This is a genomic window from Nostoc sp. (genome assembly GCF_036917275.1).
In the GTDB taxonomy this organism is placed as follows: domain Bacteria; phylum Cyanobacteriota; class Cyanobacteriia; order Cyanobacteriales; family Nostocaceae; genus Nostoc.
Genome location: NZ_JBALDF010000020.1, coordinates 1 through 57,671 on the forward strand (window position 1 = coordinate 1; position 57,671 = coordinate 57,671).

Genomic DNA, 57,671 nt, shown 5'->3' on the forward strand with positions numbered 1-57,671 from the left:
GATCACCTCTGGAATCTGGGTTATTTGGTTAATAATGAGGTGAAGTTGCGTCAGATTGGTTAAATTAGCGATCACCTCTGGAATCTGGGTTATTTGGTTAATAATGAGGTGAAGTTGCGTCAGATTGGTTAAATTAGCGATCACCTCTGGAATCTGGGTTATTTCGTTGCAACTGAGGTGAAGCTCCCTCAGATTGGTTAAATTAGCGATCGCCTCTGGAATCTGGGTTATTTGGTTGCCACTGAGGTGAAGTTGCGTCAGATTGGTTAATTTAGCGATCGCATCAGGTATTTCAGTTAGCTCTACTCGAATTAAGATAAGTTCCTCTAAATGTAGTATTTGCATTACCACATCGTGAATGCTCTTTAAAGGATTGCCACTAATATCCAACCTACGCAAATTAGGCAAATCCAATAGTTCGAGTGGAAGCGTTTTTAAATTGTTGCCCGAAACTTTTTCGAGATGGCGGTTTCCTACGTTTTCATAACCTTCAACCTTCTTTCCCAAAATCAAAGACTCAAGCTGCTGCAACTTACCAATTTCTACAGGTAACTCAGTCAACTCCTGCCCCGACAAGTCTAACTCTCGCCAACCCTCAGCCACGGCGCGATCTATCAGTATCAACAACTCATCCTGCGTCATAATTCCAAGGAGAATGTTATTATACCTACGATCAATTTTTGGCATTGCTTACAAAACGAGCGATCGCATCCCTGACAGTATACCAGGGGGCAATCACGCTACCTAACAAATTTGAATATTTCTACTCATCACTCAAAGTTTCAATTAATAAATCTACTTGCTGCTGTCGCTGCTGCAAAAAACTTTCGCATTGACGCAAATACTCTACAGCCTTAGCAAATTGGTCAAAAACCTCTTCCAATTCCAACTCACCCGCCTCAATGCCAGCGATAATTCCCTCTATTTCGATAACCTTCGCCTCATAATTCCAACCTTCCATAGAGTCAGAACCAGAAGCACTCTTACGTTTAACCATTCAACTCTCGGCGTCCTTGGCGTCTTGGCGGTTCGTTAATTCCATAACCTTCACTTTAACCCCACCCTGCCCCAACTGAATCAACAAATCATCTCCCACAGCCAACTCCGACACAGAACGCGCGATCGCCCCATCTTCTCTTCTCACCACCGCATAACCACGCTGCAACACCGCTTTCGGGTCAAGACTAACCAACTTTTGCCGCAACAAGTCTAGATGCTGCCTTGCTTGCTGCGATCGCCCCGTCGTAATTTGCACCAAATGCTGACGCTTCCAAGCTAGCTTTTCCACCTCTTGTTGCACTTGTCGATCTAACCGCAAACCTCGTAAACGGTTTCGCAATACTTGCAATTTATTCTCAGCATTTTCTCTAAAGTCATGCACCGCCTCATGTAAAGCCACAATTCGCTGCCGATGCTCAGTATACAACTCTGAAAGTGCCGGCACAACTCTTTCCGCCGCCGCAGTTGGTGTATGCACACAGACATCTGCAACTAAATCTGCTAAAGATTCATCGCGTTGATGACCGATACCAGTAATTACCGGAATAGAACAACAAGCAAGCGATCGCACCACACGTTCATCATTAAAGCAAGCCAACTCCTCAACCGCGCCACCACCCCGCGATAAAATTAGCACTTCGGCGCGTCCATCTCTTTCCACCCGCTCAATTGCTTTGACGATAGATTCCGGCGCTTGCTCACCCTGTACTGTCGCCGGAGAAAATAAAACCTGTAAACCTGGATACCTTTGCTTGAGAGTTTTTTGAATATCACCCCAAGCAGCCGCCGTTGGTGAAGTGACGACAGCGATCGTTTGGGGGTGAGTTGGAAGCGATCGCTTTCTTTGAGCATCGAACAACCCTTCAGCCAGCAAGCGATTTTTGAGTTGTTGATAGCGCAACGCCTGTAAACCAACACCAGCAGGTAGAGTCTGCCAAACTGATAACTGATACTCTCCCCGTTGCGGATAAAGGCGAATACTGCCCAAAATAATTATCTGCTCACCGGGAACTGGTATCTGGGCGAGTTTTGCCAATTGGCTATTCCATACTACACACTTAATTCCGGCGGTGCGATCGGTATCTTGCAGCGTGAAAAATAAACCACTGCGATGATGGTTAGCGCTGGAAACTTCGCCAGTTACCCAAACTTGCCGTAATTGTTCATCTTGCTCTAACAGCAAGCGGATATAGTCAGTTAATCCAGATACTGAAAGCGCTGTATCGAGAATTAGAGAGTCAGGAAGGTCGAGAGTCATCAAAGATGCCTGAAAGCATTTGTGCTGGAGAGATTCTAGCATTTTTCATGAAAACCAAAGGTTAACCCAGTAAACGCTTCAATCTTTTGTAGACATCATCATCATTGCGCTTACCGACTAAAATCACTTCTATTAAATCGCGATCGGGAAAATACCTGTAAACAATTCGATATTCACCACTATCAACTCGATATAAACCCTGATAACCAGATAGCTGCTCACTATCAGCGAGTAAAGGTTCAACATTCAAAGCCAAAACCTTTTTTGCAATCTGTGCTGCTATTTTAGGCTGTAAACCGTTCAGAAAATCAAGAACAGTTGCTAAACCATCAAGCTTCGCCATTAGCTAAATGCTCTAATGCAGATGTAAAAGCCTTTGTACCAATCATTTTGGACTCACTTAGAGCAACTTCAGCAGCTTGACCGAAAACCATATCCTCTAATTCTTCCAGCCGATTAATTAATTTTTGGTAGCTCTCGGCTGAAATAATCACATGGCTAGGCCGTGATTGCTTGGTTAGTAGGACTGGCTCAGTAGCAGCCTTATCAAAAACCTCACCGTGTTTGTTACGAGCATCTGTGAGAGTATAGGTCTGCATAGTAGTTTTGACTATTTTAGACATTTTGACTATATTTTAGCAGATAAGTCTTCTCTCTTTACTCCTCACAAACAGAATGTAGGCGCTGCATTGTTAAAAAGCGTATGCACAGTGTTGTTACTGTTTTAATTGTTTTTCTATAAAACAGGAGATTTTGCAAAGTCATAGCTCTACAATGAATGGCACTAAGAAAAGCCGAAAGGCTTGTGTAACCTCGTTCCCAGTCTGAAGACTGGGAACGAGTTTCAAGAGGCTCTGCCTCTGGTCAAGAAAGAGGAGGCGGAGCCTCCCAAAATAGTTTCCCAGCCTGGAGGCTCTTAACGAGACAAAACAAGACTTTGGACTTATCTTAGTGCCATTCGCTCTACAATGACGATGCTTCTGGCTGAGATTATTTTTGATGCTGGGTTGCAATAGCCAGTTTTAACCCTAAGTCCCGAAATAGTAACAGTTTTCCAAAATTGTCAAGTACCACTACCCTAATCTGGTAGCGATCGAGTTACGATCTTGTCACACCCTTTTTTTGATTTGAGAAGTCCTATTCCAGAATTTTCTGGTTAAAATAGTATATCTGTTCTACTCAGACTCCCAGAGCAACACTCCTTAAAACCATATATTTAGAGGCATTAGAGGCAGGAATGGCTATCAACACCGATACTTCTGGCAAGCAAAAAGCGCTGACTATGGTGCTCAACCAGATTGAGCGCAGCTTTGGTAAAGGAGCAATCATGCGGCTGGGCGATGCCACCCGGATGCGGGTGGAGACGATTTCCAGTGGAGCGCTTACCCTAGATTTAGCATTGGGTGGTGGTTTACCCAAGGGGCGGGTAATTGAAATTTATGGTCCCGAAAGTTCCGGTAAGACTACAGTAGCGCTACACGCGCTCGCCGAAGTGCAAAGAAATGGCGGTATTGCTGCCTTTGTTGATGCTGAACACGCCTTAGACCCCACTTATGCTGCGGCATTGGGTGTAGATATTGACAATTTGCTGATTTCCCAACCTGACACAGGCGAATCAGCTTTGGAAATTGTCGATCAGCTTGTTCGCTCTGCTGCGGTTGATATTGTAGTCATTGACTCAGTAGCAGCACTGGTTCCCCGCGCTGAAATTGAAGGGGATATGGGTGATATTCACGTTGGTTTGCAAGCGCGGTTAATGAGCCAAGCCTTACGTAAGATTACGGGTAATATTGGTAAATCTGGTTGTACAGTAATTTTCATTAACCAGTTGCGGCAAAAAATTGGTGTTACCTACGGTAGCCCAGAAACCACGACTGGAGGTAACGCATTGAAATTTTACGCTTCGGTGCGCTTAGATATTCGCCGGATTCAAACCTTGAAAAAAGGTACAGATGAATTCGGTAACCGCGTTAAAGTCAAAGTCGCCAAAAATAAAGTAGCGCCGCCCTTCAGAATAGCGGAATTTGACATTATTTTTGGCAAAGGTATTTCTACCTTGGGTTGTATTGTAGACTTGGCAGAAGAAACTGGCGTGCTTGTCCGCAAAGGAGCTTGGTATAGTTACAACGGCGATAATATCTCCCAAGGACGAGACAATGCCATTAAGTATCTAGAAGAAAAGCCTGAATTTGCTGAACAAATAAAGCAACTGGTGCGTGAAAAGCTAGATAAAGGCGCTGTTGTTTCTGCTAACTCTGTAGCTAAACCCAGTGAAGGAGAGGAAGAGGAAGAAGTCGATTTAGAGCCAGAAGAATAACGAGTGGAGATTTATTATTAATCTGCAACTGCTAATAGATAGTGCGTTATGAAGACAGCTAACGCACCTTTTCCAAGGTATTGATGAGTTACAACAAGCCTAACGAAATGATTGCTACTATATGACGAGCAATCATTTTTTTGGCGTTTCTCGTTGGAATCAGGTAAAAGTAGGGTTGTACATCTGTATATCGGTGTCAACTTAAGCAAAAAGTCAGCATAAGATGTAATTTAGGAACATCTGGTTTAAATGTTCTTAGATTCCACGCTTACAGCTATTTTCAGGTAAATAGACCGCGCTCTACGGGCACAGCATTGCTGTGCCCCTACGACAGATGTGGTTCAAATACTTGAATTCTGCTGTAAGTTAACACCAGTAACAGCTATGCACCCCTACGAAGCATTTTGCAACTCAGCTGTGCGGACTGAAAGCTGCTGTGTCTGATTACCTCGTTGCACTTTCACCTGTAATACTTGACCAAGACGACTGTCTTCCACAAAGTTCTGCAATTGTTCAGCACTGGTAATAGCTTTACCATCAACTTGAAGAATTACATCGCCGCGCCGGATACCCGCAGATGCAGCTGGAGAATTGGGGACAACTCGCATTACAAAAACACCATTAACTTCTGGTATCTGAATAGGAGAGTTGGGATCGGTGTTATTTTCCTTAGCAAGATCGGGTGTTAAAGTTAGCATTTGCACACCTAGATACGGGTGAGCAACTTTGCCATCACGTTGCAGTTGGACTGCGATCGCTTTGGCTTTATCGATGGGAATCGCAAACCCAATACCCATCGCGTCAGGACGAATGGCTGTGTTAATGCCAATCACTTCACCTTGGCCATTTAAAAGTGGCCCGCCAGAGTTACCAGGGTTAATGGCGGCGTCTGTCTGAATGAAGTCCAAGCGTTTATCACTAATGCCGACTTGGGCGCTGGAACGTTTGAGGGTACTGACAATTCCCAAGGTAACGGTGTTATCAAATCCCAAAGGATTACCAACTGCGATCGCCCAGTCTCCTACCTGTACATTATTAGAAGAACCCAAGGGCGCTACTGGTAAATCGTTACCAGCATTTATCTTGACTACTGCCAAATCTGTGACTTCATCAATGCCTTGAACTTTCCCTTCAAAGGTGCGGCCATCTTTGAGCCTGACTGTTACTTTATCAGCCTTATCGACCACATGAGCATTAGTCAGAACCAACCCGCTCTTGTCAAGAATGAAACCTGAGCCTAAACCGCGCAACTGCTGCTCAGAAGGCATCTGTTGGGAGAAACCGTCACCAAAAAACCGACGGAAAAAGGGATCTTCAAAAGATGGATCAACGCGACGAGTAATTGTGCGCTCAGTATCAATCCGAACAACTGCTGTGCCCACACGATTCACTGCTGCTGTAACAAAGCTAGTGCTACCGATCGCAGCAGTGGTTGGTGATTGCCGTTGGGCAATAACTTTTGAAGTATCTCCAGCAGTCATAGGGGGTGCTGGTTCGGCTTGGGAGGGCAACACTTGCAGGGTGCTAACAGTTAGCATAACTCCTAGCGCGATCGCTAACACATGAGAACTAAGTTGACGTAGAGACCGGGATAATTTGGGAAATCGCATAATCACAACCTAATTTATTAAGCCTAATTGAAGCTTCGTCGTGACAAATCTATTTACAGTTATTTTTACTTCAGGTTTCGCCTGCTTTTCCCAACACTGGGGTTAGAGCATTTTGCGAACTATAGCAATCCTAAATCATTCGTGAGAGATTAAATCGCTGAGATACCTATAAATGCCTACTTTTAATCTCCGTATTTTCTCACGTTTAAAATCGGATTGCTATATCAGTTGGTAATGGTCTTGTTTTCCGTCAAAAATTGTTTGAGCTTCAATTTGATTATTAGAGGAGCCACGTTGAGCATATTCTGTAAATAATTGACGAATCCACTTTTGATATTTATCTAAATCTGCCATTGGACAATTTCATTTTGCCAAAATCATGAAAGAAGAGGAGTTAGGAATTTTACTATTAACTCCTCACTGTTCATTCCTAACTTTTTTAATTCCCTTGCAACGGCGCATTCAAGACTTTCTCAATGCGATCGCGCGTTTCTAGTAAGTGCGCTTTGGTGTATTCATCCTCGGAATTAACCCCCTTGAGTTTCTCATCAAGCTGTTTGAGTTTATACCAAGCCAAAGTGCGAGCATCTTCTGGAACAGATTCTTTTCGCAACACCATACCAGTCAAAATATCCAGATATTGCCGCTGCAAGCCTCGCCGCAAACTAGAAATCTTCATTGGTTTACCTTTTGGTTTGATTACTTCTGTCCAAATACCTGACTGCAAGGTGTCAAATAGTTCTGGCAGAGTTAGTGCATTTTCTGGCTTCGTTTTGAGTTCAATATCCTTGAGGCGAGAGAGGCGATCGCCTGAGAGTAAATCTCGCAACACAGAACCCTGAATGAGTTGCACCAAGTCATGAATTGGAAAATCCAAACGACCAACTTGGGGAGAAGCACCCCAATGTCGCCAACGGGAAGGTGCTAATTTATTCAGTAATTCTGGTGAAAAACTCAGGGCATCTTCTGCAAACACATACTTTTGCAGCGTTTCTAAAGCCTGCCGTTGTTCTTCAACTGGTATTGGTTCAAATGGTAATCGGTGTTGGCTAACTCCAGAAGGGATTTCGCTAGGGTGAATGCGATAGAAAGACTGTCCCCCGATATATTTTGTCGTGTAAAATATTTGCTGGAAATAGTTACCCAATACTGTGCTAAAACGTTCGCTCACATCGCTGTAACTATCACCAGCCATTGGGTAACGCTGATCGAGACGTTCCCACATCACCCGCGAATTATTCAACTGCCACTGAGAATAAAGCAGTACATTACTACTGTTATCCCAAGCATCGGCAGTTGGGTCAAGGTCATACACATCTTCATCTGTGGAATAACTCAACTCTGGCTTGTAGGATTGTGCAGCAATTTGCTCCAAAATTGGCTTTTCTGCTATGGGAGTTGATGTTTGAATTGGTATGTAGCCGTACTTAATCGCCCATTCATCATAAGGCCCCACCATACTGGGAAAATAATCTCCCTGTTTTGTACCTTGAGGAGCAATATTTGGGGGAATGTAGTCCATTACGGAACTTGTCAGACCTTTAGTTTTGGTAATTTCCGTATTATTCATCTCTTGTGGTGCTAACAGGGTACTACCACGGAAGTTATGGCGTAAACCAAGAGTATGTCCAACTTCGTGAGCGATGATTAAACGTAAATATTGATTGATATATTCTTTCACCTGGTCTGGAGTGGCCATAGTATCTGGCAGTAGTGACATTGCCAGTGAACCAAAGGCAAACTGGTTAGCAGCTTCCATCCCATAGCATAAATCGTACTCGCCTGCCATTTTCGATAAACTACTCAACAACCCCTGTTGCCCCTGCATCTGCTGAGGGACACCATTGTTTTTGGCATCTAAACCATTGGCGCAAAGTAGACGATTTTGCATCAAAGCTGATATAGTAGTCTGGTTTTGTGTTTGGCTAGGTTGGACGATTTTGCGATACTCATTCTTGAGTACTCGCACAAAGCTGGCATCTACGAGAATGTCTGCATCCAAAATTTCCCCAGTTAATGGGTTAACGCGGGATGGCCCCATTGCAAAATAACCATCGACTGTGTTAATCCAGCGAATCGTGTTATAACGAATATCTGCTGGGTCCCATGTGGCGTCATCGGGCATTTGGCGGACTTCAATTGCATCTTTGAATCCCGCCTTGAGAAAGGCTTTGTTCCACATCAGGACGCCTTCTTTCATCGCATCGCGGTATTCTAAAGGCACAGCGTTATCAATCCAGAAGACAATCGGTTTTTTGGGGCGAGAAATTACTGCTTTTGGGTCTTGTTTTTCTAAGTTCCAGCGATTGATGTAGCGGACAAAAGAATCGCCGCGATCGTCTTTGGATAAATCTTGGTAGGCGGTGATGAAATAGCCGATGCGATCGTCAGCAAGGCGCGGGCGATAATCTTTATCAGGTAGTAGGGAGAGACTATAGTGAACACGTAGGGTAAAGCCACGGTTGTCAGGTAGTGACGTAAAGCTTGGTACTTCACTCTGGTGGCGCTGGCCACCAGAGAAATTCAAAACTGACTCAATTTCTAAGTTTTGGGGAAAAGCTTTAGCAGTACCAAAATAGGACTGATCTGTGGTAGCTGGGACTCCTAAACTTGCAGATAATCCACCTAAGTCTGTGAGTAATAAATCGCCTAAGTCGATGAGAAGAGTTTTGCGTTGTGGATGAATGCTTTTAATGGAAACGGTGTAAAGAACAGAGTCACTAAACGATCGCACGAGCGAGCGCACTTGAGGATCTCCTTCACGAGTGCGAAAATTGACATTGCGGATGACAAAGTTTAATTTATCATCCACCCGTTGGAAATAAAACAAAAAATCTTGCAAAGGCATACCGCTGTAAATACCCCGTTCGCCAATCCCTGATTCCAGGGTTGCTGTAGCTAGGTAATTTTTATTAAGTTGCTCTGGCTTAATTTCTAGATAAATTTTATTCTTTTCTTTATTGCGATAAAGGGTAAACAGTCCCCCTGATTTTTGAGTATCTTTGATTACTTCGTCAAAGGCCTTTAAATCCTCCTTTGCTGCTGGTTTGGCACTAGAATTAGGCTTTGAATTTGGTTTGTCTGGGGGTTTTGCAACTTGCAAAAATGGTTGCTGTGCTGCTTTTTTAAGGTCTTTTACTACCCAAATAAACGGTTGATGCTGTACGTGTTTATTTTGATTAACTACCCAAACTTGCCCTGACGGTAGCCTCTGTTTCTGGGAAATATTTTTTGGTGATAAAGCTGAGATTTTAGTTGAAGAAGTTTCTGTGGTTAACTGACTATTAGATTTCTCTCCACTTCTACCTGTAACGAAGGCTTCTAAAACCCGTACAGTCTTATGGGTGGGTAACAATTCTGTATTAACATTCACAGATGGTGACTTGGCGCTAGCCGTTACTATTCCTAAAAACAAACCATGTAACAAAATCATATAAAAGGTTAATCTGTTCATCGCATCAATCCCCCGATAAATATACCGTAGTTACTTTTTAACTTTTGCAAAGCTATGTAGCCAGCTTTTTACCGATTTTCTCAGTTGCTTTATATCAAGCAGTAAACTTTAGAGGATGTTTGAAAAGTTCATAATGATGTATAAAATATTTTTTACCCCTCCCTAACCCTCCCCGATATATTGGGGAGGGTTAGGGATTTTTCTTGTTTCCCCCCAATATATCGGGGGGACTAAGGGGGGTAACAACGCAATTAAAATCACAGTTAACCGCTTTTCAAACAACCTCTTAGACTTCAATTTTAGTTGTAATTTTTCAGCTTTGTTACACTGTTATACTGGAGGATTTTTCCTAACAATTGCATCTCTCACAAACAGGAAGTATTATTTTTACATCAGACTAGTAAATATTGGGGAAAAATCTCACAAATTAACCAAATTTGGGAAATTACTTGATTTTTGAAAGAATTTTTCCGATGTTCCTTTATTTGCATCAGGAGAAGCTTGAGGTTATTTCGGGTTAGCGATAAACCGCCCTCCAGGAACGCCGTCAGTGTAGCCCATCGTAGATATCGCCAACGCATGAGATTTTTGGTGTAGTATTTATTGATACTATTAATTTTTGGTAATGAAAAGCAAACTAGCACAGAAAAGTTTTTAGTTCAGGATTATCAAAACAGTAATTTAAATGTAACAACGGACACAGAAATGTCAACATATTTATCTCAAGTTTGGCAACTGCTGAGAAATTATGTGAGGGATATAAGTTTACAAGAGATGCCAAAGACCACATCTGTGGAAACCGAAGCAGTTTTACCTCTAGGAAAAAGCATTAAAGCAGACAAAAGCGTTAAATTTGCTCAAGATAATTTGCAGTCAGATTTATGCTTTCAAAGATTACAAGAAAGCTTAAAAAAATGGACAATATTAAAGAGCGGTTTGACTTCTAAAATAGGTGATCAGACATCGGGCCCGCTACCATCAGAGTTCTGTTTGAAAGTAGGCGATCGCCAGATGCATGAAGAGATTTATGATTTACTGGGCAATGGAGCGCTCAAACCAGAAATAGTCAATCAACTCATGGAATTACTGGTGACAGGTAAAAAAATTCGCCTAGAACTACTTTTCTGGCGGCTAGAAGATTTTTATCGTCGCTGGTGTCAGGGAGAATTTATCGATGGGACACTAGATGATAACCTGCCTCAGAAAACAAGATTAAAGTTGGCGGCACAAAATATTGCTCTTGGGCTGAGACAGGTAGATATATATACAGGGCTGAACGTACTGATTTTACTGTTAGAGTTACATCGCTACGCCCAAGAGCGAGATGAACTCAAACAAAAAATCACCTTCTATCCATCTGCTAAACCAGACACAGACAATTTTTTCACATCCCAACTGCTGCGGATCATCAACTATAGCGATGCCCTGGAAATTGGTAATTTTAGCAGTATAGTTGGGCAATTCCTCAAAGGCGGCAACTTTCGGAGTGCTTACCTGGGCGATGCCAACCTCACTGGGGCAGACTTTAGGGGTGCTGACCTCAGCCATGCTTACCTGGGCGATGCCAACTTAACTGGGGTAAACTTCAGCGGTGCCAACCTTAGCGGTGCTAACCTCGGTGATGCCAATCTCAGCAGTGCCAACCTCACTGGTGCTAACCTCAGTGGTACCGACCTCAGCAGCACCAACCTCAGCGGTGCTAACCTTAGCTGTGCCAACCTTAGCCGCGCCGACCTCAACCGCGCTGACCTCAGTAACACCAACCTCAGCCGCGCCGACCTCAGCCACGCCGACCTCAACCGCGCCGACCTCAGCAGCACCAACCTTAGCCATGCTGACCTCAGCAACGCCATCCTTTTTGGCGCGAATCTAAGTGAAGCCAACCTTAGCAGCACTAACTTTAACCATGCCGACCTCTGTCGCGCCGACCTCAGTGGTGCTGATTTGAGTCACGCCATCCTCAACGGTACTAACCTCAGTGACACAATTCTTTTCAGTACCAACCTCAGCAACGCTATCCTTGTTGCCGCAGACCTTAGCTACGCTAAACTTAACGGTGCCAAGCTTAACAACGCCAAACTCAACGGTGCAATGTTCTTAGGCGCAGACCTCAGCGGTGTAGACTTGAGTCGGGTAACTCTCAACGACGCCGACCTCAGTGGGGTAATTCTCAGCGACGCCGACCTCAGTGGTGCCGACCTCACCGACGCTATCCTTTTCGGCACAGACTTCAGCTATGCCAACCTTAACAGTGCTAACCTCAGTGGCAGTAACCTCAGTGGTGCTATCTTCAACGGCGCGGATCTCAGCCACAGTAACCTCAGTTATGCCATTCTCGGCGGTGCTGACCTCAGCGACGCCAATATGGAAAAAATGACCTGGGGTAAAAAGCAGCAGTGGGAAGATGTGCGGGGATTACAGACAGCAGTTAATGTGCCGGAGGCGTTGAAAGAAGAACTGGGATTGAATTGAGATGAAGGGAAAGGTAAAACCCAAGCTTTGAACACCACCTTCCGAGTTCCGAACATCAACTTCTAAGTTCTGAACACCAACTTCCGAGTTCTGAAGACCAACTTCCGAGTTCTGAACATCAACTTCCGAGTTCCGAACATCAACTTCCGAGTTCTGAACACCATCTTCCGAGTTCCGAACATCAACTTCCGAGTTCTGAACATCAACTTCCGAGTTCTGAACATCAATTTCCGAGTTCTGAACACCAACTTCCGAGTTCCGAACACCATTTATGGATATCTCAGCTTGAATGATCAACTCAGAAATAGCAAATGTCTAATTATTAGCACGATGCGATCGCTCTTTCTCTTCCTCTGTGTCGCGCCAGTTGCTTCTCCTAAGGGAGACGCTGCGCGAACAAGTCGGGGAACCGCAAGGGCGCACTGGCTTCTCTGCGCCTCGGCAGTAGCTTACGGCAAGCCGCTGCGCGTCGTTAAAAGCAGCTTTCGCCAGTAGGTTGCAGACTCTTCATAGCCCAATGCCTTGTAGAACTTCCCTGCCCTACGTGTAGCCAATGCCACAAGCTTGGCATCTCGATCAGTAGCCCAACCTTCAAAGCTTTGCATCAATGATCTGCCAATCCCCATTTTTCGGTAGTCCGCGCCAACCATAATCTCCTCTACCCAGGCCACCCGCCCGTTTGCATAGAACGTGTAATGGTCAAAGCCAAGAATATAACCCACAATATCTTTGTCTACCTCAGCTACAGCGAGGTAACCTGACGGCGAAGACAATAGTTCTGAAAATGCGACACGAAAAGCCTTCGAGTCAACGACAAACGATGTCGCCAAGGTTTTGGCTAGAACCAGTAACGCTTCGGCATCTGTTGCTTGTGCCACACGGATAATCGTCATTTTCAATAATTTAGTTAGGTGCCAGTCTCAAATGATGGTTCACAACGTACAGGAAAGTTCATTGAGTTGGCAATAAAACACAGATGATGCGCTTTTTGATGTAACTGTTTAGCGAAAACAGCAAACGTCTAATTATTAACTCGATGCGATCGCCTTTTCTCTTCCTCCGTGTCCTCTGCGCCTTGGCGGTTCGTCATTCTTCCTACAACGTGAATTCGACGGCTCATACAGTGTCCGCCTAATTAACTCAATGAAAGAAAAGACCTCTCCCTGGTTTTACTACGCAAAACTGTCCCTCTCCGACTCGGAGAGGGACAGACTTGAACTTTAGTTGAATGGCACTAAAAAAGCCAAAAGGCTTGTGTAACCTTGTTCCCAGTCTGAAGACTGGGAACGAGTTCCAAGAGGCTCTGCCTCTGGTCAAGAAAGAGGAGGCGGAGCCTCCCAAAATAGTTTCCCAGCCTGGAGGCTCTTAACGAGGCAAAACAAGACTTTGGACTTATCTTAGTGCCATTTAACTAAAGTTCAAGACAGAGAGAGGTTCGTCGAACCACGGTGAACATCATCTTCCAAGTTCCGAACACCAACTTCCGAGTTGTGAACACAACTTTTTGAGTTTTGAACACCATCGTTCGAGTTCTGAACACGACTTTCCGAATTCTGAACACCATCTTCCGAGTTCCGAACACGACCTTCCGAGTTCCAAACACCATCGTTCGAGTTCTGAACACCATCTTCCGAGTTCCGAACACGACCTTCCGAGTTCCGAACACCATCTTCCGAGTTCCAATCTCAAAAGATGGCAATCTGCGCTTGAGTAATGAGCAATACTACCTCAAAGCCAGTTGTGAGTGTGTTAACTCTACATCAGAGGGCTTATTCCCGCTTGCTAGAGTGTGAGTAGTTCACGTAAAATATAATGCCATTGTTGCGGCAGTTCTCATGACCTCATCTGCGTCGTTTGACACATCAGAGTCTTTACAGGCGGATATCGCTGAATTGATCGCTCGTTTACCGACATTAAAAAATCGGCAACTTATTCAGCAAGCACTTGCTACTATTGTTCGTCTAGCTGATACCGAAATTGAGCGTCTTGATTGGAAAATATTGTCGGCTGCTTTAGTAGATATGGAGCGCGGTTTCCAACTCTTCTATAATTATCGACACGTTCGCAAAATCACCGTCTTCGGTTCTGCTCGTCTAGCGTCAGATACGCCAGAGTACCAAATGGCCCTTAAGTTTGCTCGTGCTGTTTCTCAATTAGGATTTATGGTGATGACAGGCGGTGGCGGCGGGATTATGCAAGCGGGTCACGAAGGTGCTGGACGAGAAAATTCTTTTGGATTAAACATTCAGTTACCCTTTGAACAGCTAGCGAACCCGTTTATAGAAGGCGATCCCAAGCTAATTAACTTCAAATATTTCTTTACCCGCAAACTGTTTCTCCTCAAAGAAAGTGATGCTATAGCCTTGTTTCCTGGCGGCTTTGGCACTCAAGATGAAGCTTTTGAATGCATGACATTAACCCAAAATGGTAAATTTGGCCCAGTACCTCTAGTTTTAATCGATCGCCCTGGTGGCGATTACTGGTGGTCTTGGAGCGAATATATTGATAAGCAACTAGTACAAAATCGTCTTATCAGTCCTGAAGACCCCAGCCTTTACACGGTGACAGACGACTTAGATGTGGCTTGTGATGTGATTACTCGTTTTTACCAGGTTTATCACTCCTGTCGATATGTCGGCAATAAATTAGTCATCCGCCTCAAGACAGATATATCAGACGCTCAGGTAGAGCAACTCAATGCTAATTTTAGCCAGATTATTATTCAAGGACGGATTGAAAAAAGTCAAGCATTACCTCAAGAAGCACAAGATGAAACTGTTGGACTACCCCGGCTCATTTTGTACTTCAATCAACGCGACTTGGGGCGCTTGTATCAGATGATTGCCACAATTAATCAGATGGGTACTCCTTCACCAGAGGATGCAGCGCATCCAGAAAAAAAGTAGGTATTAATAAAGGGAAGGGTAAAGGGAATAATTTTTTTGAATCTTTTCCCTTTTTATGATTATAGAATTACGCCGCATAGCCCGCACAACTCTTGGAGATGCTGCGCGTAGCTTGCTTCCCCGTAAGGGTACGACAAGCTCAGTGACCATCGTAGATATCGCCAGTTCCTGAATCAGGCTAACGGCGTAGTCTCTCCACATATCAAAAATGTCTGTATAAAGCATTTTTCAAGTATTTATACCACGACTGAGCCGATGAATGGGGAATAGGGAGGAGAAAGTGGTGTAGTTCAATTACTCATGCGGCTATCTTGATGAGCGATCGCATTTTGGCATTGTCGAAGCAGCCAGGAAAACAATATGATTCACGCTACTTAACAGATGAGAAAAACACTAGTTATTATGACTCAATACTGATTATGCTAAAAAAGCTTGTATATTAGCACAGGAAACAATATATCAAATCCTAATAGAGGAATAAAAGATGCTGGAATTATTGGGTTCAGGTTTGGTGTCACTCTGGCTGAAAATGGCCGGGGTACAAATCAAGCCTCTAGATGCCTTAGATGCATTGACTTGGCAAAGTAGCCCTGGCTTGGTTCTTGCCCCTGATCCCAATCCAGCTGGGGCGACGACGGTGCAGGAATATCTGAAAAAGCTCATAACATCAAAAGTCGTGGCGCCAAATCTGGCTGAGAGTCAGGGAATTTGGATGCAGTCGGGGCCGATGTTAATGGCAAATCACCAAGGTACAACACCTCTGCCGGCTGCCTCTTTAACTAAAATTGCCACTTCATTAGTTGCTTTGAAAACTTGGGGGCCAGATTACCAATTTGATACTTTAGTGAGTGTGACTGGCCCAGTAGTAAATGGAGTTGTGCAGGGCGATTTGGTAATTACAGGCCGTGGCGATCCGATGTTTGTTTGGGAAGAAGCGATCGCACTTGGTAATACTCTCAATAAAATGGGCATCAAGCAGGTAAAAGGAAATTTGATCATCACTGGCAATTTTGCCATGAATTTCCAACGTCAGCCGATGCTAGCAGGTCTGATGCTCAAGCAAATACTAAATCGTGCGACTTGGGGCCGCCCCGCTATTTTCAGGTACTCAATTATGCCCAAGGGAACGCCCAAGCCTCAAGTTGTGATTACAGGTGGGGTGAAAGTTGAGGCGCAACCAAACCCTCAACAAACTTTGTTAATGCGTCATCGCTCATTGCCCTTGAAGCAACTGCTTAAGGAGATGAACGTTTACAGTAACAACGATATGGCACAGATGCTTGCAGACTCACTGGGAGGAGCAACTGTAGTCCAATCCACTGCTGCTAACCTTGCTAGGGTGCCACAAGTGGAAATTCAGTTAATCAATGGTTCTGGACTGGGGCCGGAAAATCGCATTTCTCCCAGGGCTGTCTGTGCCATGCTGATGGCTATTCAAGTTGAGGCATCTGCCCATCAGCTGAATCTGGCTGACTTGTTCCCCATGTCTGGGTTTGATCACCGAGGTACACTACACACCAGACACATTCCCCTCGCTACTGTGATCAAAACTGGCACTCTCCGCGATGTTAGCGCTTTAGCAGGAGTGATGCCCACACGCGATCGCGGTTTGGTTTGGTTTGCGATTATCAACCGGGGGACAAATGTCTGGGGTTTCCGGACTGGACAAGACCAACTATTGCAAAGTGTTGTAAAACAATTACAACTACCTTTGGCCGTTCCTGCTGCCATCACTCCCCACTCAGTTATCAACTCTTTACCCCAGCTAGGCGCAACCAGTCGAAATGAAATTTTATCCAAAAGTTAATTCATCGTCCAGAGTCATCATTAGACCTCTTGCAAAAATAAATTATGGTGTGATAGTAGGTTTGAAAAATTTGCTTTCTATCTCTATCAGACATCCTAATGAGGTAACAAAACTTCTTTGTATAGATTCTGATATGGATTTTTTCTAAAACCTCTAATCACACCACAAAATAATTATGCAACAGGTCTATTGATTGGCAAAATAGACGTAGGGTTTTTGTCCCTGTGATGCATTTTGATACTCTGGTGGTTAGGAGTTTAGAGAGGTAATCCCCTTTGGCGCAGTGACATTCAATTTAACTTGTTGAGAAGAAACTTGAGTGTGAAACCCTTGCTATTTCGATGCTTCCCAACTTAGCAAGAAAAGTCAAGAGCCTCATCAGTTATATCTTTTTGGAAACAGTTCTGTTGCTGCTGAGTGCTACACCCAACATGCCAGCTACCAGGGTTCCCAAAATAGTTGTCGGTTCAGGAACCGCAGATGCTTTAATCCGATTCGGACTTGAGTCGAGTAATTGAGTATTGCCTACTGTAATATTTCGGTAAAGATAATAGGTTGCTCCCGGAGAGATAAGGGTACCGTCGGGAGTCTCAACATTGCTGATAAAAACATCACCTTTACCACTACCCGTGCCTAGATCAAAAGCCCCAAATAAATTGCCTGTAGTCGTGTCAAAGTTAAAATTGAAAAACTGATTGCTTGATACACCATTAACAACCTCGTTTTTAGTTCCAATCAACTCCTGTGATGGATTGAAAAAAGAAACATTGAGTGACTGTAAGGCTTTTGTAGATCCCGCACCACTTTCGGAAATTATGGCTGGAGTGGTGGTTTCATCATAGCTGAACGAGCCAGAAGCCGAATAACCAGCATCACCCTTCCAGTTAAATGTTAAATCAGCAGCTTGAGCTAGATTAATAGAAGCAATGATGGAAGTTGTACAGAGTGCCAAACTAGTTGCTACGTGCCCTGCGGCTAGGGCGAAAAAGCTTTTCATTGATTAAATAGCTCCAATTAACAAATTAGTGCAAGTGAGTGTACTCGTGTGACACGGCAGTAACAGCCGAATTTATGATAAAGAAATAAAAATGGAAATGTTACGTATTTTACTTGAAATAGGGTATCTCAATAAAAAACTCAAAATGAGGCAGCAGATAATCAAGTTTCCTGCTGCTACCTCTGCTTTCTCCTAACTACTCAACGCTTTTAAAAACCGTTGTAAACTCTTAAACACACTGGGCTTTCTTGCAGGTGCCGCGTCTGTTGTTGTTTGCGGTTGTCCCTTCATGAGGATAAGATCCAACTCATCACCCGATGGTTTTGTGGGTAATTCGGCAATTCTTTGATATTCGCCGTTGGTTTCCAGCCAAACTTCCCACTGTCCTGGGTAGCAGCGATATAGGGCACTTTCATCGTCTATGGGGCGCACGTAATAGGCAGATTCAATGGTACTGATAAAACGATCGCGGATTTTTCTCGCTGCATAACCGATGCCCACAGTTCCAGAATCTTCTAAGCGGGGATTTAACAAGACTAAAGGGCGATCGCCTATTGCTTCACATAACTTTTCCAACTGCGGCACTTCTACGGAAGTGGGGGCAATAAATAAGAAAATTTCATCCTCTGGTTGAATTTTTGTCTGCAAGGAAGCAGCCCTACCCGTACCAATATCCAAAATTTGAAATGGTGCATCAGCCCAATTGCGGCGGGCTAGGGCCGCCGCACCAGCGTCAGCAAAGAAAATCTTCAAACGGGAATCATATTCTGTAAACACAGGCAAAAATTGTTCCGCCACGGGCATAAACTTGAGTTCTGGGAACAGGAACTCAACTTGTATACGAGTACAACCATCTGCAAGGGCAGCTTGGACGGCTGTCTGAGATTGGGCGATCGCATCTTCAAGAGTATTTGGAAGTTCACTCATAGTTTATATGTCACTCTAGCATTACTTCCATTGTTTCAGTATTAGCTCTGATTTTGGCGTTGCTAAATTTGAATATGAATCATTTGATCTTGATATGGGAAGCATAAAAACTCAAGACGTTTTTCTTCATATCACTGCACTCAAAGAAACAAATCATCGTCCACAAGTTGCTGATCTAATTTGCTATCAACTAACTGCTACATCATCGCGCTGTTACTACTCCTCATTCACAATTTCTCGCCTGACAAATAAAGCCCGATAAACAGGTTCACCTCGCGATAGGACGCTTGTTTCCCGTTCTGTGGGCACTGGTAGCGGATTTTGGGCTAACCATTCTCCAGCACCCATTTTCTGATAAGCTGGATGAGCAGCAAAGCGATCGCGCATTTCCACAGAGACAAACTCCATATCTGATTGCAGAAATACAACTCCACCAACCGCAAGATAACTAGCTAAGTCTGCCACTAATTCTGGTTGGACTACACGACGTTTAGCATGGCGGGTTTTAAACCAAGGATCGGGGAATTGAATTGTAACGCGTTGTAAACTTCCTGGAGGGAGGGAAGATAAAAGTGAGTGCAGTGAGTTATTCACATTGCAAAACAAGTAATGCAGATTTGTTAAATCTAACTCAGAACGTAACTTATTCGCCTCCCCCACCAGCGGTTCCCGAATTTCTAAGCCGAGATAATTCCAGTTGGGTTCTATCTTGGCCATATTCACCAAAAACTGTCCTTTAGCGCAGCCAATATCTAAATGTAGTGGTTGATTTGGCTTTGCATAAATTTTTTCCAAGTCTTGGGGACTTGCTGGTGTTTGATACTTTTTACCAAGTGGATTAACATGCTGGCGGACTCGGACTGCTGCCAAAATTTGCTCTCCTTTACGTTAAAATATCCTGATGTACTAACTGTGAAACTCCTTTGCAATTGATGAACTGTTACAAACGTTTAAAATTGTACTCAATCAGGAAGCCTAGCTTGCCGCCGTAGGTATCGCCTTATCGAAAAAAAAGCATACTTCTGCTTGAGTGTTAAAGAAAACGTAAAAGCTTTATCACCTGAGACTTTGAAGGAACTCTTGCTTGAGCGCAAAATAGTTAGTAATCTCTGCAAAAGTAAGCGGTGTAACTTTTATTTCTGCTCGGATTGGCTGTAATAAAGCGTATAGGCTGCAATGTGAACTGTTAGCCTTTTTATATACGCAACGGTCACTCATACCAGGTATCCGAAAGTAGTCACCTATTTCTAGTTGTTGGAAAGTCATCATCTCCTCAGAATTTTTGCTAAATAACGGTTATAAAAGTAAGAGCTTATAAAGCCTTTAACTAGCCAAAAGCATCTATATTGTGATTTATTATACCCTTGATTAACTAGATATTTGGGTTAGTTATTCAGGCAAAAAAAGGCATTATATATGCTAGGATTGTATCAAATTCTGGCAATTATTCAAGAGCAATTTAGAATAATTTTGCGCTTTATTGAATAAAAAAGCTAAAATCTACGATTTTTGGAGATTTTTAGGTTATGACAACCTCACAGGAGAGGATTATCCCGATAGACTTGCGAACCGAAATGTCGCAGTCTTATCTGGAATACGCCATGAGCGTGATAGTGGGTCGGGCGTTGCCAGATGCCAGGGATGGTCTAAAACCTGTGCATCGTCGCATTCTCTACGCAATGCACGAGCTAGGTCTGCTCCACGATCGCCCGTTTAAGAAATGCGCCCGTGTAGTGGGAGAAGTGTTGGGTAAATATCACCCCCACGGCGACACGGCAGTGTATGATGCCTTGGTGCGAATGGCGCAGGATTTTTCCATGCGATCGCCCTTAGTTAACGGGCATGGTAACTTTGGTTCGGTAGACAACGATCCGCCGGCGGCAATGCGATACACAGAATGCCGCTTGCAAGCTTTAACTAGTGCCGGTCTACTGCACGATATTGAGTATGAAACCGTAGACTTCGCTGATAACTTCGACGGTTCCCAGCAAGAACCGACAGTTCTACCGGCGCGGATTCCGCAGTTGTTGCTCAACGGTTCCTCTGGAATTGCCGTGGGCATGGCCACCAACATTCCCCCCCACAATTTGGGCGAATTAATTGATGCTTTGGTGGCAGTAATCCACAATCCAGAAATCACCGATCTCGAATTAATGCAGTATGTCCACGGCCCAGACTTTCCGACTGGGGCGCAGATTTTGGGGACATCTGCGATTCGAGAGGCTTACACCACTGGACGTGGTTCCATTACCATGCGTGGTGTAGCTAACATTGAAACCGTTGAACAGCGGGGACGCCCAGATAGAGAAGCAATTATCATCACCGAATTGCCCTATCAAACCAACAAAGCGGCGCTGATTGAAAAAATCGCCGAAATGGTGAACGAAAAGCGGCTAGAGGGCATTGCAGATATCCGTGATGAAAGCGATCGCGACGGGATGCGAATTGTCATCGAACTTAAGCGTGATGCTTATCCCCGCGTCGTTCTGAATAACCTTTACAAGCAAACGCCACTACAAGCTAACTTTGGGGCGAATATGCTGGCGTTGGTGAATAGTGAACCCCAGGTACTCACCCTCAAGCAGTTCTTAAGCGTCTTTTTGGATTTCCGCATCGAATCCATTGCCAGACGTACCCGTTACGAACTGCGGAAAGCCGAAGAACGCGACCATCTCTTGCAAGGGTTATTGATTGCCCTGTCCCAGTTAGATCCAATTATTGTCTTGATTCGCCATGCCCCCGATGCGCCCACAGCCAAAGGTGAGTTGATCACAACTTACGGACTCTCGGAAGTGCAAGCAGATGCGATTTTGCAGATGCAATTACGGCGGTTGACTGCTTTAGAAGCAGACAAAATTCGTCTGGAACACGAAGAATTACAAGCGAAAATTACCGATTTGCAAGATATTTTGGCACGCCGGGAGAGAGTGCTAGAAATTATTGAAACCGAAGTCGCACAACTAAAAACTAACTTTGCCACACCTCGCCGCACGGTGATTTTACCAGGGGAAGGTGAATTAGACGATCGCGACCTAATTGCCAATGAAAAAGCAATAATTCTGGTAACAGAGCAAGGCTACATCAAACGAATGCCAGTTAACACCTTTGAAGCCCAAAGCCGTGCTACCAGAGGTAAAGCCGCAGCCAAGGTGAAAGATGATGATACCATTGAGCATTTCTTGACTTGCTGCGATCACGATAGTATCTTATTCTTTAGTGAACGTGGTGTTGTTTACTGCCTGAGAGCTTATCAAATTCCAGCGAGTTCGCGTACCAGTCGCGGGACACCAATTGTCCAAATGCTACCCATTCCCAAAGAGGAAAAAATCACCTCGATTGTACCAGTTGACGAGTTTAGCAATGATGAATATTTAGTGATGCTCACTAAGGGCGGCAATATCAAGAAAACTGAATTGGCAGCCTTTAGTCACATTCGCGCCAATGGTTTGATTGCTATTTCCTTAGAAGAAGGCGACCAACTACGGTGGGTGCGACGCGCCAGAGTTGAGGATAGTATAATCATTGGTTCTCGTAACGGGATGGCGATTAACTTCCGGTGCAACCACGAACAACTGCGTCCTTTAAGTAGGGCGACTCGTGGGGTGAAAGCCATGAAACTCAAAAATAAAGATGAACTGGTGGGTATGGATATTCTGCCCGCAGCAATTCTTGAAACTTTGGATATAGTTACAGAAGCGGAAACAGAAGATATCGAAGCAATCGAAACAGAAGATATCGAAATTATCGAAACTAATGAAGAGTCCGCAGAAGTGCCTAGCAGTGGCATTGTTGGCCCTTGGGTATTGGTAATTACAATGGGAGGATATGGTAAGCGTGTACCAGTTGCCCAATTCCGCCTGCAAAATCGTGCTGGTCAGGGTTTAATGGCAACCAAGTTCAAAAACCGCAAAACTAAAGATAAGTTGGCAACCTTACGCATTGTCAACAATGATGATGATGAAATCATGATGGTGACAAATCGCGGTATTATCATCCGGCAAGCGGTAAATGCAATTTCTATCCAATCGCGATCGGCAACTGGAGTCAGAGTGCAACGTTTAGACGAAGATGATGCCATTACCGGAGTGGCAATAGTTCCACCTGATGCTGTCGATGCAGAAGAAGCAGAATAAAAAGCAGGGGGAGAGGTTAACCGCCTTACTCCCTTACTTGATTGCCTTAGCCAGCGGCATTTTAATGGGGCTAACCGTAGCCCCTGTTGGTGCATGGTTCTTGGCTTGGATTGCCATAGTTCCCTTATGGGTGCTAGTTCTCACTTTAGCCAAAGGCAAAAACCAATTCCCCCCGGCTTTCCTCTGGGGTATCGGTTATCACGGTGTCGCTTTATTCTGGATTACCGGAATTCATCCGATGACATGGTTGGGCGTTCCTTGGTTGCCAAGCTTGGCAATTACTCTTTTTTGTTGGGGATTTCTCAGTGTCTTGGGAGGGGTATTCGTTGCTATTTGGGCGGCTGTAATGGTTCGCCTGGGCGGACGAAAATCGTGGCTACGGATATTAATTGGGACAGCCGTCTGGTGCGGCTTAGAAAGTCTGTGGAGTGCTGGACCTCTGTGGTGGAGTTCTCTTGCTTACACTCAAAGTCCGCACAATCTCGTAATTGTACATTTGGGTCAACTCTCTGGGCCTAATACTGTGACAGCAGCAATAGTTGCTGTTAATGGCTTAATTGCAGAAGGATGGACGAACCGCCAAGACGCCAAGTCCGCCAAGATTTCCTCTGTGTCACGCCAGTTGCTTCTCCTAAGGGAGACGCTGCGCGAACAAGTCGGGGAAACCGCCCAACGCACTGGCTTCTCTGCGCCTCTGCGGTTTGTTAATGAATACTGGATTATCGCCACAGGATTATTAATTACCTTACACCTGATTGGTTTTATCTTATATAGCCGTCCCATCGTCCAACTCTCAGAAGCAGCTTTGAAAGTAGGGATTGTTCAGGGTAATATTCCGAACCGACTTTTACGAAGTTCTGAAGGGTTTCGTCGCGCCCAAGAAAACTATACTAATGGATATCTAACTTTAGCAGATCAAGGTGTAGATGCAGTCCTCACCCCAGAAGGAGCCTTACCTATTTTCCAGCGCAATTTGATGCAAACTGCCTTAGTCGCAGCAGTGAAGAAAAAAGGCGTAGTTGCTTGGATTGGGGCTTTTGGCGAACGGGGAGACAGTTATACAATTAGTTTGTTTACTTTCAATAATAAAGGTGAAATTGTCAGCCGCTACGATAAGTCCAAACTAGTGCCTTTGGGAGAATATATTCCTTTTGAAGGAATTTTAGGCGGGATAATCCAACGCTTGTCGCCTCTGGATGCACACCAAGTTCCGGGTTCGGCAAATCAGATATTTGACACTCCTTTTGGTCGGGCGATCGCTAGTATATGTTATGAATCTGCTTTTCCTGAGCAATTTCGCCGTCAGGCTGCGGCGGGTGGGCAATTTATCCTCAGTTCTTCTAACGATGCCCATTACACTGCATCCATGCCATTCCAGCACCATGCACAGGATATCATGCGGGCAATTGAAACTGATCGATGGTCAGCACGGGCAACTAATACAGGATATTCAGCTTTTGTAGATCCTCACGGCAGAACCTTGTGGATATCTGGATATAATACCTACGAAACTCATGCTGATACAATTTATCGCCGACAGACACAAACTTTATATGTGCGTTGGGGTGATTGGTTAACACCTTTGTTGTTAATATGCTCTGGAGGAGCTTGGCTGGTAACTCAATTTAGCGATCCAAATAAAATAAGTAATTAGTAATTAACTACGCCATCCTAAGTTGTATTTACTGTTACTTATAGTTTTATCAAACAGAATTTAGGAGTCAGGAGTCAGAAGTGAAGCTAGAGAAATCCTAAATCATTCGTGGAAAGTTAGATCCCCGACAACTTTTACGAAGTCCGGGATCTCGACACCGTGAATTTGAACGAAATCAGATAGGATTGCTATAGAGGAATCTGATTTTATTCTTGGTAATAAAAAATAAACCAGGCATCCATTTAGCTACTCCTGTTAACTGACGATTTTCCGGCTAATGGCCTCTCCAATCTCCATCAGTGTCTCTTCCTCTTGTGGAGTAAATTCGTAGGAAGCTGGCTTGGCAATGCCCAAGGTACCATGCAATCGGCCATTCAGCATAAGCGGCACCGTAATTGAGCCTTTTACCTTAGTTTCTTTTGCCGAGGGCCTGGCCACTCCCAATTCATCGGTTTGCAAGTTGCAAATCTGTACGGGTCGCTTGCGTTCGGCGGCGACACCGGCCATCCCTTTGCCGATGGGAATTACCGTCATTTTAGGTAACAGGAATTCCGGAATGCCCTGGTAAGCCTTTAGGTGCAATAACTGGCTGTCCTGATTGAGGGTATGGATGGTACCTGTAGAGCAGTCAAAAGCGGCCAGGATTTCGGTCAGCAGACCGTTCCAGTCGATGGCAGACCCTTCGTCAGCCAGGGTCTCAAAAATGGGTTTGGTATCTGAAGTCATAGTGGCGGGAAATGGCGTCAAATGAACAATCGATGCTGTTGGCAAAGTCATAAGTAGACAAAGTAGACAGGTATCCGGTAGAGTGTCACCTTAAGATTACCTGTGTAGTAAGTCTTTCAGCATTAGCATAATTTTCTGTACGGTTGCTCATTTCACCCCTCTTCTTTATGGGAGACGCCAAATTTGTATCCAGGTATTTACGGAGACAATCACTGCTCACATTTATCTTTAATCTACGCATTATATTAAAAAGCATTATTTATTCTTACTAAATAACTCAGTATAAATTACATTAAAGTATTTATTACAACTTAAAAGTAAGTATTAATATTTATGACGAAAATAATTTTATCTCAAAGCTTCACAAGAGTAATATCAACTCCTTTAAACAATTGTACGTATTATTTTTGAGAAGTATCAGTGCTATTTTTAACTTTATTGATTAAAGTATTGCTGTTACTTTTATTTTTCTCAGTGCTAATAAAGTCTATTAATTTACTTTTACTTTAAATAAAATAACGGAGAAATAATTCCTGTATAACTTGATATAACTAGTTTTTAACCAAAATTATATCAACTTAGAAGTATAAAAAATCTGATTTACTAAAGTAATAGCAAGTACACGCTTTATCCATAGTTGTGCTTCATGAAATGGAGAAGGCAGGATGTAGACGGTGAATATCTGGCGTTTTCCTACTATGTTGGGAAAAATTTATTTTTACTTGCCACATGGTTAAAAGCTGGCATTCACTTTTTTTATATGTAGTTATAAAGTTGACATTCACTTTTTCAAATGCAAGAAATGAATAAAAGATGGATAAGGCATGGCTATCATCAGACCTACAGAAACACTAAACACATCTCTAAATTTTCTCGTTAGGCTAAAATCTCTGACGTTTGTTCTAGCAGGAGTATTATGCAACTATCAGGATGCGATTGCCCAAACTCCTGCTCCTCAGATGTATCGGTTAGAAGATGTTCCTGTTAGACCCTTACGGTCGGATCTATTGCCGCAGTCATCAGATAATAATCAATTACTTCCTCCTCCAAAACTACTAGAGCAACCAATTTCGGGACAGGATGATCCTAATGCCAGATTTCAGGTTGATCGCATTGAAGTAGTTGGCAGTACAGTTTTCAAACCAGAACAGTTGACTGCTGTCACAGCTCCTTTTGTTGGGCGGAAACTGACATTTATCGAGTTGTTGCAAGTCAAAGATGCGATCACGAAACTCTATGTTGATCATGGCTATGTAACCACGGGGGCGTTGATTGTACCGCAGACAGTAGAAGCTGGGGTGATCAAAATTCAGGTGATCGAAGGTAGTCTGCAAGAAATCAAGATTATCGGCAATAGGCGATTGCGTAGCCAATACATTCGCGATCGCATCCTACTTGGTGCCAAAACACCCTTGAACGTGCCGCACTTACTAGAAAAACTACAACTACTCCGCCTCGATCCGCGGATTCAAAACCTGTCAGCCGAGTTGCAAACAGGTGTGCATCCCGGAACTAGTGTATTGCAAGTCGAGGTTGAAGAAGCTAATACCTTTAAGCCAACAGCAACCCTAGATAATGGGCGATCGCCGAGTGTGGGCAGTTTTCGTCGGGGAATAGATTTGCAAGAAGCCAATTTACTGGGCTTAGGCGACACCCTCAGCGTCGGATACGCCAACACTGATGGCAGTAATACAATCAATCTCAATTACACACTGCCGATTAATGCCCGCAATGGCACTGTATTCTTTGGTTTTAACCAGGGATGGAACCACGTTATTGAAAAACCATTCAGCGTCCTTGATATTCAGTCAAACACCCGATCTTACGAATTGGGCTATCGCCAACCATTGGTGCAAAAGCCAACCCAAGAGTTGGCGATCGGGCTGTCATTCTCACGTCAGGAAAGCCAAACTGAGTTGGGTATTGATAACATTGGGCCATATAAACTCTCACCCGGTGCGGATGCGAACGGAAAAACCAATATTTCTGCCCTGCGCTTTTTTCAAGAATATACTCAGCGAAGTAACCAGTATGTATTTGCTGCGCGATCGCAATTTAGCTTTGGCGTAGATTGGTTCGATGCGAATGTCAGTCAGGATGAACCAGATAGCCGCTTTTTCGCTTGGCGGGGACAGGCGCAGTGGGTGCGACAGTTAGCACCGGACACGCTATTTTTAACTAGAGGCGATTTCCAACTAGCAGCAGATTCCTTAGTGCCCTTGGAGCAATTTGGCCTCGGTGGACAGCTAAGTGTACGGGGCTATCGCCAAGACTCATTAATTACAGATAATGGCATGTTGTTGTCGGCTGAATTCCGTTTGCCCATTGTTCGTGCTCCCAAGATTGGCGGAGTGCTGCAACTGACACCCTTCATTGACGTGGGCAAAGGCTGGAATGTCAAAGGCGAAAATCCATCGCCGAGTCTGTTGGTTGGTACCGGGTTAGGGCTGTTGTGGACACAGGGCAATAATTTCTCAGCGCGTCTGGATTGGGGCATTCCTCTGACATCAGTCGAAGGTGAAAAGCGATCGCTCCAGGAAAATGGGTTGTACTTCTCAATAGGTTATTCACCGTTTTAATCCAACAAGCTACTTCAGTAGTGCTGGGTGCTGAGAGAGTTATTAGTCCTGAAGAAGCACTCATTGCTCGGCACTGTTTCGGTGAATGTTAAAAGCAATTTAGGGAACTTTAATTATTAAGTATAAATAGAAATTGGACAATGCAAACGACCTCTGTTGCTTTGGGTTTGGTAAATGGAATATTGACAGCTGGGATGCTCCTCTGGAGCGGCTTTGCCAATGCCCAGGTGACTCCCGACGCTACCCTCAACACCACCGTCTCCCAAAGTGGTAATAACTTCACCATCACTAACGGTAGTGCCGCAGGTAGTAATCTGTTTCACAGCTTTCGTGAGTTTTCCGTGCCCATCGGTGGTTCAGCCACCTTTAATTTAATCAACACGCCCAATATCTCCACCATTTTCAGTCGTGTAACTGGGGGTCGTATTTCCCAGATTGACGGCGTAATTCAAACAATTAACAGCAATAATCCTGTTAGCCTGTTTCTGCTCAATCCCAGTGGGATTATTTTCGGTGTCAATGCTCAATTGAATATTGGCGGATCGTTTATTGGCACTACTGCTAACAGTATTAAATTTGCTGATGGTGCTGAGTTTAGCGCAATTGGTTCTCAAGCCGCACCGTTGTTGAGTATCAATGTTCCTGTTGGTCTGCAACTGGGTAGCAATCCTACACCAATAACGGTTCAAGGTACAGGATACTCCTTGACCACGACCAATGCATCGGCTCTGCTTCCCATCACTCGGATTCCCAGTTCTACAGAACTGTCGGTACAGCCGGGAAAAACCTTAGCCTTGGTAGGTGGGAACCTAGATTTGAATGGGGCAACTCTGAGAGCCGAACAAGGGCGAGTAGAATTGGGCAGTGTGGGTAGCGCAGGGCTGGTCAACTTGATGCCAACCGCACAGGGCTATATGTTGGGGTATGGAAATGTGCAACGCTTTGGCGATATTCATCTGGCAGGGCGATCGCTATTAGATATCACCGGAGTGAATGCAGGTTCTGTACAAGTTCAGGGTCAGCAAATTCAATTCACCGATGGCTCTCTGGTGCTGGCGCAGAATTTCGGCAATCTCCCTGGTGGTGACATTCGCTTTCAGGCTACGGAGGCAATTGATCTGATTGGTACAACACCCGATGCTAAGATTAAAGGCGGGGTGCATAATGAAGCCTTTGGCATTGGAGCTAGTGGGAACATCAGCGTCATTACTCCCAGGCTGACCCTCAAGCAGGGAGCGGCATTAAATAACTTAACATTCGGAGTGGGTTCCAGTGGCAATATCCAGATCGATGCAATGGCGATTGATATATCTGGCTTCTCACCCATTAATCCCGGTGTTGCTACCAACATTAACACTACCACGTTAGGCACTGGGAACGCTGGTAATGTTATTGTCAATGGCAATAGTCTAATGGTGTCAAACGGTGCCTCATTGTCTTCGGCTACCTTTGGCAGTGGCTCTAGCGGTAAAGTGACGATTCGTAACAACAATACCACGGTGACCGGAGAAAGCCCCTCTGGAGTCTACAGCAACATTAGCTCAATTACATTTGCAACCGGAAATACCAAAACCTTGACGCTAGATACTGCCAAATTGCAAATTCAGGATGGGGGAGTAGTTGCCGCCACCGCATTTTTTGCAGGTAATGGGGGAGATTTGAACATCAACGCTACCGAATCGATCGCAATCAGTGGTCAAGGCCAGACAAATCATAGCAGCATTAATGCGTCCAGTATCCGACTCGATCCGTCATTGCGGCAGCGATTCGGTTTGCCAGATATGCTAATAGCTAATGCCGGCACTGTGAGCATTACCACACCGAACTTAATGCTGGCGGATGGTGGGACAGTCAGTGTTACCAATCAAGGCAGTGGAAATGGTGGCAATATTAACATCAATGCAGATACCATCCAATTAAAGAATAAAGGGTTTATTCAAGCTCAAACAGAATCCGGCAATGGTGGCAATATTACCTTACAAACCAGAAACCTGTTGTTTCTACGAGACAATAGCCTGATTACCTCAACAGCTGGGGGTAACGGTAATGGGGGTAATATCAACATCAATGCACCCATCATTCTCGGATTAGAAAACAGCGATATTATTGCTAATGCAGTCCGAGGTCGTGGTGGTAATATTCAAATCACTACCCAAGGCATCTTTGGTCTGAAATTTCGTGACCAACTCACACCAGACAATGATATTACTGCAAGTTCACAGTTGGGTGTGAATGGTAATGTGCAAGTTAATACCATTGGTGTCGATCCAAATTCCGGTTTAGTCCAACTGCCAGCGAATGTAACTAATCCAGCGCAGCAAATAGCCACTGGTTGTTCTACAAACCAAGGCAGTAGCTTTGTGGCAACAGGACGAGGTGGTGTACCGCAAAATCCCAATCAGCAAATAACCAGCGATCGCACCTGGGACGATGTGCGAGATTTATCTACTTACCGAAAAACTGGCAATGTCACTCCCCAAACGCATGTATCACCAAAGGTTCTCGTTGAAGCCACTTCTTGGTACCGTAACGCTGATGGCAAAATTGAATTAATAGCGGCTCCATTTCCTACCTACGTGCAGCAATCATTAACCTGTGCTGCTTCACCTAAGAGTTAACTACAAATAAGGTTAATAACAATTCCATTTTGGGAAACCTAAGTACATAGCTCAAAATGGAGACGGGGTGATGAAAGTAATTTCTGCTAGGTTCGGTCTGATCGGGGGAATGTTAATATGTGGGATTTGGAATAGTTGTGCAAATGCTCAAGTAATTACCGATGGAACTCTCAACAGCACAGTATCCCAAAGCGGCAATAACTTCACGATTACCAACGGCAGTCGTGTCGGCAACAACCTGTTTCACAGCTTCAGCCAATTCTCCATTCCTAGCAATGGTTCTGCATTCTTCAACAATGCCGCAGATGTGCAAAATATTTTTAGTCGTGTGACTGGGGGCAGTATTTCCCACATTGATGGTTTAATTACAGCCAACGGTAGCGCCAATCTTTTTTTACTCAACCCTAATGGAATCATTTTTGGTGCTAATGCCCAATTAAATATAGGCGGTTCATTGATTGCAACGACAGCTAATAGCATCAAATTTGCTGATGGAAGTGAATTTAGCGCCATTAATCCCCAAACTAACGCATTATTAAGTATCAATGTTCCCATTGGACTGCAACTAGGTAATAATCCTTCAGCGATACAAGTCCAAGGTACAGGGCATTTAGATATTGAGAGCGATATTATTCCTACGATTCGCAATCCTAGCCCAACAAGATTGCAAGTACAGGCGGGAAAAACTTTAGCGTTGGTGGGTGGTAATCTGAATCTGAATGGCGCTACCTTGACTGCCGAAACAGGGCATATAGAATTAGATAGCCTGGGAGGTGCAGGATTAGTTAGTTTAGTGCCAACCACTCAGGGATATAAATTGGAGTATGGCAACGAGCAAAGCTTTAGTGACATTCAACTAGCACAAAAGTCACTATTAGATGTCAGTGGGGTAAATGCGGGTTCAGTTCAGCTTCAGGGACGAAATATTCGCTTGAGCGATGGTTCGTTAGTTTTAGCGCAGAATTATGGAAGTCTTCCTGGTGGAGACATTCGTTTTCAAGCATCAGAAGCCATCGAGATGATTGGCGGAACATCCGCTACCACAATTCGGGGTGGGATTCGCAGTAACACCTTGAGCACCGGAACTGGTGGGAATATAAGTATCATTACTCCCCGGTTAACACTCCAACAGGGTTCAGGGATAGAAAACTCAACACACGGAGTAGCTAATAGTGGCAACATTCAGATTGAAGCGGCAGCAATAGAGATGTCCGGTTTCTCACCCCTGACGCCCATTGCAACAAACATTCTCACTGGCACATACGGTACTGGGTCAGCAGGTGATATCTCTATTAATGGGGATAAATTGGTAATATCTGGTGGAGCTTTATTGACTTCATTAACATATGGCAGTGGCTCTAGTGGTAAAGTGACAATTCGCAATCAAGATACCACAGTTATGGGGAAAACCCCTTTTGAAATTGCTAGTAACATTAGTATCAGTAGCTTTGCGAACGGAAATACAAAAGATTTGATCCTAGATACTGGGAAGTTACAAATCTTAGATGGAGGAGCAGTTGGTTCATTAGTATTTTATGCTGGGAATGGAGGAAATGTCAGCATTAATGCTAGGGAGGCGATCACAATTAGTGGTGTCAGTCCTAACATTTACAGTAGCCTCGGTTCATCTGTCATCCGTTCAAGTCCACTACTACTTAAGTTATTGGGCTTACAGGATGTACTGACGGGAAATGCTGGTAATGTTAGCATTACTACACCAAATTTGACACTCAATGATGGCGGTGTTGTGAGCGTTACGAGTCAAGGTAGTGGAAATGCTGGCAATCTCAACATTACCGCAGATCGCATCCAATTAAAAAATCAAGGCTCAATCCAAGCACAGACAGAATCTGGTAATGGTGGCAACATCGGATTACAAGTTGGTAAGTTGTTGCTGATGCGCGATCGCAGCAATATTAGTGCTACAGCAGGCGGTAACGGTAATGGAGGTAATATCAATATCAATGCACCTATTATCGCCGGATCAGAAAACAGCGACATTATTGCTAATGCGGTGAAAGGTAGGGGGGGTAATATTCAAATCAGCACACAAGGGCTTTTCGGACTGAAGTTTCGTCCCCAACTGACACCAGAGAATGACATCACTGCTAGTTCCCAATTTGGGGTTAGCGGCACGGTTCAAGTCAATACCATTGGCATTGATCCAAATTCTGGCTTAGTCGAATTGCCAGCAAATGTAATTGATCCATCTCAGCAAATTGCCACAGGCTGCGCGGGTAGTGAAGGCAGTAGCTTTGTGGCAACGGGACGAGGTGGTGTGCCGCAAAATCCCAATCAACAAGTGACGAGCGATCGCACTTGGTCTGATATCCGCGATATCTCTGCATACCGGAAAACCCAGAAGGTACAAGCACAAATGCCCCAATCTCCTAAGATTCTCGTTCAAGCTACTTCTTGGCGACGGAATGCACAGGGGAAAATTGAGTTAATTGCGGCTCAATCAACCCATGTAGAACCATCTTTAACCTGTGCTGCGGTGTCAAACTAATCAGTCCCGACGTTGGATAATGTATATTTCCTTTTTGGAGATATCTAATAGATCCAAGTTATAAGTTGGGCAATATAAGTTTACTCATTCTTTAAGCACTTGTGCTATGACTGATTTTTCAAAAGCTGTTATGAATCTTGGTAATCACTTATGGCTTTCCGAATTAAACAAACTCATTGGCTATATGTCAGCCTTAGTATTTTAAGTTTGTGTTTAGCATTTATCATTACACCTGTAAAAGCATCTTTACCAGTAACAACCACAGTTTCTTCTTCCCAGCTTACCAATTGGCTAGAACAGGGACGGAATCTCTACCGTTCAGGACGTTTTGCAGAAGCAATGACAATTTGGCAAACGGCAGCACAACAGTACCATACCCAAGGCGATCGCCTCAACGAAGCTCTAAGTTTAAGTTACCTCTCACTAACACAACAGGAACTTAATCAGTGGGAAGCAGCCAGTCAATCTATTGAGCAAAGTCTGAAACTATTGCAAACCTCTATTCCCTCTGCTGATGCCATTCTCTGGGCACAAGCACTCAATACCCAGGCAAATTTGCAATTGCACAATGGCAAAGCCGAAACTGCCCTCGAAAGTTGGCAGCAAGCTCAAAAATATTATGAGCAGGCAGGTGACAAAATGGGCAGCTTGGGGAGTCAAATCAACCAGGCACAAGCTTTACAAAGTTTGGGATTTTATCGCCGTTCTAAAGTGCAGTTGGAGACGCTGACTCAAAAGCTTTTAGCAATGCCAGATTCGGAAATCAAAATCAGTGGGTTACGATCGCTTGGTTTAGCCCTACAAATGATTGGCGATGGAACAAATCAACAGGTGTTGGAGCAAAGTTTAGCGATCGCTCGTAAAATTGAAGCCAAACCCTACTTGAGTTCTATCCTGCTGAGTCTGGGAACAACTGCCGTTGACTTGCAAGATCCAGAGGCGGCATTAGATTACTTTGAACAAGCAGAACAGCTAGCCACCAATCCAAGCGATCGCTTGCAAGCACGTTTAGCTCGTTTCAAACTTTTCCTCGACTACAATAAGCCTGAGTTTGCTACCCCATTGGCACCTCAACTATTACAACAACTTAAGGAACTATCCCCCAGTCACACTTCCCTCTACGCAGCCATCAATTTTGTTGCCACCCTGAATCGGCGCTCAACTCCTGACCAAATCATACCCCTGAAAGACCTGGCGCAACTCATGGCAATCACAGTCAAGTCTGCACAGCAAATCCAAGATGCTCAAGCAGAAGCTTATGCACTGCATCAGTGGGGAAAACTTTATCGCCGTACACAGCAGTTATCACAAGCACAGGAGTTAACTCAGAAATCCCTTGATATTGCCCGTCAACTCCAAGCTAATGATATAATTGCTCAATCTGCTTGGCAGATGGGACAGTTGGATAAACAACAAGGCGATCGCTCAAAAGCAATTAGTGCCTATACCGAAGCCGTCAAAGCCTTAAAGTCACTACGAGGGGATTTGGTTGCCATCAACCCCGATGTTCAGTTTTCTTTCCGCGAAAGTGTAGAGCCTGTTTACCGAGAACTAGTCGGTTTACTTTTAGATAATCAACCGAGCCAAGCTGCATTGGTGCAAGCCCGTGAATTAATTGAGGCACTCCAAATTGCAGAACTCGATAATTTTTTCCGGGAAGCCTGTTTAGATAAAACTCAGCAAATTGATCAGGTTGATCCCACTGCAACCGTCATTTATCCAATCATCCTGCCCGATCGTTTAGCGGTGATTCTCTCCAAAGCGGGGCAACCACTCGATTACTATATTACTTATAAATCTCAAGCTGAAATTGAGCAGACTCTGAACAATTTTTTAGTTGCTCTCAATCCTGTCTCAGATTCCAAAGACCGAAATCGATTATCCCAGCAGATTTATGATTGGCTGATTCGTCCAGCCCAAATCAATCAAGGATTCAAAGATACCAAGACATTAGTGTTTGTTTTGGATGGCCAGTTGCGTAACATTCCAATGGCTGCCTTATATGACGGAAAACAATATCTAATCGAGAAGTATGCAGTCGCACTCTCACCAGGATTGCAACTTATGGCTACGCGATCGCTAAAGCAAAACAAAATAAATGCGATCGTGGGTGGTATTAGCGAATCTCGCGCTGGTTTTAATGCTTTGCCTGCTGTGGAATCAGAAGTTAAACAAATCTCAAAAGCGGTGTCGTCCTTTATCTTGCTGAACCAGGATTTCACAAGTCAAGCCCTCGCTCAACGCGTGAAATCCAGTAATGCTGGTATTGTCCACCTAGCAACCCACGGACAGTTTAGCTCTCGCCTCGAAGATACTTTCTTGCTCACCTGGAATGGACAAGTAAACGTCAAAGAGTTGTCCGAACTCCTGAAAAATCGGTATGGTGATCCATCAAAAGCAATCGAGTTGCTGGTACTGAGTGCCTGTGACACAGCAGCAGGGGACGATCGCGCCGTCCTTGGGCTAGCAGGTTTGGCTGTCAAATCTGGGGCCCGCTCAACCATAGCTACTCTATGGCCAGTTAAAGATAAGGCAGCTGCGATGCTCATGACTCACTTCTATGAGCAACTGCGACAACCCAAAATCACTAAAGCCGAAGCACTACGGCAGGCACAAATAAACATGATTCAACAAACTGATTTCCATGATCCGTTTTTTTGGTCTGCTTTCGTTTTAGTTGGAAACTGGCTTTAATTAAGTAATAGTACGTAATTAAATAAGATATTATAATGCGTTTTTTACATATTTTTATTACCAAATAGTCTATATTTTATTAGATATTATCCCATTATTACAGTGATTAGAGATATTCTATAAGTTACTTCCCACAGTCGCAATTAATGTATTTTGTATCACCTCTCAAGCAATTGAGGTATGACATTATGAAACGTCGATATTTAGCTAGTATATTGAGCGTTATCGCTCTAATTGCTAGCAGTGCCTGGACTAGCGCTAGTGCTGTGACATTTACCCCACCTGCAAAAAATAGCGCTCCTAGCCAAGCGACTGGGGGAGCTTCTCGCGGTAGTATATTTACGCCTGCCTCCGGGAAGGGTGCGCCCAGCCAAGCGACCGGGGGAGCTTCTCGCGGTAGTATATTTACCCCAGCTTCTGGCAAGGGTGCGCCCAGACAAGCGACTGGGGGAGCTTCTCGCACTGGTACTTACGACTTGAATCCATCGACTGTAGAAGCAAAAGGCCCAACAGCGCTAATCGCACTTCTGCCCCAAAGCTTCTATGGCACAACAGTGTCTGAACGTCCCACAATTCTGGTGTATCTCCCTGCTTCCAATGCCCAAGAAGCTGTGTTCAGTCTCAAGGATGAAGCTGGCAACATGCAGCATCAGATGAACATTTCAGTTGTAGGGAAAACTGGGGTGATTGCGATCAAATTACCAGCTGATGCACCCGCTTTAACCGTTGGCAAAAACTACCAATGGTTCCTAGCACTCAAACTGGATGGGCAACTCAGTCCAAGTACGCCTTACGTTGATGGTTGGATTGAGCGAATCCAGCCCAGTGCTGATCTGGCAACCACAATGCAACAACAGGATGGGCTGAAGCGGGCGACTGGTTTGGGTAAAAACGGGGTTTGGTATGATTGTGTAGCAACACTTGCTGCACTGCACACCGCCCAACCTACCAATGCAACTCTCTCCAAGCAATGGGAAGAACTTCTGTCCTCAGTTAGTTTGAAGGAGATTGTAACAGCACCGCTAATATAGCACTAGGACTTACGCACACTCTACGAATTCTCGGCGCTCTTGGCGTCTTGGCGGTTCGAGAAATTAAGCTTTTTGGCAATTTTTGCGTAAGTCCTAAGCACTTCTCAATTGAGTCGGAATACAGACCTAACCCCAACCCCTTCCCTATAAGGGAAGGGGAGTAAATTCCAAACCTCTCTCCTAAAACGAGAGAGGTTTAGAAGTGAGGTCAAAGTGTATTAACGAGGACAATAGCATCCGCTAATTAACATAATCAACAGGTGTTAGTGGGGTATTACTCCACCAACGCTGACCAAGATCAATAAACTGTATGGCACAAATATGTGGCGCAGATTTCAGACTTTCATCCAACGCACTCGCAGCGTCTTGATCATTAGTCCCAGTGTTGCTCTGACAGTTATTGTCGGGCAGTCGTTGGGGCTTTTTAATTTACCTGAATGGAAACTTCGTGATGAATGGGTTCGTTTGCAATCATCGAAGAAAATAGCCAACGAGATTGTGATTGTCACAATCGATGAACGCGATATTCAATCGGTGGGTAAATGGCCAGTTCCAGACTGGGCACTAGCACGATTACTCGATAAAATCCGGGCGCAACAGCCTCGATCCATCGGACTGGATCTCTATCGAGATTTGCCCGAAGGAAGTGGACATGAGCAACTTGGGCAAATTTTCCGCACCACTCCCAATTTAATTGGAGTTGAGAAAATCATCGGTGAGCGCGTCAATCCGCCACCAGAATTGAAAAAGAGAGATCAGGTAGGATTAGCGGATTTAGTCCTCGATGGCGATCGCTCTGTCCGTCGCGCCCTGCTTACAGCAGTAGATGCCAAAGAACAAGACACCATCAAAGCAGGGCTGGCAACCAGTGTAGCGCTCAAGTACCTCGAAGTTGAAGGGATTACCTTAGAAAGCATTGATGCCCAGCGGCAAAAGTTCCAATTGGGTAAGGAAGTCTACCAGCCACTGCAAAATCAAGAAGCAGGTTATGCCGATGGCGATTTAGGAGGCTATCAAATTCTGCTCAACTGGCATGGAACGGATGCAGCATTTCACACAGTTACCATGCGCGATGTCTTAGCAGGGAAAATTCCGGCAGATATAATGCGCGATCGCATGGTATTTATTGGATCAATCGCCTCTAGTACCAACGATTTTTTCAGCACACCCTTCAGTTCCTCCTGGATATCTGCTCAAAAACCGACACCTGGTGTTGTTATCCATGCCAATATTGCCCATCAATTGGTACAAGGAGCTAAAACAGGAAAAACAACCCTTCACGGCGTTTCCAGCATTTCTCTGTGGCTCTGGATTGTTTTGTGGTCTGTGATCGGTTCTATGAGTAGTTGGTGGTTAGCCAGTGCGCCTAGAAAGCTACAGATTCCAGGTGGCCAGATTCTTTGGATAACTGTAGGGATCAGTGGGGTCTGCTTGGGGAGTGCTTACGGGATATTTTTAAATGGGATTCTGATTCCGGTTACACCAGCTTTAACCGCGTTCATCAGCAGTGTAATTGCGACAATGAATGCCTATAAACAGCAGCAGCTAGAAGAAGCGAATCACCAACTAGAAATTGCCAACGATCAACTATTAGATTATTCCAAAACCTTAGAGGCAAAAGTCGAAGAGCGAACTCATGAACTGGTTGAGGCAAAGCAAGCTGCCGATGCCGCTAACCAAGCAAAAAGTGAGTTTCTTGCAAATATGAGCCATGAGCTACGGACACCGCTCAATGGCATCCTTGGTTTTGCACAGCTACTAGAGCGATCGCCAGACATGACAAACAAAAACCGTGAAGGAATCAATATTATCTCTCAATGCGGGACGCATCTTTTGATGTTGATCAATGATATTCTTGATATCTCAAAAATTGAAGCTCGGAAATTGGAATTGGTAGCAACTACTGTGCATCTGCCGACCTTTTTACACGGTGTTACCGAGATTTGTGGGATCAGAGCCGAGCAGAAAGGGATTACTTTTAATGTCTTAATCAGCGATCGCCTTCCCCTTGCCATTGAAGCAGATGAACAACGGCTGCGACAAGTATTGATTAACTTGCTAGGCAACGCGATCAAATTTACAGACATCGGTAGTGTGACGTTCAAAGTAGAGGCACTGGAGACTGGGCAAGATTCTGCCCAATCCCTAACCACTAAGATTCGTTTCCAGATTGAAGATACGGGTATTGGTATGTTACCAGACCAACTAGAGAAAATCTTTTTGGCCTTTGAGCAAGTAGGTGAAGCAGGGCAGCGATCTGAAGGTACTGGCTTGGGATTGGCCATCAGTCAAAGAATTGCAGCATTAATGGAAAGCCAAATTCTAGTGCAGAGTCGCTTGGGTGAAGGAAGTATATTTTGGCTAGATTTGACAGTCCCACTATCACTTTCCCATGATTGGCATGAACAGGCGATCGCCCCAACCCAGCATTCGATTACCAGAACTTCGGGTAGTGCGCCTCTGGTTCTGATTGTCGATGACGATCACAATCACTGCTCGATGTTAACGAGTTTGCTGCAAGAAATTGGCTGTCAAACCTTGGAAGCAACCGACGGGAAACACGGGCTAAAAATGGTAAAAAAATGCAACCCAGATGTGATTCTGCTCGATTTAGCCATGCCCAATATGGATGGTTTTGAGCTAATGATTCACCTGCAATCTGATCCAAAAACCCGTTCTATTCCAATCATCGTCTCTAGTGCCAGCGTATTCGAGGAAAATCGGCAGCGGAGTTTACAAGCAGGAGCAAAAGCATTCTTGCCCAAACCCCTCCAAGTTGACGAGCTATTCAATACACTGCGCTCGGTGCTAGAAGTTGACTGGAGTTATGCCCAATTTACACCTCAGCAGTCATCTCCTGAAGGTGAGTTACCTGATAACGAATGGGTTCTGCCATCGCAAGATGTTTTGCAACAACTTTATCATCTGGCAATGATGGGCGATATCGCAGCGATCGAGAAAATGTTAGAAGAGTTAATTGCACAAAACAGCCAGCTAGCTCCTTTCGTAGTTGAGTTAAAGAAACTCACTGTCAATTTCCAAACCGGACAAATACGTAAATTTATAAAATCATTTGTAATAATGGAGTCACGGCAATGATGGCTGATTCTCTCTCGAAGCCAATACGTATCCTTTTGGTAGATGATAATCCAAACAATCTCAAAGTGCTATCAGAAATGATTCAGGGATATGGCTGGAAAGCACTCATGGCAACGAATGGAGAGTCTGCGATCGAACAAACAGAATATGCTCTTCCCGATCTGATTCTCCTGGATGTGATGATGCCTGGTATTGATGGATTTGAAACTTGCCGCAGGCTGAAAGCCAATCCTATCACTCAGAATATTCCAGTCATTTTCATGACTGCCCTATCCGATTCTAAAGACAAGGTGAAAGGATTAGAAATTGGTGCAGTTGATTACGTTACCAAACCCTTCCAGCAGGAAGAAGTCATTGCCCGATTAAAGTTACACCTGAAAATCTCCCATCTCACACATACTCTAGAGCAAAGGGTACAAGAGCGCACCGCAGAATTAACCCAATCTCTACAACAGTTACAACAAACCCAACTACAACTCATCCAAAGTGAGAAAATGTCTACTCTGGGACAACTTGTTGCAGGCATTGGTCATGAAATTAATAACCCGATTGGTTTTATTGAAGGAAATTTCTCCTATATTACAGAATATACAAATAATCTTCTTCACTTGGTCAACCTTCAACAAAAGAAGCTACCGCATCCAGAACCAGAAATTGAAGAACTTCTCAATCAAATGGACTTTGAGTATCTAGCAGAGGATATTCCAAAATTGCTAGCATCAATGCGCCAGGGAATTGACCGCCTTAAGGGCATCAGCCTTTCTCTGAGAACTTTTGCTCGCTCAGATATTTCATCTAAGATGGAGTTTCAGATTCACGAAGGGATTAATAGCACCTTAATGCTATTGAAACACCGATTGCAAAACAAAAAAGACCGCCCGACAATCGAGGTTATCACCCAATACGGAAAGTTACCTCCAATCAGTTGCTATCCCGGACAGCTGAACCAGGTATTCATGAATATCATTGCTAATGCCATTGATGCATTCGATGACCTCAATCAAAACTACTCTGATCAAAAGATTGTTGGTTGCCCGAACACTATCACTATCACTACATCAGTTAATTATCAGCAACAAACCGTGATAATTTGCATTCAAGATAACGGGCCCGGAATGCTTCCTGAGGTACAAAATCGAATTTTTGAGCAATCTTTCACAACTAAACCTGTAGGCAAGGGAACTGGGCTTGGATTAGCTATTAGTTACCAAATTATTGTTGATAAACACAATGGACAAATTGACTGTTTCTCAATTCCTGGTGAGGGAACTAAGTTTATTATTACTTTACCGATTTAATATTTGATGTCGGGTTTATTATTTCAACTTATACTGCATTTTTAAATGTTTTATAATAGTTTGCCGATTGGAAAAGTTACATTTTGGTAGTGAGTATCCAAAATGTGTAAAAACATAATTTGTCATAGTGGACGGAACGTAGTTAAGCAAAGCGATCGCAAAGTCCAGATGGAGCAAATTGCAACATTTATGCTACCCTGCGGGTTCTCCATTCGCAGAGCATTTTCAAGAGTTGGAGTCCACCTCATTCGCAATTGACGAGTAACAATTTTGGTAAATTTGCTTACATTGGGATGCTCTCTTTTGCTAAACACTGATTATTTATATACATAGTTTGCTTTAATTTACAATTACCATCAGACTGAAATTTAAATACATAATTTTATCCTAAATTAAGTTTAAAAAAAGTTTATGAGCGATCATTTGTTGACTTTAAGGTGTTTAATAAAGTTATTACCAAAAGTCTAGTAGAAGCAAAAACATGAAAGGTTTCAGGAAGTTATCCTCAATAGCACTATTGCTATGTGCCTTTGTGTATCCGCCCTCATTAGCTGAAGCAAAGGATATTTCTTTAAGTAATGTTCACAATGAACAAAGCGCTACACCAGAGGCTAACCTAGTTGGAGATAAAACCGGAGAGCTTTTAATTGCTCGACGGCAGATTATCCGACGACGGGAGCGTTTTAGACGATACGAAAATATCCGACGACGGGAGCGTTTTGGAGGACGCGAAAATATCCGACGACGGGAGCGTTTTGGAGGATACGAAAATAACCGACGACGGGAGCGTTTTAGACGATACGATAATATCCGACGACGGTATTGATGACTGCTGATTCAACTAAGCCAATTATTAATGGTTAGTGGTTATTCTAATAACCACTAACTATCGTTACGTTCTAATGAGTTGCTACTACCTCTGCTTCAAGGCGAACCAGTCGGTCTGCCAAAAGTTTCTCAAGGTCTTCTAATGCCTTGGTGAAACCTTTGATGCCCTCGTCTAATTTGTCAAATGCCATGCGGTCAGCAGCGTGCATCTTGTCAAAGGTAGCTTTGTCAATGGATATCTTTTCAATTTCCAAGTTTGCTACCTTGGCGGGGTCAAGTTTGCGTGGCAGTTCTCCAAGAGTTACGTGTAATTCAGCCAAAAGTGATGGCGAAATTGTCAACAAATCACTACCTGCAAGTTCAGTAATTTCACCAAGATTGCGGAAGCTAGCTCCCATAACTTCGGTTTTATAGCCGAATTTCTTGTAGTAGTTGTAGATTTTGGTGACAGACAAAACTCCTGGATCTTCGGCTGCTGGGTAGCTATCGCGTCCAGTATCTTTTTTGTACCAGTCGAGAATCCGACCGACGAAGGGAGAAATTAGGGTAATGCCAGCTTCTGCACAAGCGATCGCTTGGTGAAGACCAAACAACAAGGTAAGGTTACAGTGAATACCTTCTTTCTCTAGAATTTCTGCGGCGCGAATACCTTCCCAGGTGGAGGCAATTTTAATTAACACGCGATCGCGGCCAACCCCAGCTGCTTTATACTGAGCAATTAATTCCCGTGCCTTAGTCAGGGTAGCTTCGGTATCATAGGACAAGCGAGCATCCACTTCCGTAGACACACGACCCGGAATGATTTGCAAAATCTTTAATCCAAAGGCTACTGCCAAACGGTCAAAAGCTAGAGAAACTATCTCTGCTTGAGTGGCTTTGCCTCCAGCATCTTTCTTCGCCTGGAGTAAAGTTTGATCGACAATTTCCTGATATTCCGGCATCTGCGCCGCAGCAGTAATCAAAGAAGGATTGGTGGTAGCGTCTTGGGGTTTGAACTTTTCAATTGCCTGGATATCCCCCGTATCCGCGACCACAACAGTCACTTCTCGCAATTGTTCTAGTAAATTCTTAGACATAAAATGCTCCGTGATGTTTATTTAGGATTTACTTAATTCCCCAATTGTTTAAACTCTAGATTATTCCTTCAATTCTGATTTTGGCAATTTTTCTGAATCATTGCCCAATGCTTACTATCCACAGCCACAGCCCTATTTTAGGTGGGTTATGCCGAAATTGGCTGTCCAATTGAATGCACTTTGATTAAACTGGTTGTTCCTGATTTACCAATTGGAACGCCAGAGGTAATCACTACTTTATCGCCCTTATTCGCTAATCCCATGTCTACAACTGTATTTACCACATTGGTAAACATCTCTTCGGCATTGTGAACTGGTGGGATAAGCAAAGGTTCCACACCCCAAGAAAGCGCTAACTGGCGATAAGCAGTAACATCAGGGGTTAGGGCAATAATCGGAGAAGTTGGCCGATATTTAGACACCATTCTGGCTGTACTTCCTGAGGAAGTGTTACAGAGAATTGCCCGTGAGCCTGTTTCATAAGCGATGCGACATACGGATTCTGCCACAGATTCGGTAACGCTGAGACTGCCTGCTTCATGACACCAGGCATGTTTGCTACCCTCATCTAAAGCCTGTTCTGTCCGCACGGCGATATTGTGCATCATCTGGACGGCGGCGATGGGATATTGTCCGACGGCGGTTTCACCAGAAAGCATTACTGCATCCGTACCATCTAAGATGGAGTTGGCAACATCGGTTGCTTCGGCGCGGGTGGGGTCAGGGGCGCTAATCATCGACTCTAGCATTTGGGTGGCTGTAATCACCGGCTTGCCAGCACGATTGCAACGGCGAATAATATCTTTTTGAATTAGGGGTACTTCGTGAATTGGCACTTCCACGCCTAAATCGCCACGGGCAATCATAATCGCGTCGGCAACTTTCAGAATGGAGTCAAAGTTTTCTATTGCCTCTGCTCTTTCGATTTTGGCAATTAAGCGGATGGAAGCGCCAGCAGCTTCAATCATTCGCTTGGCGGGTTCTAAGTCTTGTGGCGATCGCACGAAGGATACCGCTACCCAGTCTACACCCAACTGAATCCCAAAGCGTAGATCCAGCAAGTCTTTTTCGGTGATCGAACTGACAGGTAAAGGAGTTTCTGGCAGGTTTACTCCTTTGTGCGTAGAAATTAATCCGCCAATTTTCACCTGGGCGCGAATGCGATCGGCATCGCGATCGGTAACAATCAACTTAACGCGACCATCATTAATTAAAATTGGTTCGCCTGGTCGCACCATTGCAAACAAAGTCGGCAATGGTAGGGGTAGTTCCTCGATAGTCTCACCCTTTTCTTGCAAAACAAAGGTAACTTCACTACCAGCTTCTAAATTTAACCCTTCCGGTGGTAAAATTCCCAAGCGAATCTTGGGGCCACACAGGTCTTGCATAATTGCGATCGGCTTTTGCTGCTCAGTACTAATCTGCCTGAGATAGTGAGCCGTTTTGGCGTGGAATTCATAAGCCCCGTGGGAAAAATTCAGCCGCGCCACATTCATTCCAGCTTCTACTAAAGCTTGCAACCTTTCAGGTGCAGATGTAGCCGGCCCAACAGTACAAATGATTTTGGTTCGACGCATAGGGATTGGGGGTTGAGGAGTAACTTGCAAATTTGGATGCTTTGAGCGTAGGCGTAGCCCGTCGTAGACATCGCCCAAAGCATCCAAATTCACACGTGCTTCATATCACTGGGTTGCTAAGTAAAGATACTAAATGACGTTTTACTTTCGGGGTATTTACCATTTGACCCAAATCCCAAATTTGAGGCTGGGGACTGGGGACTAGGGACTAGGTAATGCCCCATGCCCTATGCCCCATCTCCAACAACTAATCAAACCGCAGCAGCTGTCGGGGCGAGCTTTTCATTTTGTGACATAGACAAGATCAGGTCAATCACGCGATTCGAGTAACCCCACTCGTTGTCATACCAAGCAATTACCTTGAAGAAGTTGGAGTTCAACTCAATCCCAGCACCTGCGTCAAAGATACTGGAATGGGTATCGCCTTGAAAATCTGTGGAAACTACTTCTTCATCTGTGTATCCCAAAATACCCGATAGTGAGCCTGCGGCAGCCTCCTTCATGGCAGCACAGATTTCCTTATAACTGGTAGCTTTGGCAGTTTTGAAAGTTAAATCAACTACAGAAACATCGGGAGTCGGAACTCGCAATGCCATACCAGTCAACTTACCCTTCAATTCTGGTAAAACCAGTGCTACGGCTTTAGCTGCGCCTGTGGAGGAGGGAATAATATTCTGGCTTGCACCTCGACCACCCCGCCAGTCCTTTTTGCTGGGGCCGTCTACAGTTGGCTGGGTAGCAGTCATAGCATGGACTGTGGTCATCAACCCTTCAGTCAACCCAAAGTTGTCATTGATCACCTTAGCTATGGGAGCTAAACAGTTTGTAGTGCAACTAGCATTGGAGACAATGATATCCTTGCTGGGGTCAAACAGGTGATGATTGACACCCATTAACAGGGTAGGAACTCTATCTGGATCTTTAGTGGGAGCGGAAATTACCACTCGCTTTGCACCTGCCTTCAGGTGGTTTGCGGCTCCTTGGTAATCAGTGAAGAGTCCCGTAGATTCCACGACGTAATCTGCACTTAATTGTCCCCAAGGTAACTCTGCTGGATTTCTCACCGACACGCAAGGAATAAAATGCCCGTCAATGAGGATGCCATCTTCCTTGGCTTCAACCTTTTGCTTTAATTGGCCGTGGGTTGAGTCGTACTTCAACAGGTAAGCGAGGTTATCTGGTGGTACTAGATCGTTAATGCCCACAAACTCGATATTGGGGTTATCGATACCAGCGCGAAGCACAAGTCGCCCGATTCGACCGAAGCCATTGATACCAACTTTCAATTTAGTCAAGATTAAACCTCCCGTTGTGGAAGTTGAACAAAAGGAGAAAGTTAAAAGTCAAAATAGATTGCCTTTTACTCTTTACTTTCTGATCCTGACAGCCTCGGTCGGCTAAGGGATATTTACTTGGCATCTTTTAAGGTTTGGGACATTGGGGATTACAAATTGGGAAAACCCTGATTTAATTTACTACTTATCTGTTTGAGCTAATTGTTCGAGTTTTTACAAAGTCTGATACATTGTTAAGCTGTTTAAAACCTCGTTTCCAGCCAGAGGCTGGAAATGCTCGTCATTGGGCTGCTGCCGCAAGTTAAGAGGCGGAGCCTAACCGGAGGCATTCCCAGTCTCTGACTGGGAACGAGACAAGCCCGATTTAAACTGTTTTGATACATTAGACCTCTTGCAAAAATCCTTGAATCACCCCTCCCCAACCCTCCCCTTATAAAGGGGAGGGGGCAAGATTTCAAGTTTCCCCCCAATATATCGGGGAGCCAATGCGTTGCGGTGAGGCAGTCCGATCTTGGGGGTTTCCCCCATGAGGAACTGCTGAACCCGAAGGGAGGTTCCCTCCGTTGTAGCAAGTGGCGTGGGATTAAGGGGGGTCTATTCGACTTATGCAAGAGGTCTATTGTTAGATCGTCTAGACTGTTCAAATAATTTGCCCTTGCAATCCCCGATTCGTTAGGAGGTAAACAGCAAAGGTTCCTAGCCAGTGACTAGCTGCATAATGTTCAATGACAACATCTAGTCCATTGTGCCGATGGTGAACGGCAGTAGAACGAAGGGTTTCTATGCGGCGATCGCCATTTGCCAATCCAGAGATGATACCATCAAGCATCCAAGCGCGACTGAGATTAAGACCCCAGAAGTGGGATTGCATATAATCTTGAGGATTATCTACTATGTTCGGTTCTAACCAATTTGCCGAATTCTCAATCGGTATTTGGGGAAGAAAATCGGTCAGCCAGTCAGTGAAAACTGTTGTTGGGAGGACTCGCCGCATCAGGTCTGCTTCAGCAAGGCCAGGAGAGAGAAAATCGTAGCCAAGTGGCTCGAATTGTAAGGAATAATTGCGATCGCTAAAATAAAATTGCCGTACTTTGTTCTCTACTAACTGAGTAAACTCAGCATTTTCGGTAATCCGTGCCCAATCTAGCATCAAACCAAGTGCAAAAGCTGTTTGGCTATGCATCCCTGTGCGATTCGGAAGTTTCAGTGCCTCAATCCAACGGTGTAAGTTAGCTGCAATCAACTTTTCTAGCGGTTCTAATACAATCCGCCATTCTTTCGCTTGAGGATGATTCCACTCGTGAAGTTCCGCAGCCAGTTGCAGAAGCCATGCCACGCCATAAGGAAATTCATAAAAGGGTAGCCGTTGAAAATGGGCAATCTCTCCTTGAATCTTCTCAGGTGTTAAGCTCTGCTCAAGTGCTTGCTTTGAGGCTGCATTGAAGGAGGCTTCAGGAAAGTGACGCATGAGACGTACTAGCAACCAGTGACCATGTACGGCTGAATGCCAATCTAAGCAGCCATAAAAAGCAGGAGTCAATTCACGCGGTGGTTTTATATCCTCGTCGCTATCAGCCCAATACAGATTACTGTTAGGATACTCCCGCCCGATACAATCCAGCACTAATTGAGCAAATTGTGCCGCAGTCGTTTCATTAATCTCCAAATTATCGGCTGGCATGGTCAGTTAGTATTTTGCGTAAAAGCGTAGCGTTTTTAATGCAGGGGAACGCATTAACATTGTATTGCGACGCATTGGCATTGTCAGGGGACGCATTAACATTGTATTGCGACGCATTGGCATTGTCAGAGGACGCATTAACATTGTATTGGGATGCATTGGCATTGTCAGAGGACGCATTAACATTGTATTGGGATGCATTAACAATGCGGCCAACGCATTAACATTGTATTGCGATGCATTGGCATTGCAAGGGATCTGGGCAGTAACTTTTGCTTACAGCAGAATTCAAGTATTTGAACCACATCTATCGTAGGGGCACAGCAATGCTGTGCCCCTACCGCGTGGTCTATTTACCTGAAAATAGCTGTAAACCGCGTCCACCTTGAAAACTGTAGTTTTTCACCATCAGAGCGAAAGATATAGCAAGGGACTGGGGACTGGGTGAAAAGCCTTTTTGTGTCTAAGTTTTATCATCTGTTAACGTCCTAACCATCTTAGCTGTTGCTATACCTGTGCGATCGCTGCTACAAATAAGGGTAGAGTGACTTCCCCTTTATCCAATATCAAGTAATCTGCTCCGGCAGATATCATTTCATTAAATATGCATGGGTAAATAATTTAGCCGGAAATACCAGGACTTTTAGGACGGTTCTAATATCTGTTCTTTCTATAACTTGGCAAATTGGCAACTCTCAGAAAATTAACTGTGTTATTTTCAATACCATACAAGGTGTATTTGCACTTTCAAGCTATTTAGACGGGTTGCAACCCGTCTTTATTTATCACTAGACCTCTTTAAAATCTCGTAAATATCCTTAAATCTCGTTTCCAGATTCTACTTTGGAAATGGACTTCAAAGCGGCTCTGCTGCGAATTCGGGAGACACCTCTGTATGGGCATTCCCAGTTTATGTTTTGTCGCTAGAAGCTTTTAATCAACTGTCTGCTCGTTAGTCCAATCCTTGCCCAATAAAGATAGGACTTACGCAATAACTCTTTAAAACCTTATTCCTTTGTGTCTTACCCTGCGGGAAGCCACTTGTCTATGCGTCCTTTGCGGTTCGTTTTTTCGTGATTTTGCGTAAGTCCTGAAAGAGAAACTTTTAATTTCTTACTCCTGAAAGGGGGTGCAGTATTGTTAAATGAAAGCTATGTCTGGTTTCAGCTTTCAGATAGCGTTCTTGCAAGGGTTGCCACTGCTGCCACGACTGGTAACGATTTTCAGTTAACAAATTAGCAAGGGTGGGCAACTCAGTTTTAATTTCTGACTTGAATACATCTGTAAGCCAGTCAGTTAAGACCGCACTATCTTGCATCGTACCCAAAATTTCTTGGATACTTTTCACTTCTGTAAGAGAAGCTGCGTAAGACTCGCCATATAAGTCAGTAAATAACTCCATCTGGTAGCGTATACGTTTAGCTTCTTTTCGCAAGCTATGAAGAATTTCACCTTCTGTTGTCAATTGTTTTTCTATCTTTTCTGGTTTCCAGTTTTTCTGAATTTTCACTTCTGATTCCACAAATTGGGTGCCAACTAGCCAACCCGGATGCAATAAAAAGTTACTCAATTCTGGTAACAGTAAATCTGGTAGCACTTGCTGGATAGGAACAGATGCCAAAGGATGATAACTGGGTTTCTCTAACCACTTGTCCAATGCATCTTTTAGAGACTTGTAAGATTCATCTTTTAAGGTTTTCTGTACACTCGATAGGACATCTTCACGTTGTTTAGCCAAAGCTGTGAAAACTGTTTGTAGAGATTCCTGCTCTTTGCAGGGTAAGTTTGGTTTGTAATTATTTTCTAAACTTTCTTTGAGTACGTCTAAATCTCGCAGATTACCAAGACGACGAGCTATTTTACCAATATTTTTATCGCTGACTGGTTTTGACACATCTAACGCTAGCCCAAACCTAGTTACAGCTGTGCGTAGCCGACGCATTCCCACTCGCATTTGGTGCAGCGCTTCTGGATCTTCATCTTTCTTTACTGATTTTTCCCACTTCAAGGTTTTCTTAAAGTGTTTTTCAATCGCTTGATACGCGTAGTCCCCTAGAGTTTTTACCGTAGGTTGTGTGGCTAATTTCATAATTTGTCTTAATGACTACCTAATCAGGTTATTGCATAATAACATTAGTTAAAAGTTTGCATCTACTACTTTTGATATTTTTTTACTCACTGAAAATGGTAAGTATTCTTATGATTATTGATATTTGCATACTATTCTAAAAATATGCTACATCTATCAAAGGTTTGAAAAGTAAATTTACCCTGACAATTTGATATTAATGATTGCTTAATAATATTTTGCATAGATTAAATGATTTATTGTCATAGCAGAATGAATCTTTTTGCAATCAAAATCATATTTATTCAGTCAAATTTTGTTAACTTTTATAGATAATTTTAAAGAACATAGAGAAGACTTATCAGCGGTGTTGTTAACACATCAGAAGTATTTATGGTTGGGGTCAAATGAAACCTCAACTATTGAACAACTCTCTCTAGTTCGGATTTTGGACTTTCCTGCGGAACGCTACGCGTAGCTTGCTTCCCCGTAGGAGTACGGCTACGCTCAGTGGAACGATTTTGGATTGTTAAAGGTTAGTGGAGATTGCTTGTACGGGACAACTGGGGATACACTGTTCGCAGACGATACAGCGCGATCGCGTGAATGTCAACTTGTATGTCTCTGGGTGGAGGGTGAGGGCTTCGGTAGGACAGACCCCAGTACACAAGCCACAGTGAACACAGACATCAGGATCAATCGCAATTTCGCCTAATGTAGAAGAAACGCTAACATGGCGCGATCGCATCCACTCGATCGCTGCATCTAATTGATCGATATCTCCCGATAGTTCCACTACCAGTTTGCCAATTTGATTTGGGGCAACTTGGGCGCGGATAATATTGGCGGCAACGTTGAACTCTTTGGCCAGTACGTAAGTTACTGGCATTTGCACGGCGCGTTTTGGGAAGGTGAGTGTTACTCGTTTTTTCACAGGTTTAGCAGAGGGTTTTTTCTGTTGTAGCGTATTTGGAGTTTTATCAGTTCTTCTCTACAGAACGCTGTGCGAACTGCCCAATGTGGCAGCCAGACTAAAAACCGTTAGTATCTGTGGTTGTTGTTTCATTAAACATCTCCAGAAATTAAATATGCGTAACCTGAAACCCTTGTAGAGACGCGAAATTTCGTGTCTCTACATTCATTTTCGGAGATGTCTGTCCTCTCTGCTTTCATCAAATGAGATACTTCAAGCTGGGGAATGCCAAGAAGTTCGCTGATTTTGCGATCGCCGTTTTGGATGTCGCTTTTACTTCGACTCAGGGACTGCTGGTATACTTCAGAACACCTTCAATATTTTCAATTCCTTGTATGACTGTTGAAGTCCACTGAAGTGTGCCATCTCTTCTTTTACAAGCAGCTTTTAAACTGTTTCCTCTAATGCGGATGTGCTGGCAACTGAACTGATAATTGCTAGCTTTACCAGGGTCAGTCACTTGTAAAGTGCCGTTAATATTTTCAATCCCTTGTAATTCTATTGAAGTTTTGTTGAACGAACCATTGCTTCGGCTACAACTAGCTGAGAGAACGTTGCCATAAACTGAGATGTGGTTACAGCTTTTCTGATAACTGCTAGATGTAGCATTAGCAGGGCTATTAATCCCAACTAAAGTAGATGTTGCTAAAAGAGCAATTACACTAAATAAATTTCGCTTCATGATTTTGTTTCTCTATGCCGACAAATTGTTCTACATCTTCAAATAAGCCGATTTCGGATGCAATCCCATAATTTTTTGACTCTAGATGGGGTAAGTTCACGCCCAAACACTGTTGGCGAAAGTGTTACAAGTCATCAGAGAAACTTTTTACTAACCCTTTTTAATGCAGTATTACCCAAGTCACTTATAATGTCCTTTGTTACTGCCGTCCCCAGTTTTCACAAATGTCAAAAATATCACTAATATCAGCTTCGTTTAAACACTTATAATATCTGTAGATTGGGTTGAGGAACGAAACCCAACATTAACAAGAAGAAAATATAGCACCAGATAATACCTGTGCCCAAGTGTTAAATACGCCGAAAATTGTGCCCTAGATGGCAAAAAAAATGGAACTAATTACTAATAGAGAACTGATTTTATTTTGTAATCGGACTCCCTAACAAATTTCTTCTAAGAATGACTGGCGATGTCTAACGACAAGCCGCTCCGCGTCTACGCGGAGTAAATTAACCAAAACCCCAAATTGTTGAATTCCACGATTTGGCCTTTTTAGCATAGGTTTATATCTTATATATTTTGTTAAACTAATGACTAATTAACGGATTCCCAAAAGATAACTAATAGCTTGAATCACACTTAAATAGAAATTACCTTCTCTTTCACGGAATAGTTCAAAGGTAGAACCAGGTGTGCCAAAAAATGGTCTGAGAGTCCATCCTAACTGACTGCCTACGAAAGCGTAAAGAAATAGCCAAAATTGTAAAATCTTCTGGCGTGTCTTGCTACCTTCATTATCTTGTTCTAAAACTAAACTCGTGGCGTGATATAAAGACGAAACACCAATAAATCCAGTTATAGCAAAGATGAAAACATTTAACAGAATTAAAAATTGGTAATTATTCGTGGTAATCAAGAAAAAAAGCGTGATTGGGGCAAAGCTAAATAAAAGTACGCTTGTAACTGAAACAGCAGTCAGCACTAATGCTAAATGCTGTCCAAAAGTTCGCTTTGAACCAAAAATAATATTAGCAAAGTACAACGTCGGGATACAAATCAGGAGTGTGATTAAATAAAGGGCTGGGAGTTTAATGGCGGAAGACAAAGCTTGCATCCAACTATGGTATGCACCAATGATTCCGCCATAAGCAGCGATAAATAAGGAACTACAAACCAGCAGAGAAATGATTTTATTTGGTAATCTCGTACCTTGGCGAACTTCCTCTAGAAATCCTTGGCGATCGCGCAGAAAACCAATCAACACCGCAAAGTATTTTATTCCTAAAGATTTCCGTTGAATCATGTTATCCTCACACAGGTATTATTCTAAGTTTCATCTTCCTTGATCACCGCCAGAACCATACTTCCAGGCATCAACCAAACGATGCCAATAATATTGTTGTTCATTTGGTTGATTCTTAATCCATGTTTCTAGCATTGGACTTAACCAAAATAAGGCAGTATATACACCTAAATTACAGTAATGTAACATCCAATCTAACAAACTTGCCAAACCTACTTGGGGAATTATTTTGGCAACTAATATCGGATGATATAAACCAGTTTTTAACAGTGTTTGCGTTAGTGCCGAAAACTGCACTATATCCTGTAAAAATGGTTTTAGCACTGGTGTACCCAACTGTTGCATTTCCTGAAATACCGCCGAGAGGAGTTGGTTAATTTGATCTGGGGCAATTTTCTGATTTATACCAACACTCATCGCTTTTTGAAACAACCAGGTAACAGTCAAACTTGGCTGATAGGGTTGCAGCAGTGCTAAGGCTTGTGCAGATAATTGTTCTGTTTCCAGCGCTTCGTAAATGCCAAATGTTAAACGCTTCAGGTGACGCACCATTGCCCCAAAACCACCAAAACTCAAGGGAGATTGACTACCACTGCTATCTCCGGCTGGTAGAATGCGACTCCAAGGGGTTTTTAGGGGACTTTGGCGGTAGGTAGGAAAGAAGCCAAACAACGCTCGTTGAAATTTCAGCTTGCTCAATTCCACTCCCTGATATTCTGGTAAAAGACGCAGATATTCTTCAAATAGAGCTTCTAAACTCAAGCGTTGGGGATGTGCATCCATGTAAGTAAACAGGTAAGTGGTTCTGCCATCCCTGGCTGGGAAGGCTTCCCAGAAGTATTGGCATTGATTCTGTAAAGATGTAAATGATAATAACAAGTCGCCTGAGTTATTTTCCGGAAAACCTTGGGCGCAACTTCCCACAACCAAGCAAAGGGCATCTGGTTTTTTTCCTTGGCGTGCTTGTTGGGTGATGGGTGAAAAATGTCCCATCGCGTCGATTAATAACCGAGTTTTGAATTGGTTATTTACCATCACCCCATCTGGATGAACCACCGCTTCAGTAAAAGGTGTGTTTTCTAACAACTTTCCCCCAGTGGCGAGAAATCGGGTTTTTAAAGTAGCCAGTAGATAAACCGGATCTACGCCGATATTCAAAACATCCTCTACCCAAACTTCTGTACCGCCAGCAAAACTAACTCGCGCTGGGTTATATTTAGTGGCGATCGCACTTGCTAATTCTTCCTCAGTTAGCAAGTTCAATTCCACAAACACATCTAATTCTTTGCGAGAGATATTCCACTCTTGATCCCTCCCCCGCAAAATTCCCCGTTCCAGCAACGCCACCCGCAGTCCTTTCACTGCTAAGGCGCAACCAATTAAAATGCCTAAAGTGCCACCGCAGATAACTACATCGAAGTCTACAGCGCCTAAAGGCTGTTGACTTTCTTTAACTAACGTTGGGATAGGTGCGGTGTTTTCGCGCACAGATGTGAGGATGCGATCGCTTTGGCGCAATCCTCCTAAAGCATCGCCGGGTAATTGGGAAAGGATTTCTTCAGTTAAAGACATTTTGGAAAAACTCAACTCTACATTCCAAAACTACCTGAAAATGAAGAAAGTATTTTACCCCACCCTAACCCTCCCCGATGGATTGGGGAGGGAACTAGATTTCCGGTTTCCCCCCTTTCCAAGGGGGGATTAAGGGGGGTAATTCGACTTGTGTATGCACCGTAGCCGAGTCGGAAAGGGAGAGAATAGAGCTTTAATTTAAGGCTAGGAGAGGTTTGTCTAACTCACGTTAAATTATCCCAAACCGAATAGTTTTGCGATCGCAGGCAATAATTTATTACCCGCTTCCACCAGCGAAGCAACAGCAGGTAAGCCTGTAAATATCCCTTTCAACATAGTGATTGCTGTTTTTGCCGTCTTCTGCTTGGTGGATTCTTGAGGATTTTTCCCCGCTTCTGCCAAAGTTTTCACCTGTTCTAACGCTTCGGCTTTCTCTTCTTCTGGCAAATATGTGGATTGGATGATTGCATCTTGCAACTGCGACAATAATTCTTTAATTCCCGGTTTATCCGCATCTGGTGAATCAGGTAACTGAGTGAGGGCAATACTTACATTACCGCTAATGGTTCCTAGATTAGCAACAGAACTATTCCCAGCGATACCGCTGACATTACTGCTGCCTTGAATGTTGATGCCGCTGATATCAGACATGATGGTATTTCCTTGTGTATAAGATTTAGGCTGCCCAAGTGCAGTTGTGATCATATTTTTTAAATCACTAATATAACTATCTTTTTCTACCAGCAATAATTGCTGCCTCTCCGATAAGGCTTTGAGTTGATTATAATCATCAAAATATTCTGCACTCAGTTGAGATTTATCGCTACCTGCGGCGGTTTTGGCTCTGAGCAAGATTTTATCATCGCCGCGTTTCTCCATTGCGACGATTTCTAACTCAGCTTCTGGATGGTTTTCGGCAAGGTTTTTGAAAGCTATGGCAACAGCGCGGGGGTCAACGCCTTGATTATGGTAAAGGTCGAGGGTATCAAAAATTGGCTTGATAAAGTTGGCAAAATCCCCGTCTGCAAATACCTCTTGTTTATTATCAGGTTTGCGGAGGGGGTCGGGGTCTTCTTTGGTGGGTAAGCACATGAAGACATATTCACACCTTGCACCATGCAATTTAGTTGTATTTGTAATGCCCCAATCTTCGATGTACGCTCCTGTGAGTGTTGCACCTGTTAAATCTGTGCCATCTAGTTGCGTTTGCTTCAGCTTTGCTCTTGACAAATCGGCATCTTGCAAATTGGCTTCACTGAGATCAGCGCCAATAAAGCTGGCATCTGCTAGGTTAGCTTTTTTTAAGTTGATACCTCGGAGGTTTTGACGGTCAAAGTTTTTGTCCTGTCCCTGTCCTGTAACCAGCAGTTGACGTACTTGTGAGTTTTGCAGATAAGTCGAGCCAGGGCGAACACGGTCAAGCATTTTGGCTTGATACCAACGGCTACAGATAAGAATAGTGTTGCGTAAATCTGTACTTTTGAGTGTGGCTTGGGTGAAATCAGCATTGGTTAAGTCAGCGCCACGAAAACTTGTACCTCCTGTTGCAGCAAAGGTAACAGCGATATTACGAATCAAGGAGTGCTTTTCGTCTCCTTTCATGGCTCGCCAACTGATGTAGATGCTAAGTAACGTTCCAGCTCCGGCTGCGACTGCGGCGACGGCTCCGGCGACGGTTGCGGCGACGGTTGCGGCGACGGCTGCGGCGACGGCTGCGGCGACGGCTGCGGCTCCGGCTCCGGCTGCAACGACGGCTGCGGCTGCGGCTGCGGCGATGGCTGCGGCTGCGGCTGCGGCTGCGGCGACGGTTGAGGCGACGACTCCGGCTCTGGCTGCGGCGACGGCGACGCCTCCGGCGACGGTTGAGGCGATGGCTCCGGCTCCGGCGAAGGCTCCTAAACCAGCTACTGCTCCTTGGCGAATTGTGACGAAGAAAAAGGCAATTAATACGATTAGGACAGTCCAGCCGGCAATCTTATTCTCCAAGCTGGAATCAAATATTAGTGACACCAAATAACCGTTGAAAGCCCATAAAAATCCTGACAGTCCCAACAACAGCCAGGAGATTAGGACTAAGAAAATTGCCCAACGGCGTTGCAGTCCAGCTTTGGCATGGCTGAAGTTTGCACCTGTTAAATTAGCACCGCTAAAGTTTGCCCCTCGGATGTCGGCATAGCTAAAGTTTGCACCCGCAAGGTTTTGTCCTTTGAAGTTGCGTCCTTGGAGATTTTTACCGGAGAAGTCTAAAACCATGTTCCACTTTATGGAGGTGAGCAAATTTTACTACACGCTCACTCCTGTAAATTCAGGAATGGTTAGATATTTTTCATCAATGGAGTTCAAAGACTCATTCACGAGTATAAAAGACTCGTTGACGAGTATCAAAGACTCGTTCACGAGTATCAAAGACTCGTTCACGAGTATAAAAGACTCGTTCACGAGTATCAAAGACTCATTCACGAGTATAAAAGACTCGTTGACGAGTATAAAAGACTCATTCACGAGTATAAAAGACTCATTCACGAGTATAAAAGACTCGTTCACGAGTATCAAAGACTCATTCACGAGTATAAAAGACTCGTGAATGAGTATAAAAGACTCGTTGACGAGTATAAAAGACTCATTAATGTAGTAAATTTTAAGTAGGGTGCGTTATGGTTTCACCCAATGATTTAGATTATAGCGCTTCTCGTCTGGATGCAATACATTTTGACCTCTCTCCAAACCTCTCTCCTAAAAGGAGAGAGGCTTTGAGGCTTACTCCGCAACGCTAGTAGGGAAGGGGCTGGGGGTTAGGTCTGTATTTCACGCAATTGAGAATTGCTATATGCGTATTGTGCCCCTCGCATTGCAGACGGCACAAATTTTATTTCTAACCTTCCCCATCCCCCAACATTTGAGGCAGGTAAAAAAGCTTGCTCTAATTCCCTCCTCATTACTGCAATATCATATCCGCCAAATTACCCATAATAAAAGAACGCCACCCTCAATCCCTACGGTGTACACACAAGTCGAATTACCCCCCTTAATCCCCCCTTGTAAAGGGGGGAAATAAGAAATCTAATTCCCTCCCAATCTTCGCGGGGGAAATAAGATTTCTAATTCCCTCCCAATCTTCGCGGGGGAAATAAGATTTCTAGTTCCCTCCCCAATCTTCGCGGGGGAAATAAGATTTCTAGTTCCCTCCCCAATCTTCGCGGGGGGAAATAAGATTTCTAATTCCCTCCCCAATCTTCGCGGGGGAAATAAGATTTCTAGTTCCCTCCCCAATCTTCGCGGGAGAAATCAAGATTTCTAATTCCCTCCCAATCTTCGCGGGGGGAAATCAAGATTTCTAATTCCCTCCCAATCTTCACGGGGGAAATAAGATTTCTAATTCCCTCCCAATCTTCGCGGGGGAAATAAGATTTCTAATTCCCTCCCAATCTTCGCGGGGGAAATAAGATTTCTAATTCCCTCCCAATCTTCACGGGGGGAAATAAGATTTCTAATTCCCTCCCCAATCTTCGCGGGAGAAATAAGATTTCT

41 protein-coding genes are annotated in these 57,671 nt (G+C 44.1%); 16 read left to right on the plus strand and 25 right to left on the minus strand.

Annotated elements, in window-relative coordinates:
• The 5 genes from V7K35_RS07700 to V7K35_RS07720 form a co-directional block, all read right to left on the minus strand.
• A partial coding sequence (locus V7K35_RS07700; RefSeq protein WP_335077720.1) for a leucine-rich repeat domain-containing protein occupies positions 1-642 on the minus strand: 642 nt, incomplete at its 3' end.
• A gap of 121 nt (positions 643-763) precedes the next feature.
• On the minus strand, positions 764-997 hold the full coding sequence (xseB, locus tag V7K35_RS07705; protein WP_335077722.1) for an exodeoxyribonuclease VII small subunit: 234 nt from the start codon (positions 995-997) through the stop codon (positions 764-766).
• A complete protein-coding gene (gene xseA / locus V7K35_RS07710; protein ID WP_442939700.1) occupies positions 998-2,299 on the minus strand; it encodes an exodeoxyribonuclease VII large subunit in 1,302 nt (433 codons plus the stop codon).
• Positions 2,300-2,318: 19 nt separating this feature from the next.
• Entirely contained in the window at positions 2,319-2,600 is a 282-nt protein-coding gene (locus tag V7K35_RS07715; protein WP_335077724.1) for a type II toxin-antitoxin system RelE family toxin, read from the minus strand.
• Positions 2,587-2,880 (minus strand): type II toxin-antitoxin system Phd/YefM family antitoxin, encoded by a 294-nt coding sequence (locus V7K35_RS07720; RefSeq protein WP_335077726.1) that lies wholly within the window; start codon positions 2,878-2,880, stop codon positions 2,587-2,589. Before V7K35_RS07720 ends, V7K35_RS07715 begins: the two co-directional genes overlap by 14 nt.
• A 614-nt stretch (positions 2,881-3,494) precedes the next feature.
• Here V7K35_RS07720 and recA point away from each other — a divergent pair.
• A complete protein-coding gene (recA, locus tag V7K35_RS07725; RefSeq protein ID WP_273769243.1) occupies positions 3,495-4,574 on the plus strand; it encodes a recombinase RecA in 1,080 nt (359 codons plus the stop codon).
• Between the two features lie 392 nt (positions 4,575-4,966).
• Here the strand turns inward: recA and V7K35_RS07730 are convergent, their stop codons facing one another.
• The 3 genes from V7K35_RS07730 to V7K35_RS07740 all read right to left on the minus strand — a co-directional run bounded on the left by V7K35_RS07730 (position 4,967) and on the right by V7K35_RS07740 (position 9,638).
• Positions 4,967-6,184, minus strand: a complete 1,218-nt coding sequence (locus V7K35_RS07730; protein ID WP_335077728.1) for an HhoA/HhoB/HtrA family serine endopeptidase — start codon at positions 6,182-6,184, stop codon at positions 4,967-4,969.
• Between the two features lie 219 nt (positions 6,185-6,403).
• Positions 6,404-6,538, minus strand: coding sequence for an element excision factor XisI family protein (locus V7K35_RS07735; protein WP_335077730.1), 135 nt, complete (start codon positions 6,536-6,538; stop codon positions 6,404-6,406).
• Positions 6,539-6,623: 85 nt separating this feature from the next.
• Positions 6,624-9,638, minus strand: coding sequence for a zinc-dependent metalloprotease (locus V7K35_RS07740; protein WP_335077732.1), 3,015 nt, complete (start codon positions 9,636-9,638; stop codon positions 6,624-6,626).
• Positions 9,639-10,343: 705 nt separating this feature from the next.
• On the opposite strand from V7K35_RS07740, the gene V7K35_RS07745 reads away from it, so the two are divergent.
• Positions 10,344-12,110 (plus strand): pentapeptide repeat-containing protein, encoded by a 1,767-nt coding sequence (locus V7K35_RS07745; protein WP_335077734.1) that lies wholly within the window; start codon positions 10,344-10,346, stop codon positions 12,108-12,110.
• On the opposite strand, the gene V7K35_RS07750 is transcribed toward V7K35_RS07745, so the two are convergent.
• The gene (locus V7K35_RS07750; RefSeq protein WP_335077736.1) at positions 12,054-12,407 is read right to left on the minus strand and encodes a hypothetical protein; all 354 of its coding nucleotides are present in this window, start codon (positions 12,405-12,407) and stop codon (positions 12,054-12,056) included. The two genes, V7K35_RS07745 and V7K35_RS07750, sit on opposite strands and share 57 nt — an antisense overlap.
• Before the next feature lie 152 nt (positions 12,408-12,559).
• On the minus strand, positions 12,560-13,003 hold the full coding sequence (locus V7K35_RS07755) for a GNAT family N-acetyltransferase (protein WP_335077738.1): 444 nt from the start codon (positions 13,001-13,003) through the stop codon (positions 12,560-12,562).
• A 611-nt stretch (positions 13,004-13,614) separates the two neighbouring features.
• Here V7K35_RS07755 and V7K35_RS07760 point away from each other — a divergent pair.
• From V7K35_RS07760 to V7K35_RS07770, 3 genes are all read left to right on the plus strand, one after another.
• Positions 13,615-13,824, plus strand: coding sequence for a hypothetical protein (locus V7K35_RS07760; protein WP_335077740.1), 210 nt, complete (start codon positions 13,615-13,617; stop codon positions 13,822-13,824).
• Between the two features lie 121 nt (positions 13,825-13,945).
• Positions 13,946-15,016 carry an LOG family protein gene (locus tag V7K35_RS07765; protein WP_335077742.1) on the plus strand — a complete coding sequence of 357 codons (1,071 nt, stop codon included), beginning with the start codon at positions 13,946-13,948 and terminating at the stop codon, positions 15,014-15,016.
• A gap of 484 nt (positions 15,017-15,500) precedes the next feature.
• Positions 15,501-16,823, plus strand: a complete 1,323-nt coding sequence (locus V7K35_RS07770) for a D-alanyl-D-alanine carboxypeptidase (RefSeq protein ID WP_335077743.1) — start codon at positions 15,501-15,503, stop codon at positions 16,821-16,823.
• Between the two features lie 382 nt (positions 16,824-17,205).
• On the opposite strand, the gene V7K35_RS07775 is transcribed toward V7K35_RS07770, so the two are convergent.
• From V7K35_RS07775 to trmB, 3 genes are all read right to left on the minus strand, one after another.
• Positions 17,206-17,820 carry a PEP-CTERM sorting domain-containing protein gene (locus tag V7K35_RS07775; protein WP_335077745.1) on the minus strand — a complete coding sequence of 205 codons (615 nt, stop codon included), beginning with the start codon at positions 17,818-17,820 and terminating at the stop codon, positions 17,206-17,208.
• Positions 17,821-18,012: 192 nt separating this feature from the next.
• Positions 18,013-18,747, minus strand: a complete 735-nt coding sequence (locus V7K35_RS07780; protein WP_334792427.1) for a DUF1995 family protein — start codon at positions 18,745-18,747, stop codon at positions 18,013-18,015.
• A 216-nt stretch (positions 18,748-18,963) separates the two neighbouring features.
• Positions 18,964-19,617, minus strand: coding sequence for a tRNA (guanosine(46)-N7)-methyltransferase TrmB (trmB, locus tag V7K35_RS07785; RefSeq protein WP_334792428.1), 654 nt, complete (start codon positions 19,615-19,617; stop codon positions 18,964-18,966).
• 656 nt (positions 19,618-20,273) lie between these two features.
• Here trmB and gyrA point away from each other — a divergent pair.
• Both gyrA and lnt read left to right on the plus strand, forming a co-directional pair.
• Positions 20,274-22,880 (plus strand): DNA topoisomerase (ATP-hydrolyzing) subunit A, encoded by a 2,607-nt coding sequence (gene gyrA, locus V7K35_RS07790; protein WP_335077747.1) that lies wholly within the window; start codon positions 20,274-20,276, stop codon positions 22,878-22,880.
• Positions 22,861-24,534, plus strand: coding sequence for an apolipoprotein N-acyltransferase (gene lnt, locus V7K35_RS07795; RefSeq protein WP_335077749.1), 1,674 nt, complete (start codon positions 22,861-22,863; stop codon positions 24,532-24,534). Before gyrA ends, lnt begins: the two co-directional genes overlap by 20 nt.
• Before the next feature lie 255 nt (positions 24,535-24,789).
• Here lnt and V7K35_RS07800 read toward each other — a convergent pair whose 3' ends face one another.
• Positions 24,790-25,311 carry a GAF domain-containing protein gene (locus V7K35_RS07800; protein WP_335077751.1) on the minus strand — a complete coding sequence of 174 codons (522 nt, stop codon included), beginning with the start codon at positions 25,309-25,311 and terminating at the stop codon, positions 24,790-24,792.
• 773 nt (positions 25,312-26,084) lie between these two features.
• Here V7K35_RS07800 and V7K35_RS07805 point away from each other — a divergent pair.
• The 8 genes from V7K35_RS07805 (at position 26,085) to V7K35_RS07840 (ending at position 41,914) form a co-directional block, all read left to right on the plus strand.
• Complete coding sequence (locus tag V7K35_RS07805; RefSeq protein WP_335077753.1) at positions 26,085-27,839, plus strand: ShlB/FhaC/HecB family hemolysin secretion/activation protein; 1,755 nt, start codon at positions 26,085-26,087, stop codon at positions 27,837-27,839.
• A gap of 140 nt (positions 27,840-27,979) precedes the next feature.
• The gene (locus V7K35_RS07810; protein WP_335077755.1) at positions 27,980-30,457 is read left to right on the plus strand and encodes an S-layer family protein; all 2,478 of its coding nucleotides are present in this window, start codon (positions 27,980-27,982) and stop codon (positions 30,455-30,457) included.
• A gap of 70 nt (positions 30,458-30,527) precedes the next feature.
• On the plus strand, positions 30,528-32,966 hold the full coding sequence (locus tag V7K35_RS07815) for an S-layer family protein (protein ID WP_335077757.1): 2,439 nt from the start codon (positions 30,528-30,530) through the stop codon (positions 32,964-32,966).
• 150 nt (positions 32,967-33,116) lie between these two features.
• Complete coding sequence (locus tag V7K35_RS07820) at positions 33,117-35,660, plus strand: CHAT domain-containing protein (protein WP_335077759.1); 2,544 nt, start codon at positions 33,117-33,119, stop codon at positions 35,658-35,660.
• Positions 35,661-35,848: 188 nt separating this feature from the next.
• Complete coding sequence (locus V7K35_RS07825) at positions 35,849-36,691, plus strand: DUF928 domain-containing protein (RefSeq protein ID WP_335077762.1); 843 nt, start codon at positions 35,849-35,851, stop codon at positions 36,689-36,691.
• Between the two features lie 321 nt (positions 36,692-37,012).
• Complete coding sequence (locus tag V7K35_RS07830; RefSeq protein ID WP_335077764.1) at positions 37,013-39,790, plus strand: CHASE2 domain-containing protein; 2,778 nt, start codon at positions 37,013-37,015, stop codon at positions 39,788-39,790.
• Entirely contained in the window at positions 39,790-41,088 is a 1,299-nt protein-coding gene (locus V7K35_RS07835) for a hybrid sensor histidine kinase/response regulator (protein WP_442939701.1), read from the plus strand. The genes V7K35_RS07830 and V7K35_RS07835 overlap by 1 nt, the downstream gene beginning before the upstream one ends.
• A gap of 481 nt (positions 41,089-41,569) precedes the next feature.
• Entirely contained in the window at positions 41,570-41,914 is a 345-nt protein-coding gene (locus V7K35_RS07840; RefSeq protein WP_335077768.1) for a hypothetical protein, read from the plus strand.
• Between the two features lie 73 nt (positions 41,915-41,987).
• Here V7K35_RS07840 and V7K35_RS07845 read toward each other — a convergent pair whose 3' ends face one another.
• The 4 genes from V7K35_RS07845 to V7K35_RS07860 all read right to left on the minus strand — a co-directional run bounded on the left by V7K35_RS07845 (position 41,988) and on the right by V7K35_RS07860 (position 47,545).
• The gene (locus V7K35_RS07845; protein WP_335077770.1) at positions 41,988-42,992 is read right to left on the minus strand and encodes a transaldolase; all 1,005 of its coding nucleotides are present in this window, start codon (positions 42,990-42,992) and stop codon (positions 41,988-41,990) included.
• A 146-nt stretch (positions 42,993-43,138) separates the two neighbouring features.
• Complete coding sequence (pyk, locus tag V7K35_RS07850; protein WP_335077802.1) at positions 43,139-44,569, minus strand: pyruvate kinase; 1,431 nt, start codon at positions 44,567-44,569, stop codon at positions 43,139-43,141.
• Between the two features lie 251 nt (positions 44,570-44,820).
• Entirely contained in the window at positions 44,821-45,864 is a 1,044-nt protein-coding gene (gene gap, locus V7K35_RS07855; RefSeq protein WP_335077773.1) for a type I glyceraldehyde-3-phosphate dehydrogenase, read from the minus strand.
• Between the two features lie 640 nt (positions 45,865-46,504).
• The gene (locus V7K35_RS07860; RefSeq protein ID WP_335077775.1) at positions 46,505-47,545 is read right to left on the minus strand and encodes a DUF2891 domain-containing protein; all 1,041 of its coding nucleotides are present in this window, start codon (positions 47,543-47,545) and stop codon (positions 46,505-46,507) included.
• 64 nt (positions 47,546-47,609) lie between these two features.
• On the opposite strand from V7K35_RS07860, the gene V7K35_RS07865 reads away from it, so the two are divergent.
• The gene (locus tag V7K35_RS07865; RefSeq protein WP_335077777.1) at positions 47,610-47,861 is read left to right on the plus strand and encodes a hypothetical protein; all 252 of its coding nucleotides are present in this window, start codon (positions 47,610-47,612) and stop codon (positions 47,859-47,861) included.
• Between the two features lie 789 nt (positions 47,862-48,650).
• Here the strand turns inward: V7K35_RS07865 and V7K35_RS07870 are convergent.
• The 7 genes from V7K35_RS07870 to V7K35_RS07905 form a co-directional block, all read right to left on the minus strand.
• A complete protein-coding gene (locus V7K35_RS07870; RefSeq protein ID WP_335077779.1) occupies positions 48,651-49,634 on the minus strand; it encodes a CHAD domain-containing protein in 984 nt (327 codons plus the stop codon).
• A 508-nt stretch (positions 49,635-50,142) separates the two neighbouring features.
• Positions 50,143-50,547 (minus strand): NIL domain-containing protein, encoded by a 405-nt coding sequence (locus V7K35_RS07880; protein WP_335077780.1) that lies wholly within the window; start codon positions 50,545-50,547, stop codon positions 50,143-50,145.
• 322 nt (positions 50,548-50,869) lie between these two features.
• Positions 50,870-51,268, minus strand: coding sequence for a CVNH domain-containing protein (locus V7K35_RS07885; protein ID WP_335077782.1), 399 nt, complete (start codon positions 51,266-51,268; stop codon positions 50,870-50,872).
• 598 nt (positions 51,269-51,866) lie between these two features.
• Positions 51,867-52,571 carry an actin-binding WH2 domain-containing protein gene (locus V7K35_RS07890; protein ID WP_335077784.1) on the minus strand — a complete coding sequence of 235 codons (705 nt, stop codon included), beginning with the start codon at positions 52,569-52,571 and terminating at the stop codon, positions 51,867-51,869.
• 30 nt (positions 52,572-52,601) lie between these two features.
• The gene (locus V7K35_RS07895; RefSeq protein ID WP_335077786.1) at positions 52,602-54,143 is read right to left on the minus strand and encodes an FAD-binding oxidoreductase; all 1,542 of its coding nucleotides are present in this window, start codon (positions 54,141-54,143) and stop codon (positions 52,602-52,604) included.
• A gap of 234 nt (positions 54,144-54,377) precedes the next feature.
• Entirely contained in the window at positions 54,378-56,396 is a 2,019-nt protein-coding gene (locus V7K35_RS07900; protein ID WP_335077788.1) for a pentapeptide repeat-containing protein, read from the minus strand.
• Positions 56,397-56,426: 30 nt separating this feature from the next.
• Positions 56,427-56,708: a hypothetical protein gene (locus V7K35_RS07905; protein ID WP_335077790.1), complete on the minus strand. Its 282-nt coding sequence runs from the start codon at positions 56,706-56,708 to the stop codon at positions 56,427-56,429.
• Positions 56,709-57,671: the final 963 nt, after the last annotated feature.

What these genes read in the sequence shown, in the direction of transcription:
- xseB (WP_335077722.1), bottom strand. Translation starts at nt 997, where the DNA reads ATGGTTAAACGTAAGAGTGCTTCTGGTTCTGACTCTATGGAAGGTTGG.
- V7K35_RS07745 (WP_335077734.1), top strand. Translation starts at nt 10,344, where the DNA reads ATGTCAACATATTTATCTCAAGTTTGGCAACTGCTGAGAAATTATGTG.
- V7K35_RS07900 (WP_335077788.1), bottom strand. Translation starts at nt 56,396, where the DNA reads ATGGTTTTAGACTTCTCCGGTAAAAATCTCCAAGGACGCAACTTCAAA.
- V7K35_RS07715 (WP_335077724.1), bottom strand. Translation starts at nt 2,600, where the DNA reads ATGGCGAAGCTTGATGGTTTAGCAACTGTTCTTGATTTTCTGAACGGT.
- V7K35_RS07755 (WP_335077738.1), bottom strand. Translation starts at nt 13,003, where the DNA reads ATGACGATTATCCGTGTGGCACAAGCAACAGATGCCGAAGCGTTACTG.
- V7K35_RS07740 (WP_335077732.1), bottom strand. Translation starts at nt 9,638, where the DNA reads ATGAACAGATTAACCTTTTATATGATTTTGTTACATGGTTTGTTTTTA.
- V7K35_RS07730 (WP_335077728.1), bottom strand. Translation starts at nt 6,184, where the DNA reads ATGCGATTTCCCAAATTATCCCGGTCTCTACGTCAACTTAGTTCTCAT.
- V7K35_RS07810 (WP_335077755.1), top strand. Translation starts at nt 27,980, where the DNA reads ATGCAAACGACCTCTGTTGCTTTGGGTTTGGTAAATGGAATATTGACA.
- V7K35_RS07780 (WP_334792427.1), bottom strand. Translation starts at nt 18,747, where the DNA reads ATGAGTGAACTTCCAAATACTCTTGAAGATGCGATCGCCCAATCTCAG.
- recA (WP_273769243.1), top strand. Translation starts at nt 3,495, where the DNA reads ATGGCTATCAACACCGATACTTCTGGCAAGCAAAAAGCGCTGACTATG.
- V7K35_RS07840 (WP_335077768.1), top strand. Translation starts at nt 41,570, where the DNA reads ATGAAAGGTTTCAGGAAGTTATCCTCAATAGCACTATTGCTATGTGCC.
- V7K35_RS07805 (WP_335077753.1), top strand. Translation starts at nt 26,085, where the DNA reads ATGGCTATCATCAGACCTACAGAAACACTAAACACATCTCTAAATTTT.
- lnt (WP_335077749.1), top strand. Translation starts at nt 22,861, where the DNA reads ATGCAGAAGAAGCAGAATAAAAAGCAGGGGGAGAGGTTAACCGCCTTA.
- V7K35_RS07870 (WP_335077779.1), bottom strand. Translation starts at nt 49,634, where the DNA reads ATGAAATTAGCCACACAACCTACGGTAAAAACTCTAGGGGACTACGCG.
- V7K35_RS07820 (WP_335077759.1), top strand. Translation starts at nt 33,117, where the DNA reads ATGGCTTTCCGAATTAAACAAACTCATTGGCTATATGTCAGCCTTAGT.
- V7K35_RS07830 (WP_335077764.1), top strand. Translation starts at nt 37,013, where the DNA reads ATGTGGCGCAGATTTCAGACTTTCATCCAACGCACTCGCAGCGTCTTG.
- gyrA (WP_335077747.1), top strand. Translation starts at nt 20,274, where the DNA reads ATGACAACCTCACAGGAGAGGATTATCCCGATAGACTTGCGAACCGAA.
- V7K35_RS07815 (WP_335077757.1), top strand. Translation starts at nt 30,528, where the DNA reads ATGAAAGTAATTTCTGCTAGGTTCGGTCTGATCGGGGGAATGTTAATA.
- V7K35_RS07775 (WP_335077745.1), bottom strand. Translation starts at nt 17,820, where the DNA reads ATGAAAAGCTTTTTCGCCCTAGCCGCAGGGCACGTAGCAACTAGTTTG.
- V7K35_RS07770 (WP_335077743.1), top strand. Translation starts at nt 15,501, where the DNA reads ATGCTGGAATTATTGGGTTCAGGTTTGGTGTCACTCTGGCTGAAAATG.
- V7K35_RS07720 (WP_335077726.1), bottom strand. Translation starts at nt 2,880, where the DNA reads ATGTCTAAAATAGTCAAAACTACTATGCAGACCTATACTCTCACAGAT.
- V7K35_RS07835 (WP_442939701.1), top strand. Translation starts at nt 39,790, where the DNA reads ATGGCTGATTCTCTCTCGAAGCCAATACGTATCCTTTTGGTAGATGAT.
- V7K35_RS07845 (WP_335077770.1), bottom strand. Translation starts at nt 42,992, where the DNA reads ATGTCTAAGAATTTACTAGAACAATTGCGAGAAGTGACTGTTGTGGTC.
- V7K35_RS07885 (WP_335077782.1), bottom strand. Translation starts at nt 51,268, where the DNA reads ATGAAGCGAAATTTATTTAGTGTAATTGCTCTTTTAGCAACATCTACT.
- V7K35_RS07800 (WP_335077751.1), bottom strand. Translation starts at nt 25,311, where the DNA reads ATGACTTTGCCAACAGCATCGATTGTTCATTTGACGCCATTTCCCGCC.
- xseA (WP_442939700.1), bottom strand. Translation starts at nt 2,299, where the DNA reads ATGCTAGAATCTCTCCAGCACAAATGCTTTCAGGCATCTTTGATGACT.
- pyk (WP_335077802.1), bottom strand. Translation starts at nt 44,569, where the DNA reads ATGCGTCGAACCAAAATCATTTGTACTGTTGGGCCGGCTACATCTGCA.
- V7K35_RS07765 (WP_335077742.1), top strand. Translation starts at nt 13,946, where the DNA reads ATGACCTCATCTGCGTCGTTTGACACATCAGAGTCTTTACAGGCGGAT.
- V7K35_RS07895 (WP_335077786.1), bottom strand. Translation starts at nt 54,143, where the DNA reads ATGTCTTTAACTGAAGAAATCCTTTCCCAATTACCCGGCGATGCTTTA.
- V7K35_RS07825 (WP_335077762.1), top strand. Translation starts at nt 35,849, where the DNA reads ATGAAACGTCGATATTTAGCTAGTATATTGAGCGTTATCGCTCTAATT.
- V7K35_RS07860 (WP_335077775.1), bottom strand. Translation starts at nt 47,545, where the DNA reads ATGCCAGCCGATAATTTGGAGATTAATGAAACGACTGCGGCACAATTT.
- V7K35_RS07890 (WP_335077784.1), bottom strand. Translation starts at nt 52,571, where the DNA reads ATGATTCAACGGAAATCTTTAGGAATAAAATACTTTGCGGTGTTGATT.
- V7K35_RS07735 (WP_335077730.1), bottom strand. Translation starts at nt 6,538, where the DNA reads ATGGCAGATTTAGATAAATATCAAAAGTGGATTCGTCAATTATTTACA.